Source organism: Oceanobacillus sp. HCA-5259, from assembly GCF_037892815.1.
Classification (GTDB): Bacteria; Bacillota; Bacilli; order Bacillales; family Amphibacillaceae; genus Oceanobacillus; species Oceanobacillus indicireducens.
In genome coordinates this window covers 1-57,671 of record NZ_JBBKBV010000012.1, presented here as the reverse complement: position 1 = coordinate 57,671, position 57,671 = coordinate 1, and the positions used below count along the sequence as shown (strand labels likewise).

Genomic DNA, 57,671 nt, shown 5'->3' with positions numbered 1-57,671 from the left:
AAAGAATGTGGCGGGGAAATCATTACTTTAGGTTCCGACTCCCACGTGCCGGATACGTTGGCTTTTGCATTTCCGGAAGCACTTCTGAATTTGAAAGAGGCCGGATTTGAATATGTTGCAACGTATACGGCTGGCAGGCCTGAATTTCATCGGATTGATCAAATAATTTAATGATTTTTGTGGCAAGATTTATCACAATATCTTACACTATAGAAGCGAGTAAAATTTGATAAAGTGAAACTTCATTCAGTGGAGTATCCTTACCACCCCCGCTGAATGGTAGTTGAACAGAATCAGGTATTTACGGACTGTTAATCCCCCTTTACATTTTGGGTTTCCCTCACGTTTAGATAAGGGGATATTACAGACCGTTAATGCGTGATTAACGTAAAAGGAATTTGTGATAAAAGGATGAGAGGCATTGACGATGAAGGATTCGATTTATGATAAATTAATTCGTATAACAGCAAAAGAAAATGTATTAAAAGATGAGCCATTAAAGGAACATCTGTATACAAAACTTGGTGGGAAAACCGATTATTATGTGACGCCGGAGAACTATGGTGAAGTGCAGGAGATTGTGCGCCTTGCGAATAAAGAAGATGTCGATTTCACCTTACTTGGCAATGGGTCGAACCTGATTGTCCGGGATGGTGGCATCCGTGGGATCGTCATGAACTTGCAGAAACTTTCTTCGATTAAACGAGAAGGTGACGCGGTTATTGCGGAAAGTGGTGCAAGAATTATTGATACTTCTAGGTATGCATTACAAGAAAGGCTGTCTGGACTTGAATTTGCTTGCGGTATCCCTGGTTCTGTCGGTGGTGCGTTGTATATGAACGCAGGTGCTTATGGCGGGGAAGTGAAGGACGTCCTTAGAAGTGCCCTCGTCTGCACGAAAGACGGGGAACTGAAGACATTGCAAGCGGACGAACTGGATCTAAATTATCGTACAAGTAACATTCCGGATAACGGCTATATCGTTCTTGAGGCGACTTTTGATTTAAAGGAAGGCGCTTATGAGGAGATAAAAGCTGTAATGGATGATTTGACGGAGAAGCGGGAATCGAAGCAACCCCTCGAATATCCATCTTGCGGGAGTGTTTTCAAGCGTCCGCCCGGTTATTTCGCTGGAAAGCTTATTCAGGACAGCAATCTCCAAGGCGTCCAGATTGGCGGCGCACAGGTTTCCACAAAGCATGCCGGTTTCATCGTGAATGTCGATGATGCAACAGCAAACGAGTATATTAAGCTGATCGAACATGTGCAAGCGACAGTATATGAGAAATTCGGAGTAGCCCTTGAAAGGGAAGTCCGGATTATAGGAGAAGAAAAACAGTAACATAACGATAAAAAACCACCGGATGCCGTATTATTGCTGGCATCTGGTGGTTTTGTGTTCGCAGTCAAGTTAGCTGCGGAATCTGCTTAAAAAGCTTTGTAATCGTTCATTTTGTGAATGCTCAATTACTTCTTTTGCTGATCCTTGCTCTGCAATGACACCTTCATCAAGGAAGAGTACTTTATCCGCGATATCTAATGCAAAGTCCATCTCATGCGTCACGAGCACCATCGCCATATCCTCATGCTGGGCAAGGTCGCGGATCACTTCCAGCACCTCGCCGACAAGCTCGGGGTCAAGGGCTGAAGTGACCTCGTCAAAGAGCATAATCTTCGGACGCATGACAACAGCCCTTGCCATCGCGACACGCTGCTTTTGACCACCAGAGAGCTGGCTTGGGTAATTATCAATTTTGTCCCCAAGACCTACACGCTCAAGCATTTCAATTGCACGCTTTCGTACTTCTTCTTTGTTTTCTTTCTTTACATGAATCGGAGCCGTCATACAGTTTTCCAGAATTGTCATATGCGGAAATAGATTAAAATGCTGGAAAACCATGCCAATGTCACCACGTACTTTACGTAAATGGTGCTCATTAGCGCGTACCATATCCCCGTTCTTTTCCATTTTCCATAAATTTTCCCCGCTAACGATAATATCTCCTGAGGTTGGTTCTTCGAGTGTCATCAATAAGCGGATGATCGTTGTTTTACCGGAACCACTCGGTCCGATTACTGCAACTTTTTCCGCTGGATTGATATCTAAATTAATACCTTTTAATACTTCAACATCGCCAAATGATTTACAAACATCCCGATATTGTACAATAGGTGCAGTCATTTTCTCATCACTTCTCCTCTATGAACTTTTGGCTAATGCATTTTTATCGAATCTTGTGTTCATCCTATCTTCCAGCTTCCGAATCAGTATGGAGGAAGGATAGCTTAGAAGCAGGAATATAATACCTACAATTGTAAGTGGCTCTAGATAAGCCCAATTCCTCGCTCCGTATGTGTTCGCTAACAATAAGATTTCAGCGACACTAATTGTTGAAACAAGTGGTACCTCTTTAAATAAAATAATAAAGTAGTTTCCAAGCATCGGTACTGTTGGCGGAATCGCCTGTGGTAAAATGACTTTTCTCCATTTATCGAGGGTGCTAAGGTTAAGTGCCTGAGCTGCTTCCCATTGCCCTTTTTCAACACTTTCAATTCCTGAGCGATAGATTTCGGAAATATAGGTGCTGTAGTGAAGTCCTAGACCAAGAATAGCACTTTGCACTGGGCTTAATGTTGTACCGACTACAGGCATGACCGGCCATGCATAATAAATGAAGAATAACTGTACAAGTGGCGGGGTTGTACGGATAAATTCCATGACCCACGATACAATCCAGTTAAATGGTCGATTCGGTATTCTTCTTAAGAATGTCCAAACGAATCCAAAGACGAGCGCAAATATGAAACAGGAAATGGTTAGGAAAATTGTCAAGCCTAAACCATCTAAAATGAAAGGGAGTGCTTCAAAAAATCTATCCCAACTCCAATAGGTTGTGTTCATGAACTAGCTACCCCTTTCTTTGCAATACCTTCTCCTTTCCTTGTCAACCAAATTAATGGTAAAGCAAGGAGGAAGTAGAGCACGAGTACGAATGTATAAACAAGCGGGGTAATCGATGCATTCGTACTTCGGATAATATCTCCATAATAGAGGATATCCCGTAAACCAATCAAGGAAACGAGCGAAGTACTTTTCAACATGAGTATCGTATAATTACCAAACTCAGGGAGCATCATGCGAACTGCTTGCGGAAAAATAATAAGTCGCATACGTTGGAAACTTGTCATGTTAAGGGCAATAGCCGCTTCTGTTTGTCCCTTATCTACTGCAACGATGGACGAGCGAACCACTTCTGAAAGATATGCACCATAGTTCAGTCCGATTGCAATGACCCCGATCCACCAGTTGGTACCGAGTGGTATATTAAATAGCATCGGAATTGCATAGTAAAGCCAAAACAATTGAACAATAAGTGAGGTTCCACGGAAGATTTCCACGTAAAACCCGGTCGCTTTACGAATGAATACGTTATTTGATAGTTTAGAGAGTCCGGCAACAAAGGCCATTATATAGGCTAATAGGGACGCAGCAATTAGAACTGTAATAGTTACACCAAGACCCCGTGCAATTTGAGGAAAAACCTCGATTACTGCATTAATGATAATCACTCCTTATTTATCTTGTAATAGATTGTTGTACGCTTCCATATTCACGCGAAAAAATAAAGGTCCAGCCCTGGATAGGAACCGGACCTTATGAAGTTACTGCATTATTCGTTCTTGAAGTGAACGGATACGTTTACTCTTCACCATTACACACTTGCTCTGTCGTCACTTCTCCATCTGCTACAAAGTTTGTTTCACCATTAAATCCATTCGCTTCAAGTAGCTCTGCAACGGTTCCATCTTCTTTTAATTCTGCTAATACCTCATTGTAAGCATCACGTAATTCTTCATTATCTAGACTGAAGGCAGCAGCGCCGTAACTTGGCACACCTTCAATATCGGGTTGTTCAAATGACTCTACAAACTCAAGATCATCGGAATCAAACGATTCAAGCGCCATTCTTACCGTCATTTCGGTGCCGGTTGTTGCATCCGCTCTACCAGCTTGAACGGCCGAGAAAGTAGATGGGATGTCTGAAGCAGTCGTGATTTGATCTTCACTAACACCTTCATCCAGTAAGAAACCAATCTCTGTTGCGCCTTCCATGACCACGACAGTTAAATCTGGATTATCCGCTATATCTTTGTAACTATGAATATCATTCGGGTTTCCTGCTGGTACAACTAAGCCTTCCCCGTATTGCATTTCCGGTTCGGCGAATAGTGCGTTCTCACAGCGTGCAGGTTGTATTGCCATGCCGGCTGTTACAACATCAAATTGTCCAGCTTGAACACCTGGAATCAATTGACTGAAATCAGCTAACTGTGAATCCATATTTTCAATACCAAGCTCTTCGAATACTGCTTGTGCAATATCTACGGCAGCCCCTTTTAATTCACCATTATCTTCATAAGCATATGGTGCTTCGTTAGCGAAGCCGACTGTTACGGTACCGCTTTCTTTTAATGCCTCTAATTTACCTGCACCGTCACCATTTCCATTATCAGAACCACATGCTGCAAGTAAAACTAATAAGCCCGCTAAAACTAAAACCCCTAATCGTTTCACGTTGCTATTGACCTCCTAAGAATTTTGATACTTCTATTCCCTTTTGTTCATAATAAAAACATCGGGTAAAAAAGCACTCTATATTTTAATGTTGTTACAATGGTACCGATAAACATGTTTTCTCTCAAACATGATAAAATGAGAAAAAAATCGGTTAGCCTTCAAATTTCGGAATAATCCATACCTCATTTGGATATACAAAAACATCCTTCCATATCATCTCATTTACGCAGGTTTCCCCGAGATTTACTTTTAAGAGAATAAAAATAATATGGACAGAGAAGCTAAGAGTCATTAAGATTGAAATAAGAAAAAAGATAAAGTGAAACTTCATTCGGTGGGGGTTTCCTTATCTCCCCCGGCTGAATGTTAGTTGAACAGAATCAGGGATTTACGGACTGTATATCCCCCACCTTCACATCTTGAGCTTAACCCATTTTTAGAGATGGGGATATTACAGACCGTTAGTGCGTGATAAATTGGACTTTCATTTAATGTGCATTTTTTAATCCACTGAAGTTTGTTGAGTTGAACCAATCGGGCTGTTACTAGCCAGTTACACCGTAGTTAATAGATAGAATGGGAGTGTCCTTTCATGGAAATTATCCTTTGGATCGTCATCGTCTTATTATTTATCGGTAGCTTCATCGGGATTGTATTTCCGATTATTCCATCCGTACTACTTATCTGGTTAGGTTTCATAATTTTTCACTTTGGTATTGACAGTGGCGAACTGAATACGTTATTTTGGCTTGCAATGATTGTGATAACGATTCTGCTAATCAGTTCCGATATCATTGCCAACAGTTACTTTGTGAAACGGTTCGGGGGCAGTAAAGCAGGGGAACGCGCGGCTGCCGTTGCTGTTATTATCGGTTCCTTTATTACACCGCCCTTTGGAATTATTTATGTCCCATTTCTTGTTGTGTTCATCGTAGAAATGTTGATGAAGCGCACGGTAAATGAGGCATTCCGGGCTTCGATTGGATCGTTGATCGGATTTTTGGGTGGATCGTTCGCAAAAGTGATTTTACAGTTCGTAATGATTGTCTGGTTTTTTATTCTCATTATTTTTTAGCGTGTGTTAAAATAATTGATAGTTGAAATTAAAGGAGTAATGCTTTATGGAATATCCTGCAAGAGTTATTACGATCGCGGGTTCTGCAGCAGGCGGGAGTGCGGGAATCCAAGCAGATTTGAAAACATTCCAAGAACTTGATGTTTATGGAATGAGTGTTGTTACAGCTATCGTTGGGAAACACCCGGAAACAGGGAAAAACGTCCATCCGCAGACGATAGAAGCAATCGAAGCACAATTTGATACTGCGATGCGCCAGGTTGGGACGGATGCCTTAAAAACGGGGATGTTATTCTCTAAAGAAGTAATTGATGTGGTCGCAGGGTTAATTGAACAATCGGATATTAAATCGGTTGTTATTGATCCAGTTATGGTCGGGAAACTTGATTCGAAGCTTTTGAAAGATGATGCAATTGAGGCGTTGAAAAAGCGGCTTATCCCACTTGCAACCATTATTACACCGAACATTCCAGAAGCGCGATTTCTGCTGGGTGAGCGAGAGATAACAAATGTGGAAGCATTGAAACAAGCAGCGATTGACTTATATGAGCTTGGTTCTAAGTATGTGCTCGTGAAAGGTGGCCGGCTGGATGGGCCTGCTGTCGATGTATTATATGACGGGAAGACACTTACTTTATTTGAAGCGCCGCGTATTGACACAGTTAATACGAGCGGAGCGGGTTGCTCTTACTCTGCGGCAATTACAGCTTACCTTGCGAAGGGCGAAACCGTGGAAGATGCAGTGGAGCATGCGAAGAAATTTGTAACAACAGCAATCAATCATGGGTTCACGTATACCGAAATGGTTGGGCCGACCTATCATGCTGCCCAGCGGAAATACGGCGATGCGTTCGATATTAAAGTAGAGAAGGTTCAGTAGGGGGGATAGCTTGACTTTACCCCCTACTTTCTATATATTAGAAAAGAGAAAATATGTGGAAACGTTGATGCGGAATAGTACAATTTGCTGTCTTTTTCAGAGAGGAAATGGTCGGTGCGAATTTCCGGGAGACAGAAGTTAGAACCTGCCGTCTGAGTTCGCACTTCGTATAGACGAAGAGACAGTCTGTAAGATGTGCGCGGTGTAGAGCCGTTATTCGAAGGAAGTGTGCATGACTTTTCATGCAAATAAGGGTGGTACCACCACACGAAGGTCCCTTTTTATATGATAGGGGTCTTTTTTTATTGGTAAAAGAGGTTGTTCAAAAAGTCCGGTAAAAATGAAACTTCGCGAAAGGGGAGGTTCTACTAAGATCGTCCACGTCCTGTGGACAACGTAGAACTCACCACCTCCTGTGGAAACTCGTTGGCTCGCTTTTCCGCTCCTCATGTACCTACTAACGTACATTCCGGTGCCGGGAGCTTTCGCCGCCTCGAATTTCGACGCACAGGACGTGCTAGTGTCGGCATTGCAACAGGACGTTGCGAACTTAGCCGACCTCGGTCCTTTTTATCCTCCTTTTTGAACACATACTTAAAATAACGTAAAGAGGTGTTTCATTTGTCTAAAAAGAATAAAGACTTTGTGGAAAAGATTACCGCGATGGAAGATGACTTTGCACAGTGGTATACCGATGTTGTGAAACAGGCCGAGTTAGTCGATTACGGTTTAGTTAAAGGGACGATGATTATCCGCCCATACGGGTATGCGATTTGGGAAAATATTAAAGATGAATTGGATCGCATGATTAAAGAATCGGGCCATACGAATGTGCAGTTCCCATTGTTTATTCCGGAGAGCTGGCTGCAGAAAGAAGCGGATCACGTGGAAGGATTCGCGCCGGAAGTAGCTTGGGTGACTCATGGCGGAGATGAAGAACTGCAAGAAAGAATCGCTGTCCGCCCAACGTCTGAAGTGTTGTTCTGTGAATATTATTCAAGGCATATTCATTCGTACCGCGATCTTCCGAAGCTCTATAACCAGTGGGCGAACGTCGTGCGTTGGGAGAAGACAACTCGCCCATTCCTGCGTTCTTCCGAATTCCACTGGCAGGAAGGGCACACGGCACATGCAACTGACAAAGATGCGGAAATTGAAACAGCGAGAATGCTTGATACTTATGCAGACTTAGTTGAGAACTATATGGCGATCCCGGTATATAAGGGAAAGAAGACAGATAGTGAAAAATTTGCTGGAGCAAAATATACGTTAACGATTGAAGCGTTAATGCATGACGGGAAAGCATTGCAGTCTGGAACGAGCCATCATTTCGGTTCTGGCTTTGCGGAAGCTTTTGATATTACGTACTTGGATGAGAACGGGGATAGTCAATTCGTTCACCAGACATCTTGGGGGCTATCCACAAGAATTATGGGAGCATTGATTATGGTTCACGGGGACAACCGCGGCTTAGTTGTACCTCCGAAGATTGCTCCGACACAGGCGATGATTATTCCGGTTGCACAACATAAGGAAGGCGTACTAGATAAAGCGTATGACTTGCGTGATCAGCTCAAAGGTCTTGTTCGTGTCGATATTGACGCAAGCGACAAGATGCCAGGCTGGAAATTTAATGAATATGAAATGAAGGGAATCCCAGTTCGTATTGAACTAGGACCGAAAGATATTGAGAAGGAGCAAGTTGTCCTTGTACGCCGTGATACCGGTGAGAAGGAATTTGTCGCACTTGCTGATCTGGAAAAGCGTCTACCGGAATTGCTTGATGAAGTCCAGCAAAACCTTTACGACAAGGCACTCGCACATCGTAACGAGAAGACAACTTCTGTTACAACGATGGAAGAATTTAGAGAAATGCTTGAGGAAAAAGGCGGTTTCCTAAAAGCAATGTGGTGTGGAGACGAAGCGTGTGAAGAGAAGATCCAAGAAGAAACAACCGCAACCTCCCGCTGTATTCCTTTTGAACAAGAGAAGTTAGCGGAAACTTGTGTGTGCTGTGGTAAACCAGCGAAAGAGATGGTTATTTGGGCGAAGGCTTATTAAATCAAAGGTGACATCGAACGTTTAGGAACGGCCGAATTGGACTTCGACGCAATGAGATAAAGGAAACATGCCCCTTTAGGGGGAGACGTGAGTTGGGCCTTGGCCCGTTCTTAGTCGGCCTTCTTTTTCTCCTTGAGCCGATGTTGACTTTCACCACAAGGGTATAAGGGCGACTAAGCCTCATACAGATCATTCGGCAAGTCTTCTTTATCGAATGTAGGTGCAGGAAGTTCGGACAGTTCCTGGTCGATGGAGCTGAATGTAAATCAAAAGTGACATCGACTGTTTAAAGGTGAGTCAATCAGGTTTTGACCTGGTCGGCTTACCTTTTTTGTTTACAATGATAATCTCTAACCGCTATGATAATTATACGAGCTCTCACCGCTCTGTCATTGTTGGTGGAGAGGATAACTTTTAATATTTTCAAGCAGTAAAGTAGAAAACGGAAACGAAGGATGTGATTCTCTAATGAAAAAACTTTTGGGAATTCTGATGTTTATTTTGTTAGTAGGAACATTGAGTGCTTGTGATGACAACGCTTCTAATATTATTGCAGCAGTTGATGTAAGTGATAGGGAGGAAACTATACTCTCTACGCTAACAAACCAATCGTTCCTGTTTGACTTCAATAACGAGGACTATGAGGAAGTATCCATGTGGGTAGAAAAATATGAGCAAGGGGAATTAGTCGATGATCAGCTAGGTTATCTAACGTCACCGGTAGACGAAACGGGTTTGATTATTTTCGCAACCAAAATAGATGGAGTTGACGAGCAGCAAACATTCCATATTGGGGTAGGTGATGAAGATGGTGTCTCTTCTCTCACAACCCGAGATACTCCTTTAACTCCTCCATATTCGCTTCGGGGTCTTCATAAAACGAGTTTGAAATAGAAGATATTCCAAATTCATCATCAGAGTATGCAATATCCGCCAACACAAGCTCGCCTTCATGCAGTGTTTTGATGTCGTTTATTTATTCAAAGCTGAGTTTGCGAAATAAAACTTCCATTTAAAATACTTGACAAATCTTAAAAAAAAAAATTGTATTTTTTGCACTTCTGAGTTATAATTTAGATGTAATGTTATTACAGTAAGTACTGTAAAGCTTTTTTTGCGGTTTAAACTTTGCCATTTTCGAGAAGAATGGGAGGAGAAGAAATGGCGGTGAGTGAAGTGGAGAGGAAAATTACTAAAATTGGTAATAGCGTTGGGGTAACGATTCCACAGGAAGTATTGAATCACTTAAAAGTAAAGCAAGGTGATGATGTTAAATTTATATTGGAGAATGACGGCAGTGTGTCTATAAAAAGACCTGTAAATATGGATTTTTTAGACCAGGAGTTTTTAGAAGGGTTAGAAGACCTTTTTGAAAACTATGATGATACACTGAGAAACCTTTCAGACAGATAAATAATGGTCCGATATCTAACTGACAGGGAAGTTATTTTTATAAATGCTGCCGTGATAAAACGTTATACCCCAGAAGAACAAATAGGCGTAAAAGATACAAATATGCTGTTTAGTGCAATAGAAAGACCAAAACAAACAGTGTTTGGTAAAGATGCATACCCTACAATATGGTTAAAGGCTGCGGCTTTGTATGCTAGTATTTCGCAAAACCATGCTTTCCATAATGGTAATAAAAGAACGAGTTTCGCATGCATGAAACAGTTTTTATGGGTAAATGGATACCAATTTAAAGCTAGTCAAAAAGAAGCTGAAGATTATACTGTTTATTTAGTGGTTAAAAAGCCGGAAATTGAGGATACTGCGGATTGGATAGAAAAGCACATTGAACCAAGGTAATTAAGAATATAGATGGTAATTAACCGTCTAGTCCGAATGATTAAATACTGTATTAGATATTAATATGGAGTTAACCACACTAATTGATACTAGGTGGTTATTTTTTTATCACGCATTAACGGTCTGTAATATTCCCACCTCTAAACATGAGGGAAGCCTATCATGTGAAGGTGGGGGTATACAAGTCCGTAAATGCGTGATTCTGTTCAACTAACATTCAGTGGGGAGGAAAAGATTCCCCACTGAATGAAGTTTCACTTTATTCCCCTTTGTCACTTAGGTCACCTAATGATAAAATATAAAAGTATAATTGTGTTAAAAGATGCATGCACGTATAGCTGGGCTATAGAATAAATATAGCTAATGAAATCATTTTGGAGGATTAGAGCATGAAAAAAAGAGTTGGCTTGATTTTTGGCGGGAAATCAGCGGAACATGAAGTTTCGTTGCAATCGGCAAAAAATGTATTAGAAGCAATGGATAAAGATAAATATGATGTTACATTAATCGGAATCGATAAAGAGGGAAGATGGCATTTGCATGATTCGTCACAGTTTCTGTTAAATGCCAACGATCCGAAGTTGATTGCCTTGAATAAATCAAATGAAGGGGTTGCCTTCGTACCGGGTGAAGCGGATAAAAAGTTAATGAAGGCTAATGGCTCGGCAGCCCTTGATCAGCTCGATGTTATTTTTCCAATCCTGCACGGAACGCTCGGGGAAGATGGAAGTATTCAAGGAATGCTGCGTGTTGCAAATATTCCCTTTGTCGGTTCGAACGTATTAGGCTCAGCAATCAGTATGGATAAGGATGTTGCAAAACGCCTTCTAAAGGATGCAGGTCTCAAAGTTGCTGGGTCTTACACGTTCACCCGTGCAACGAAAGGAAATATCTCTTTTGCAGAAATAGAAAAAAATCTTGGCCTGCCATTATTTATTAAACCAGCAAACCAGGGCTCTTCGGTAGGTGTTAGTAAAGTCGAGTCGGCGGAAGAGTTTGAAGAGGCTGTAGCTGAGGCTTTTAAATATGATCACAAGATTTTAATTGAGGAGGCAATCCAAGGCAGAGAAATCGAATGCTCTATCTTGGGAAATGAGTATCCAGAAGCTTCCATTCCAGGCGAAATTGTTGCGACCAATGACTTCTATTCCTATGAAGCGAAGTATATCGATGAAAGTGGAGCAACATTGGAAATCCCGGCAAAATTAGATGACAACCAAGTGAAAGGAATCCAGGATGTATCAGTTAAGGCTTTCCAAGCATTGGATTGTGAAGGAATGGCGCGGGTTGACGTATTTTTAACGGAAGCAAATGAAATTATTATTAATGAAATCAACACGATTCCAGGGTTTACTAAAATCAGTATGTATCCTAAATTATGGGAGCTCTCCGGCATTCCGTACAGCGAGCTTATCGACCGGTTGATTGAGTTGGCAATTCAACGTCATGAACGGGATGCGGGACTTGAAAGTTCGTTTGAAACGGAATAGTAATTTAAATTAATTAAAGCGAAGAACACATCTTAGATAGAAATAGGGTGTGTTTTTTGTTGGAGTTATTGGATTTTGAAACTTAAGTGGTAAGGCTAACGTATAAGTGGATAGGGAGGGTGAATTTAATATGAACAAGGATAAAGAAACCCCTGAAATGAGAAGAGAAAAGCTGAGACAAGAGGAATTAAAAAAATCATCCAGCAGTATACAGGGGGGGCAATCTTGCTGATTTTGTCGGTGGTTTAGGCTGGAAGGGTACTGGAATTCTTATCCTCATCCTCATTCTTGTTGGTGCATATTTTCTATTGAGATGAATGTTCATATAAAATACAGTCCCTTCAGAGATACAAAAGTGCTCAGAATGTAATCGGAGCACTTTTGTAAAACAGGCTATTTACACGATGCAAAAATTAAGCATCAATTAATTCCTCGATTTCCTTTTTCAATTTTGCCGGTTCTTTCTGAGGGGCGAAACGATCTACTACTTCACCATTCTTATTAACGAGGAATTTTGTGAAGTTCCATTTTATATCTTCTGTTAAGATTCCCTTTTGCTCACTTGTTAAATGCTTGAATAATGGATGAGCGTTTTCACCTTTTACATCAATCTTACTGAACATGGGGAAAGAAACACCATAATTAGCGGAGCAGAATTCAGCAATCTCGTCGTCTGATCCAGGGTCCTGACCACCGAATTGGTTGCAAGGGAAACCTAAGATTTCAAAATTATCATTGCCAATCTCATCATACAGCCTCTGTAAACCTTGAAGTTGTGGCGTGAATCCACACTCACTTGCTGTATTTACAATAAGTAGCACTTTTCCTTCATAGTCTCTGAGGGACTTATCCTCGCCGCGAATTGTTTTTGCATGGTATTCATAGACACTCATGAACATCAGCCTCCTTACAAGAAGGATAGCAAGTACCATAACAACTGTCAAAAACAGCTTAAGATATTTTAAAGAACATTTCCAACTTGACAAATTGTAATGAATACTTAGAATAAGGTCTGTAAGCGCATTCATTTAGGTTGTATTAAAAAAGGGGGAAATGAAAAACATGATGGATACACAATTAACTTTACCAGCAATGCTTCAGCACACTGAAAAATATTTTCCGAAGAAGGAAATCATCTCTCGAACCCAGAAAGAGATATGGACATTCACATATGGAGAATTTGTCTCTCGCACACGGTCACTAGCCAGTATATTAGACAGATTAGGTGTTGCGAGAGGGGACAAGGTGGGTACGATTGCATGGAATCATCACCGTCATTTGGAGGCATATTTTGCGATTCCGAGTATTGGTGCTGTTTTGCATACCATCAATTTGCGTCTATCGAAAGAACATTTAATCCACATTATTAATCATGCCGAAGATAAAGTATTGCTGATTGATGTTGATCTCCTTCCATTAATAGAGCAAATTAAAGATGACATTCATACAGTAGAAGCATTTATCGTCATGACCGATGACGATACACTCCCAGAATCTGCTTTAGACCCAATTTATTCCTATGAGGAATTGCTTGCGGGTGGTGATGAGACATTCCCGTTCCGCGATGATATTTTAGAAAATGATCCGGCCGGATTATGTTATACGTCCGCTACAATCGGCAAACCGAAAGGGGTCATCTATTCGCACCGGGGACTTTACCTTCATAGCATGGCTCTGTCCCTGGCAGATACGGCTGGACTGTCCGAGCAGGATATTGCGATGCCAGTTGTTCCGATGTTTCACGTCAATGCTTGGGGAATCCCCTTTGCAGCGACTTGGCTCGGGGCATCACAAGTTCTCCCTGGCCCAATGCCGACGCCCCAAATACTAGCTGAATTGATTGAAGATAACAAGGTAACGATTACAGCAGGAGTGCCGACGATTTGGTTAGGACTTTTAAAAGAATTGGAACAAGGAAATTATAATTTAAACAGTTTACGTGCCGTGTTATGTGGTGGTTCCGCTGCACCGGAAGGAATGATTCGAGCATTTGAAGAAACACACGGTATTCCTTTTATTCATGCGTATGGTATGACAGAAACGACCCCGGTTGTCACGGTTGCTAAATTAAAGAGCTACCAGGCAAATCTTTCTTATGAAGAAAAATTAAAATTGCGGGCGACTCAAGGAAGGGTTGTTCCAGGTGTTGAAGTAAAAATTGTTAATGATAATGGCGAGGTGAAGGCGGATGGGCAGGATATGGGCGAGCTACTCATTCGTGGGCCGTGGATTGCTGACTCTTACTATAAGGATGACAGAAGTGAAAGTTCTTTTGTTGATGGTTGGCTCCACACTGGAGACGTCGTAACAATTGATGAAGAAGGCTACGTGAAGATTGTTGACCGAACGAAGGACTTGATTAAAAGTGGTGGCGAATGGATTTCATCGGTTGATTTGGAAAATGCGCTTATGGCACATCCCGATGTATTCGAAGCAGCAGTTGTTGCCATCCCTGATCCAAAATGGCAGGAGCGCCCTGTCGCGTGTGTTGTATTAAACGATGGTGTACAGCTTTCGAAAGAGGAGATGCTCGAATATTTAGAGCCACAATTTGCCAAGTGGTGGTTACCGGATGAAGTATTGTTTATGGATGAAATACCAAAGACTTCAGTTGGAAAATTTTTAAAGCGGGCATTACGAGAACAAGTTGAAGAGCAGCTTGCGTTATAAGATGGTGGGTTGGCACGAAATAGCAGTGCTAACCCACTTTTTATTTTTCCTTATTTTTGTTATACTAGTTCTTATGCAAGATGATAAATAACACAAACACCAAACATTTGTATCTTGCAAATATAAATGATAGGTGGTAACACACAATGGAGAAATCAAAATATCAGGTCTTGCTGTACTACAAATATGTATACATTGAAGACCCCGAAACCTTCGCAGCAGAACATTTGAAGTTCTGTAAAGAAGTAGGATTGAAAGGCCGGATTTTAGTTGCCGAAGAAGGAATCAACGGTACAGTATCCGGAACAGTTGAACAAACTCAAAAATATATGGATATGATGCATGCAGATGAACGTTTTCAAGACATGATGTTCAAAATTGATGAGCATGAAGGTCACGCGTTTAAGAAAATGCATGTCCGCCCACGTAAAGAACTGGTGACATTGCGTCTTGAGGATGATATTGATCCGCATGAGCTTACTGGCGAATATTTGGAGCCGAAAGAGTTCCGTGCGGCTATGGAACGTGATGACGTGGTCATTCTTGACGCTCGTAACGATTATGAATATGATCTCGGTCATTTCCGCGGCGCTATTCGTCCGGATATCGAAACTTTCCGCGAACTGCCTGAGTGGGTCCGTGAGAACCGCGACATGTTCGAAGGGAAGAAAATATTGACGTATTGTACTGGTGGAATCCGTTGTGAGAAATTCTCAGGTTGGCTCGTTCGTGAGGGCTTTGAGGATGTTGCTCAGCTTCATGGCGGAATCGCTGTATATGGGAAGGACCCGGAAGTGCAGGGTGACCTTTGGGACGGAAGAATGTATGTATTTGATGAACGAATTTCTGTTCCAGTCAACCAAAAAGAACATGTCATTGTCGGAAAAGACTTCTTTGATGGGCAGCCGTGCGAACGCTATGTCAATTGTGCTAACCCGGAATGTAATAGACAAATGCTCTGCTCTGAAGAGAATGAGCACAAGTATCTGCGCGGCTGCTCCCATGAGTGCCGTGTCACTCCGCGCAACCTTTACGTGAAAGAGCATAACCTGTCTGAAGAAGAAGTCGCAGAACGCCTGCGTGCACTTGAAGAAGAAAAACAGCATGCTTAATAAAAAATAAGAACTTCCTGATATAAGGGAGTTCTTATTTTTATCACGTATTAATTCCTTTGCAATAAGTACACTATGGTTAACGCTATTTAATTAAACGGTTTTCCAAAAAAATGGTAATAAATCTGGCGTAATAAATGCAAAAAATCTGAAATGTTAACGGATTCTTAAGGGAGAGTAATAAAAAATACTTGCTTTTTTCCGAGCGACCATGTAAAGTAGAAGGTGCAAATGGGAATTGGAATAAAAATACTTTACGATCTCTTTTTCAAGTGGTGTAAAAGTATTACAGATTCAATTACTTTGCACGAAATTGAAAAGGAGGTCATTTAAATGACTGGTAAAGTAAAATGGTTTAATGCAGAAAAAGGTTTCGGTTTCATCGAGCGTGAAGATGGCGATGACGTATTCGTACACTTCTCAGCTATCCAAGCTGAAGGCTTCAAGACTTTAGAAGAAGGTCAAGAAGTTGAGTTCGAAATCGTTGAAGGCGACCGTGGTCCACAAGCGGCTAACGTAGTTCGTTTATAATTCAAATACAAAAGCTTACTTCCAGTGGAGGTAAGCTTTTTTTAATATAAGAAACTATAAAGTGAAACTTCATTCAGTGGGGGTATTACAGGCCGTTAATGCATGATAAAATAAAAATACCGTGAGAACTTAGGTATCAAGGGTTAGCCACGTCCGGCTTTAGCGCCTTTGTTAATATTGATAAGCAGGTGAATGAATATTATGGATGCGAAAGACATGAATGCAAAAGAAATGGAAAAACGTGTCATTGAAAATTATCAGAACGACGAACGGATGATGATTCTTATTTTCGCGCAGTGGTGTGTGAATAATAATCTGGATGCCCAGGAATTATATAATAAGGCCTATCCAAATCAGCTGAATAACGCAATCTTGGATGAAGTGGTAGAGGAAACCGTCCCCAAAAATGAAGCAGATGAGATTCCAACTGTAACGGTTCTCCAAGTCCTTCAGCTGTTCGGCAATGATGATTTAGCATTCGTTGTTCAAGAGGAGAGCGAAAAACTGGATAATTGAAAGACATGCAAAGGAGCGGGTGAAACAGCAACTGGCTAATCCACCCGCTCGTGATTGTTATTCAAATAGCTTTATCAATGCTTGTGTGCCGCTGTCTTCTTCCCCTTTTTCCGCTAGTTCTTTGTACAGTTCGAGGGAGAGTTTAAGTCCTGGTGTAGACAATCCCATTTCTTCAGCAGCCTCAAGTGCAATCGTCATATCCTTAATGAAGTGCTTTACGTAAAAACCTGGTGCGAAATCGCCTTTTAACATACGCGGACCAAGTTGTGATAGGGAGAAGCTTGCTGCCGCTCCGGTACTGATGCTGTCCAGAACTCGCTCTGGATTGAGACCGGCTTTTTTCGAATAAACAAGTGCTTCAGCTACACCGATCATATTCGTTGCAATTGTAATTTGATTGGCAAGTTTCGTGTGCTGCCCTGCTCCAGCTTCCCCTTGGTGGATAATATTTTCACCCATCATCTGAAAAATCGGCAGCATGTTGTTAAATGCAGCTTGGTCTCCTCCGACCATAATCGCTAACTTCGCGTTTCTCGCCCCAATGTCACCACCGGAAACAGGTGCATCAAGCGCATGGATGTTCCGCTTCTTTGCTTCTTCATAAATTTTTACTGCTAGAGATGGCTTTGATGTTGTCATATCAACGACGTATGTATGTTCACGCGCATTTTGTAAAATACCTTCCTCTCCAAAATAAATCTCCTCGACGTCACTTGGGTAACCAACCATCGTGATAACTAGATCAACAGTTGCTGCTAGTTCTTTCACGGTATCCACCCAAGTCGCTCCCTCAGCAAGCAGTTCTTCAGCCTTATGCTTGGTCCGTGTGTAGACGGTTACATTGTAGCCAGCTTTTAAGACATGAGAAGCCATACTTTTTCCCATAACTCCTGTTCCGATAAAACCAATATTTTTGAGTGTATTTTGTGTCATTCGTTCTTCCCCTTTCCATCATTTGGGCAGTAGTTAACCCGAATCATTCTGTTCATTTTACATATAGTATATGTAGCTCATTATAGCAAAAAAAGCATCAATTTTTATGAAATTTACTAAAAGGATAGGAATTTTCCGTAAAAAATGAGAAAGATGGGAGCTATGCATATGCTAACCGACAAACAACTTTCACAAATGTTTGACATCTTACATGAGCGAGAACATGAATTAATCGATCAATTGAAAGACCAGCTTGGTTTGAAATATGAATTTTCCCAGGAGATAAGCGGGGAACTGTCTAATTATGATAATCATCCAGGCGATCAGGGAACGGAATTATTTGAGCGCAGTAAAGACCTTGCCTTGAATGAACATGCGGAAAAAGAACTGGAAGATATAAATAAAGCGTTTCATGAGATGGAAGAGGGTACATACGGAATTTGCGCCGTTTGTGGCCAAGATATTCCGTATGAGCGGTTGGAGGCTGTTCCGACTGCGGACAAGTGCATGGAGCATGCGAGTGAACAGACTTTCTCACGGGAGCGGCCGGTTGAGGAAGAAGTGATGTCGAGTAACATCCGTTCCGAGGAAGCAAGGGATGTGGATAATACTGCTTATGATAGAGAGGATGCTTGGCAGGAGGTAAGCAGGTACGGTTCCTCAGACGGGCCTTCTGATTTATATGACGATCAGGATAGTTATAACGAAATGTATCCGAATAGTGATGAAAACAATGCGGGACCTGAGGGTATAGAAGGTTATATATCAGCAGGTGAGGACGGTAAGTATGATGAGCAAGCGTTAGATCATTTCAGGAATCAGAAGTCGGAGTGAGATACTGAAATGTTACGAGGACTGTTTAAGTTCACAGTTTTCGCTATCAACACGTCCCCAACATCGTAACACAAACATCACAAAAAGAGACCGCACTCGAAACCGAGGCGGTCTTATGTCTTAATTAATTATGCAGCATTTTCATCGAGCTCTTGTAGCACAAGCTCTGTCGTCTCTACTTTGCCATCGCGGATAAATTCGATTTTTATCTCTTCACCTACTGCTGTATCAGAGTATAAATACTTCCGCAGTTCAAGAATTGAAGTTACTGGTTCGTCGTTGATCTTCGTAATTACATCGAACTGCTGTAAACCGGCTTTATCAGCTGGGGAACGGGGTTCGACACTAGCAATCACCATGCCACCTTCTACATCATCGGGAAGATCAATGTTCCCGCGATATTCCGGTGGTACTTGGTATAAAGCAGCTGTACTGATCCCGATCAGTGGTCTTGTGACTGTTCCTTCCGTTTCCAGTTGTTCCATAATCGGTAAAGCAGTATCAGCTGGTATGGCAAAACCAATTCCCTCAACGGCACTTTGAGCAATTTTCATCGAATTGATCCCAACCACTTCACCGTTTGTATTAACTAGAGCCCCACCACTATTACCTGGGTTGATGGCAGCATCTGTCTGTAACACTTCTGTTACCCAGTCCGGTTGTCCGTCACCATTCGTATCAACTGGAACCGAACGATTTAGACCGCTAATAATTCCTTTCGTTACCGTATTGGCAAAATCTAATCCGAGCGGGTTGCCGATTGCAAGCACGGTTTCACCAACGGCAAGGTTTTCCGACGTACCGAATGTCGCAACAGTATCGATTAATTCGCCGTCGACCTCAAGTACAGCAAGATCCATCAATGCATCCTCGCCAAGCACAGTCGCTGGAATCCGTTCCTCATCACCAAGTACAATTTCCACATTTTCTGCACCGTCAACAACATGTTGGTTCGTTACGATATATGCTTTTCCATCTTCTTTTTTATAAATAATTCCAGATCCGGTTCCAGCTTCTTCATCGCCATCCCAAATGCTTCGTTGTTGCAAATTAACGACTCCAACTACTGCATCGGATACTTCCTGGATGTTTGTTGAGCTATCCGCGTCTTCAGAGGAAAAAGTATCGATGATTGCTGCCGCTTCACTGCTTTGATTTTCCGTCACCGGGCTCGTTTGTGTGTTACCGTCCAGTGGGATAATATTGTTTACAAACAACATTGCGACAATCACTGCTGCAACTGCCCCACCGATTAGTCCGCCGGCAAGTGCGCTCCAGCCGCTCCATTTTTTATTCTTTTTCCCGTTCTTCCCATCTAATGGAGCTTGCGCCGGGGTAGAAGTTTGCTCATTGTCACTTACATCTTCATATTCTTGCTCTTCTAGAACATTTTCTGTGTCCGGAGATTCGTTTGAAGGCTGCTTATATTCGCCGCTCTCCTGTGAATGATTTGGTCTTTTGTCTTCAAAATTCATCAAAATCACCCTTTCTATTAAGTATTCTATCAATTATTATGAATATAAGTAAAAGAAAAGAGAGAGCTGCTGAAAAGAAATCTTGACCTCAGCAACTCTACATAGGAAGACCGCAATAGGGATGTGATTGCGGCTTCCAAATATATCAAATAAAAGGGGAAGTTCTAAGGAGTAGATGGTGTCAACCACTTCCTTACATTTCTTATTATACCCATTAGAAAAGGGAAAGCTTAGGCGTAATTGTGGAAAAAATGTGGAAGATGATTTTTGACAGCTTTTTAGTATAATTTTAATACATTCTATGTGAAAATGAAGATAAGTAAAACAATGAAAAGGTGACAAGAAATGAGTTACACAATTGGTGTAGTAGAAGATGATAAAAATATCCAAAGTATTGTGCGTGCCTACCTCAAGAAAGAAGGCTATGATGTCATCATCATGTCAACTGGGGAAGAGGGCTGGGAAGTGTGGCAAACGAATCCGCCTGATATGTGGATTCTTGATATTATGCTTCCAGGGATGGATGGCTATGAATTCTGTAAGCGAATCCGCATGGAAAGTGAAGTACCAATCATCATCATCTCTGCAAAAGATGATGAAATCGATAAGATTCTTGGTCTTGAGCTTGGTGGGGATGATTATCTTACAAAGCCTTTTAGTCCTAGGGAGCTTGTTGCCCGTGTAAAGCGGCTATTTAAACGAACGAGCCTCGGCAGGCAAATGGAGCAACAGCCTCTTGAGCGGATGAAGGTAGGGGAGTTACTGATTTACCTTGATGAACGGAGGATATTCTGGGCTGGTGACGAATTTGAGGTAACGACAAAAGAGTACGATATGCTGCTCTTATTCGCGCAAAATCCGAACCGGGCTTTTTCAAGGGAAGAATTACTCCTAAACATTTGGGGCAATGATTATTTCGGAAGTGACCGGGCGGTGGATGATCTTGTGAAACGGATCCGTAAAAAAATACCGGATATCCCACTTGAAACCGTATGGGGCTATGGATATCGATTGCGAAAAGATGAGGAATAAGCGATGAAACTACGCTCACAATTAACCCTAGCATTTACTGGGCTGCTTATCGTCGTCTTAACGGTGACCGGCTATCTCATTTACTCTTTAATATTAGATATTCTTGTGCAGGATGAGCAGAGACAGCTGGAGGAAACCGGTGAACTGCTTGCAAATTTTTTAACCGAGCAGTACGGAACGACAAAGGATATCCATGAATTTAATCAATTTTTAAATGACCAGGAGCTTCAATTGTTCCTTTATGACCGGAATATGGATACCGTATTGTTCTCCACGATGCCCAATTCGGTCGTTGCTGGATTTTTCCAGGAAAATAACTTTGCCAACACGAAAGAGACGATGTGGCAACTTGGCAATGACCGTTTTGTCACATCCCGCATCCTTTTTAACCCGGACGCTCTCGGCCTCGAATTAATTTTATTGACACCGATGACTGACCTACATGAGATTCAGCGAAACTTCATCAAGAGGTTATTTCTCATCTTTCTTATTGGTGCTTTGCTCGCAATTTGGCTAAGTTATTATTTAACAAATACACTTGTAACACCACTAACACTTCTCCAGCGGCAATTGAAGAAGATTGAGAAGCGTCAGTTCGATGATGTCGAGCGGATTAAGGCAACAGGGGAAATTAAAGAAGTGGAACAAAGTGTGTTTGAAATGGCGAATGAACTACAACGTTATATGAGTTCCCAGCAAGTATTTTTCCAGAATGCGAGTCATGAATTGAAAACACCGCTCATGACAATTCAAGGCTATGCGGAAGGGATTAAAGACGGTGTGTTTGAAGGAGAAGAAAAAGATAAGGGACTAGAGCTGATGGTTGAGGAAGTGAAGCGGCTGAAAGTCATTATTAATGAAATGATTCTGCTCGCCAAGCTTGATACAGAGAAAACGTACGAGCCCATCATGCTGTCTGGGGATGTTTTAATTGATGCAGTCATTGATCGGCTCTTCCCAATGTTAACGGAAAATAATATCAGAGTGGACAAACAAGTTAAAGAGGATATTCAGATTTATGCAGATGAGGAGAAAATGCTGCGCGCCCTTTCCAATATTGTCGTCAATGCAATCCGCCATGCGAAGAGCCGGATACGTATCCATGCATATACCGAGCATAAGCAACTCATGATTACAGTAGAAGATGACGGAGACGGTGTTGCAGAAGACTTAATTCCACATATTTTTCACCGTTTCATTAAAGGGAAAAGTGGCGAAAGCGGACTTGGCCTTGCTATTGCCCGGGCAATTATTGAACAATCGGACGGCAAGATCAGTGTCGACCGCTCGCCGGATTTAGAAGGAGCGAGATTTATCATTACGTTGCCAGTAGTGAGTAATAAAAGAGAGAAACAGGGCTAAGAAAAATGCAAAACTTCGGGGATATCCTCGGGGTTTTTTGACCAATATTGTATTATTTTGTTATAAAAGGGTAGAGATAAGGGAGAACAGTTCCTTACGAAGCCTTTTTCTGTTGCCGAAAGATATAGATCGAGCTTATCAGTTTCCTGGCAAGACGACTCCTAGAGATTTAGAGGGACAGACTCGAATCCCTTTCCAGGAGTTGTTTTTACTTTTTAGGTCACTAACCCTTTGCAAAAAGCGTTATAATTCCGATAAATATACTCGAACTCGATAATATGTTATAATAAGGGCTTGATTCATCCCTTAAAAAAGAGGAGCGGACGTTATGCAAAGAAAAGATATACGTAATATTGCAATTATTGCCCACGTTGATCACGGGAAGACAACGCTTGTCGATCAACTGTTAAAATACTCTGGAACATTCCGGGAAAATGAGCAGGTCGATGATCGTGCAATGGACTCAGGTGATATTGAACGTGAACGTGGAATTACAATATTAGCGAAGAATACTGCTGTTAAATATGAGGATACAACGATAAATATTCTCGATACACCAGGTCACGCGGACTTCGGTGGAGAAGTCGAGCGGATTATGAAAATGGTGGACGGGGTAGCACTTGTCGTTGATGCTTACGAGGGAACGATGCCTCAGACCCGTTTCGTGCTCAAAAAAGCACTCGAACAAAAACTGCGGCCAATGGTCGTCGTGAACAAAGTCGACAGACCTAACGCACGACCGGAAGAAGTAATCGATGAAGTGCTTGACTTGTTTATTGAGCTAGGAGCGGATGATGAGCAATTGGAATTCCCTGTCGTCTATGCATCAGCTTTAAATGGTACGTCAGGTCTTGAACCGGATCAACAAGAGGAAACGATGGATCCAATTTTCGAGACGATTATGAAACATATCCCTGCCCCTATTGATAACTCCGATGAGCCATTACAATTCCAAGTGACATTGCTTGATTACAATGATTATGTCGGAAGAATTGGTGTCGGTCGGGTTGCTAGAGGGAAAATCCATGTCGGTCAGCAAGTCGTTCTAATGAAACAGGACGGAACGAACAAGTCATATCGGATTTCCAAGCTGTTCGGTTTTCTCGGTTTAAAACGGATTGAAATTGAAGAAGCAAGTGCCGGTGAGATTGTAGCTGTTTCTGGATTAGAAGATATTAATATCGGGGAAACGGTCTGCCCGAAAGATCATCCGGAGGCCCTGCCATGGTTACGAATCGATGAACCGACACTGCAAATGACGTTTCTTGTGAATAATAGCCCGTTTGCCGGTAAAGAAGGAAAATATATTACCGCTAGAAAAATTGAAGAACGGCTCATGAAGGAACTTGAAACAGATGTAAGTCTGCGTGTTGATCCGACTGATACGCCGGACGCTTGGATAGTTTCTGGACGCGGTGAACTGCACTTGTCGATCCTGATTGAGAACATGCGAAGAGAAGGCTTTGAACTCCAGCTTTCGAAACCAGAAGTAATTATTAAAGAAATAGATGGTGTAGATTGCGAGCCGGTGGAACGTGTGCAAATTGATGTTCCAGAAGCATATACAGGAACGGTGATGGAGTCCCTAGGAGAGCGTAAAGGGGAAATGCTCGATATGGTGAACTATGGAGATGGCCAAGTTCGTATTGAATTTAAAGTGCCATCAAGGGGTCTGCTTGGGTATACGACTGAATTCATGTCCCAGACGAGTGGTTATGGAATTTTGAATCATACATTCGAAGCCTTTGAACCAGTTATTAAAGGTAATGTTGGTGGAAGACGCGAAGGTGTACTAGTTGCACTGGAAAATGGTAAAGTTTCCACTTATAGTATTTTACATTTGGAAGACCGTGGTACTATTTTCGCTGAACCAGGACAGGAAGTATATGCTGGTATGATTATCGGCGAGCATAACCGGGATAATGATTTGACCGTAAATATTACAAAAGAAAAGCATTTGACGAATATGCGCGCATCAACAAAAGATCAAACAGCAAATATCCGAAAAACGAGAAAGATGTCATTGGAGGAAGCATTGCAATACTTGAATGATGACGAATATTGCGAAGTTACCCCAGAATCCATCCGCCTCCGGAAAAAAATCTTAAATAAATCCGAAAGAGAAAAAGCAGCGAAAAAATAAATAAAACTCCCGACACAACCCGAACATATTAATTCATGGGCAGTTAGATTCAAGAGACAGGATGAAGAAATACCTCACCCTGTCTCTTTTTGAACAGGGACATTGGGGTCAGAGCAACTGTCCCAGTTTAAGAGCAGGGACATTGGGGTCAGAGTAACTGTCCCAGTTTAAGAGTGGGGACACTGGGGTCAGAGCAACTGTCCCAGTTTAAGAGCAGGGACACTGGGGTCAGAGCAACTGTCCCAGTTTAAGAGCAGGGACACTGGGGTCAGAGCAACTGTCCCAGTTTAAGAGCAGGGACACTGGGGTCAGAGCAACTGTCCCAGTTTAAGAGCAGGAACATTGGGGTCAGAGTAACTGTCCCAGTTTAAGAGCAGGGACACTGGGGTTAGAGCAAGTAATCCAGTATATTGTGAAATTCTGGAATTTCCTCGTGAACTTCAGAGATTTATTTGGAACTTCGATTCTTTTGTTAGCTTCAGAATTTACTGGAGTTTTAGAGACTGCATACCCAATTGTGAATTAGAGCATTTTCATTATTAACATGAACTATTCTCCCGTGAACTCAGAGTTTTTTATCTATGAACCTGAGCAGATCCTCTGTGAACTCGGGGCTCCTCTAACTCCCTACTCCAACTCCACCGTTTTCTATCTTCCGGGCATAAAAAAACCACCCTATTTTCAAGGATGAATTTTTAACAGGATTAAAACTACTTCATCCAGCATCCCTTCACTGCTCTTTCGGCTTTTTCTTTTTATCATTCGGGATGTGTTTTGTAAAATAGGCGGCGAAAATAAGTAAGATGATGGCAACTCCCCATGCTGCAATGCCACTCCAGTATCGGTCCAACATATTGCCAATAATAATGATGAGAACACTTGCTACAATTAAAATTCCAGATAAATATCGTTTCACCACGATTCCCCCATTAGATAATCCCTTTGTTAATAATCCGCACATCATAAACCGAAATGTCTCCTCTTATTATACTATATCCAATTCCATCCAGTTTATCATTATGAAGCTAAAATTTATTGATATTTTATTTTCCTCCCTTCTATTGAGCAAATAGCCTATAAGCAGTAAAATAATAGTTGTTCAGTCATATGCTTAATAAAGTGAAACTTCATTCAGTAGGGGTATCCTTACCTTCCTCACTGAATGTTAGTTGAACCGAATCAGGGATTTACGGACTGTATATCCCCACCTTCACATGTGGGGCTTCCCTCTTGTTCTTTAGAGGTGGGGTATTACAGACCGTTAATGCGTGATAAAAAATGAATGGAGAAAAGAAGTTTGAGAATAAAAGATTGTATGATCGTTGGACTCATTCTATGTCTGGTTAGTTTGCTTAGCGCATGTAATATGACGATAAAAGTTACAGGTACGGGGAAAACGGTAACCGGAATGGAAAGCGAGTTGATATTCAAAGAGCCAATCCCAGGTGTGATTGTGGAAGAGATTACGATTTCTTCTATTGGAGATGTATTATTACATGAACCAGTCTATGTCGATGCTTGGACAGGGAGCACATTTAATTTTTCCCCGATGCTTGAAAAGGTGGAAGCTTATTTAAGTGAGGCGACGATTACGACGGCAAACCAAGAGTCGATGATCGGCGGGGTAGAACTTGGGTTATCCACCTATCCGGCATTTAATAGCCCGAAAGAGATTGGTAATGCGTTGAAGGACGCCGGGGTCGATGTCGTCATGCTGGCAAATAATCATACACTAGACCGCGGGGAAAAAGCGATTCAGCAAGCAATTAACCATTGGGAAAATCTTGATATGATGTATGTTGGTGCCTATAAGGATGAAGCGGATCGAAAAAAGGTGCGTGTAATCGAAACGGATGAGGGGATCTCTGTTGCATTCCTCAATTATACGTACGGGACAAATGGAATTCCAGTACCAGAGGATAAGCCTTATCTGGTCAATCTCATCGATCAAGAGCAGATGGCAGAAGATATCGCCGAGGCGGAAGCTGAAGCAGATATTATCGTTTTAAACCTGCATTTTGGAAATGAATATGAGCGGATGCCAAATGAAGAACAGAAGGAGCTCGTTCAATTTGCAGCTGACCATGGTGTCCATGCAGTCATCGGCCATCATCCACATGTTTTACAGCCGGCTGCATGGGTAGAAGGAAAAGATGGAAACGAAACGCTCGTTATTTATAGTCTAGGTAATTTCCTTTCGAATCAACAGGGGTTATATAAGCGGATTGGCGGGATGTTTACCTTTACCGTGACGAAGACAACTTATAAGGAAAAGGAGAGTATTGAAATTCATTCACCCACTCTCTTGCCGACGTATGTCACATTCCATGAGGACTTGGAAGACTATGAGGTTGTACCGATGTATTCCTTAACAAATAAGGAATTGAAAGAAGCAGATCGGCATTATGAAGAAATAAAAATGCATATGTCTCAGTGGATGCCAGAGCTTAGATTCATAGAAGAAAAGTAAGGGAAGTGTGGCCTGTTCCAAGAAAGGTCACACTTAAGATAGGCATGCCAAGTCTTTTTTTGGTATGATGTAAAATGTATTTAAATTTACATACGTTAAGGAGATTCATCGCATGGAATGGAAAAATATATATCGAGGGATATTGATGGGTGCTACAGAGGTCGTCCCGGGAATCAGTAGCGGTACCATTGCACTTTTACTTGGAATTTATGAGCGGTTGATTGAAGCAATTAACGGCTTTTTTAGTAAGGACTGGAAGAAGCATTTAGGATTTCTCATTCCGCTTGGGATTGGCATGGTAGCAGCGTTGTTCGTGTTTGCGAAAGTGATCGAATGGTTGTTTATCCACCATCCGATGCCGACATTATTTTTCTTCCTCGGACTGATCCTTGGCGTCCTGCCTTATTTATTTTATAAAGCTGATGCGAAGAATTCATTTCGTCTGCAGCATATCGGTGTGATGCTGGTCGGTGTTATCATTATTGCTACAATAGGGCTTATGAATGTTGGAGAAGGGGAAATTATTACGAATATTACCCTGAAAACATATGCATATCTATTTGTTTCAGGTATAATCGGCAGCGCGGCAATGATTCTTCCAGGGATAAGTGGCTCATTCTTGCTTCTTGTTCTTGGTGTATATCCGACAGTCATTGCTGCCGTCAGTAATTTAAAATTTGATATCATCATTGTGACTGGACTTGGGATTGCGATCGGTTTTGTCATCATGAGCAGAATTGTCGGCTATTTTTTACGAAACTATTTCACTATTACATTCGCAGCCGCAATAGGACTTGTTGCAGGTTCAGTTTTCGTCGTTTTCCCGGGAATACCCCAAACGGTTGGTATGTTCTTTGTTAGTGTTCTTACATTTTTCACAGGGCTTTTAACAGCGTATATCCTTGGACGAATAGAGTATAAATAGTTACAATATAAGAAAATAATTTAAAGAGGGTATAAAAGGAGAATTCAGATGGAACTAATCACAACGCAAGCTAGATTTGATGAAGTTATACAAAGTGCAGATCCGGTCATTATTAAGTTCTTCGCTAACTGGTGCCCAGACTGCAGACGCTTTGATATGTTCTCGGGCCAGGTAATGGATGAGTTCAACAATTATAACTGGTACGAAGTGAATATTGATGAGATAGAAGGAATTGCTGAAAAGTATGAAGTAATGGGAATTCCGAGCGTACTAATTTTCCAAAATGGGGAAAAACTAGCGCATCAGCACAGTGCTTATACGAAGACTCCAGAAGAAGTAACGGAATTTTTACAACAACAATTAGGGTAATATTAAACAAAGGCGGAAGCGCCCGTTAAGCAACGTACAAACTGGAGCACTCCGGAATGAGATAAAGGAAACACAACGAACGGCAGTGAGTTGATGTTGACTTATCGATTGGAGGAGTGTGAAGTTTGCTAGTTGCTGGGCGCTGGAGCCGGACGTGGCTAGCCCCGGATACCTAAGTTATTAAGCATTTTTATTTTATACTTTCTTATCATTTATAAAGAAGCTTGCGATTAACAATTGAGTTGATTGCAAGCTTCTTTATTACGATTCCTTATCTTTCTCCTTATTCACTTAAATTAAAATTAAACTGCTCGTCGTTTGTAAATAGAAGTCTTCCATTCTCCAATTGGATTGTATCGTCACGCACTTTCAGCTGAAAGACATCCTCGTACTTGAATGGATCAGTTGGGATTGTAATCTCATTCAAATTACGCGGATTAATTTTCGCAGTGTTGTCTGGCTTGTTCTCTGTTGCGCCCCATTCAATTAGAAATGGCAAATTCTCCGCGTCTTCGGGAAAAAGCATTTTCCAAGATAGAGTTGAACCGTCAATCTTCTTCCGCATTCCTGGATACGGACCACTATACGGGATCTGATTTTCTTTAAAATAGGTCAGCTGGGCATCTAGATTACTCGTCCGTAAAGCAAAGGTAAGGAGTCCGGTCCTTCCTTGATCGAGGGAATCAACTGCATTTCTCACTAATGGGAGATTGCTTTTCCTAGCAAGTTCCTCATCGAAAATTCCGAGCCATTCGATATAACTGTCATTTTGGAAGTGAGCAAGGAAGTTGTACGTTCCCCATTTCTCATGTTTTCCACCTTCAATAGCGATTGCATGATGCTGTTCAACAAACTGCTGGGCATCCTTTTCGGGATTCTTTGAAACGATTACAAGATGATCAATTGCTAGCATGCTAATCCTCCTTTGTAAAATGAAAACTTCTGCTTATCGTCATGATAAGCATTTATGCGTATAATAGAAAGTAATTAATCTTAAAATTGGCAGGTGTGAATATGGCAAAACCTAAAATCCTGATTATTGAAGATGAACAAAAATTAAGCCGAGTGCTGCAACTCGAACTCGAATATGAAAATTATGAAACAGGTGTCGCAGATAATGGGAAAGATGCGTTGCGACTTATAGAAGAAGAGAACTGGGATCTTGTCTTGTTAGATATTATGATTCCTGGATTAAGCGGTCTTGAAGTGTTGCGGAGAGTCCGTCGTTTCGATGAGGAAACACCAATCGTTCTACTTACAGCAAGGGATGAAATTCATGATAAGGTAAGTGGGCTCGACCTTGGGGCGGATGATTATATTACGAAGCCTTTCCAGATTGAGGAATTATTAGCGCGGATCCGCGTTCTTTTACGCCGGCCGAAAGCGAAGAAGGAGAATAACGAGTACCTTACTGTTGCTGATTTGAGAGTGAATCCGAGCGCCCGAGAAGTTTCAAGAGGCGAAGTGCAAATCGATCTTACACCAAGGGAATTCGATCTGCTCGTCTGTTTATTGCAAAATAAAAACATTGTCCTGACAAGGGAGCAGCTGATTGAACAAGTTTGGGGGTTCGATTATTACGGTGACACAAATGTTGTCGACGTCTATATCCGCTACTTGCGGCAAAAAGTGGATAAAGGTTTTGAGACCGCGGTTATTCAAACAGTGCGCGGGGTAGGCTATACGATAAAGGACCTTGAACAATGAAATTAAGGACGAAAATCCGCTTGTTTTCCAGTGTTCTCATTCTAAGTATGCTCATCCTTGTCAATACATTCATCTATTTTCTCTTTTATAAGAATGCAACGGATGGCCAATTAACGGAACTATCCTTGCAGACTGATGTTCTGATCGAGCATCTCTCACAGACGACGAGCGGGGAAGAGGCGAGTGAAGTAATCAATGCTTTTCTACCGGCAAATGGGATGGTGAAGGTGTTCTCGAGTGACCAGCGGGCAATAGAATTTAAACGTAAAGGAGAGGCTTATCGGACATTGGAAGGTGCGTTCCAGACTGCGGAGACTCATGAAATTGAACGGCCAGAGCGCGGTGTCCATGTCGCTGTTGTAACTAAGCCGATCATTTGGCATGATGGGAGTGTTGTCACGCTGCAGATGTCTGATAATTTAGTGGCTCTTACGAATACGATGCGAATTTTATTTTACGTACTTATCATCGTATCACTCGTTATCCTCATCCCGACGGTTATCGGTAGTAATATCCTGAGTCGTTTCCTTCTCAATCCTATTGAAGAACTGACACGGACGATGAAAACGAACATTAAGGAGCGGAAATGGGAGAAGATCGATCACAGAGACCGTTCCAAGGATGAGCTCTATGAAATGGAAGTTACCTTCAATGAAATGATTGATCAGCTAAAGGATAACTACGAAAGACAGGAAGACTTTGTATCCAACGCTTCCCATGAATTGAAAACTCCGATACAGATTGTGAAGAGTTACGCTCAGCTGCTTGCAAGAAGAGGGAAGGACAACCCTGAACTACTGGACGAATCAATTGAAGTAATTGATTCGGAAGCCGACCGGATGAAACGGCTAGTGGAGCAACTTTTATCTTTGGCGAAAAATAAAGAAAATGTTGTCCACGAACGTGTCGAACTTGTTCAACTAATCGAGCATTCGATTACAACATTCAAGCAGGCTTATAATAGGGAAATCGAATTTCATAAAAATACCGAAACGATACATGTTTTAGGGAATGTTGGGCAGCTCGAACAAATTATTTATATTTTAATTGAAAATGCCTTGAAATACAGTGAAGATAAAATTACAGTAAGTCTGTTTACTTATAATGGTGACGTGATTTATTCTGTGAAAGATTATGGAAGTGGAATAGCTCCAGAAGATCAGGAACGGATATTCGAGCGGTTTTACCGGGTCGATAAAGCAAGAAGCAGAGGGACCGGTGGCAGTGGGCTCGGCCTGTCTATCGCTAGGGAAATTGCCGAAGACCATCAAGGAAAGCTAACTGTGGACAGTACCCTAGGGGAGGGCTCGACTTTTACAATGGTTTTACCGGTTATGAAAGAAGGGCCCGATGAAAAATAACGTTTACTCTCCGTAAAGATTCGTTTCTCAGCATTTTCTAATCTTCCTCACATCCTCCTATTATCTGCCCGAGCTATGATAAAAGCAGAGATCAAAGGAGGAAATAAAATGAATAAAAAGTTAGGATATGGAATTGGGACATTGACGATAGCATTGGTCATTGGTTTTACTGCTTATCAGTCGAACGCTGCACCGACAGAGCCGATTGTTGCAGCGAGTGAAACGGAAGAAGTACAAGAAACGAAGGAAAAAACAGGGGAAAACCAGGATCCATTTGCAGGTGTGCTATCGATTGAAGAAGTAAAGCAAATTGCTTTAACCGAATTCGAAGGTAAAGTGACGGAAATTGAACTCGACAAGGATGACGGCAGATTGATTTATGAGGTTGAATTAAGAGATGGTACGCATGAAGCAGAAATCGAACTTGATGCAATGACAGGTGAGATTATCGAGGTAGAAATCGAACAAGATGATGACAGCTGGGATGATTAATTAGCTAAGCTAGGAGGGGGTCATAATGAATAAAAAATTGCTAATGGCAATTGGGGCTATGGCGATTGCCACTGTATTAGGGCTTATTTTCAGTCAAAATTTATCGGTTTCAGCCGGACCTGACCTAACCGAGAAAGAAGTTACGGAAAAAGTGGAGGCCCAATATCCCGGGGAAATCACTGCACTTAAGTTAGATGAACAAGAGACAAATCCTATCTATGAAGTGGAAATTGTCATCGACGGGCAAGGATATGAATTAGTAATTGACGGGAACTCGGGTGAGGTATTAAAGCTGGAAGAAAAATGGCTAGCTAAAGCAGATGAAAAGAAAGATATGACTACGGATAAGCAGAAGGAAAATGGAGATAAGAGAGAAGCATCAGCTACAAATAAAAAAGAAACAGACTTGGAAATGAAAGAAAAAGCAACTGGAGATACAAAAGAGACCGAGCGTAAAACGGTAACTGCACCAAAACAAGAGGATGCAGAAGAAGCGAAAAAAGAAGATAACGAAGCAAAAAAAGGTCCCAATGATGATTCCAAGAAGCAATCCGATGAGCGGAAATCAACAATCAGTCAAGAAAAAGCAATTGAAATTGCATTAAAACAGTTCTCCGGTGTGGTGGATGATATAGATTTGGATAGAGAAGATGGTCGCTTAATATATGAAATCGAAATTGAGAGCCCCGAAGGAGAGGCAGAAATCGAAATCGATGCCTACACGGGAGAAGTGCTCGTTGTTGATATAGATTTAGATGATTAATTGCAAAAAAGAAGAAAAGCACGGTGCAGCAACTTAGTACCGTGTTTTTTGTTACCCTTTTATGCAACGTATAGGCGTTGACTATTGTTTATTTGATGAGTTTTAAGCGAAATATTTTCTGTTCAACTAACATTCAGTGTGGGAGATAAGAAACCCCACTGAATGAAGTTTCATTTTATATTTAATCGGGTATTAAAAAGGTATAAAAAAAGAAAGAAATAAGGGAAGTTTTTGGAGGAATTTTAGATGGACAACTATGATGTAATCATTTATGTGAGTGACAATAATCAGTATTGCACAAAAGTAGTAAATCTCGTCAAAAAGTACGACGTTACTTACAAAATAAAAAATGTAACCCAGAATAGGGATTATATGACAGAAATGCAGAAGAAAGGGGTTTACGGTACACCAGCAATGTTTGTAAAAGGGGAGAAACATTCGATATTAGGTTTTCAAAAAGAACGGATACACCACACGCTTAGGAAAGTCGAAAACTAAACGAATAACAAAAGCTCCCCTAGCTGCATAATTTATAGTATGAATCAATGTTTGGATAAAGAGGTGTTCCAAATGGACGATAGAATGAGGCGGCATCCGTATCTGTACGCTAATCGAAACACACCACCATTTGCTCGCCAGCAACCACCCAATATACCAAACTCTCCCTATACACCTATATCACATATAACACCTTATGAACGCTATGCAAAACCGCCACAACCACTTAATTTGATGAGTCAAAGTCAAAGCCAAAGTCAGGAAGCGTATGGCAATCCGTCGTCGGAACAGACGCAAGCCGGCCTTCTTCGTGCTTTTACCGATGCAAATGGACAAGTGGACTTTAGTAAAACGATGACAACCATTAATCAGTTAGCGAGCACATATCATCAAGTTTCTCCGATTGTGAGACAGTTAAGCTCCTTGATCAGGACATTCAGATAAGTTAGGTCGGATAAATAGGGGTCGATGAGCAGATAATAAAAGAAAGGAATGGTTAGAACGAGGGGATGCGGATGATAGGATGTTTATTGATTCACGGATTTACAGGTGGTCCTTATGAGCTTGGCCCGTTAGCGAAATATTTGCGTGAACATACGGATTGGCATGTTGAACTGCCGACATTGCCAGGACATGGGATTGAACTACACTTAGAGGACATCACTTACAAGGATTGGATTTCTGCGGCAGAGGAAGCTTTGCAGCAGCTATCGGAGAAATATGATGAAATTTATTTAATCGGCTTTTCGATGGGTGGGATGATTGCTGCTTATCTAGCGGCGAAGTATAAGGTAAAAAAATTAGTATTACTGGCAACCGCGGGGAAGTATTTGGATTTCAAACAGATTGGGACGGATGTTCAAGAAGTAATCCGTGATGGGTTGAAGGGCGGATTAGAAAACAATCAAATGTACAATCATTATAAGCGGAAATTTGGTCAAGTGCCGATAAAAGCGAATATCGAATTTGTAAAGCTTATTAATTTCACGAGACGATTTTTGAAAGAAGTCGAGACCCCTGTATTGATTGCGCACGGCCAACTTGATGGGATGGTACCTTATAAGACAGCTTACTATTTGGATAAGGAGATTGATTCGGAGCACAAGGAGATTGTACTCTTGGATCAATCGAGACATCTGCTTTGTTTAGGTGAGGATAAGGATACGATCAATCTGATGGTCCATGATTTTCTTGAAAAGAAAAAATAAACCGGATGGACACAACATTACGTCCATCCGGTTTATTTTAGAGTAAGAAAGTATAAAATAAAAATGCTGTGATAACTCAGTTTCTAGGACTAGCCACGTCCGCTCTGAGCCCAGGGTGCTTGCGCTGTTGTTATTTTTTTCTGTCTTTAAAGAAAGCTATTACGATAGCACCATCTCCGCCGTGAGTTGCGATGATGGGACCGGTGTCTGTTAGGAACGTTTCTTTAAAGGAATATTTTTCTTTTATTTCGTTCAATAGTTTTGTTGCCCGGGATTCACTGTTGCAGTGGGTCATGAATAAGCTCTTATTTTCCGCATTTTTCGTATACTCTCCGATTTGTTGGATAAATCGGTTCACTGCACGTTTTTCTCCACGTATGCGTTCTGTTACTTCTATTTCTCCTTGTTCACTACCACGCATAAGCAATTTAATGCTGAGCGTCTTTGCAATCTTACCGGTTACCTTTGAAATCCGGCCACCGCGGACAAGGTTATCTAACGTCTGGAGGACAAATAAAGTAATCGTATCTCCAACTCGTTCTTCCGTATGCTGTACAACTTGTTCAAATGTATAGCCTGCTTGAATTTTATTGTATAAATCATGAAGCAAAAGGGCAATTCCGCCTGAAGCTGTTTTCGTATTGATGACAGCGATTTTACGCGCTGGTTCTTCTTTTTCAAGCATGTTTTTAGCGGTGACCGCATTTTGATACGTACTACTTAATTCCTTGGAAAGGCTCAGCATAATAATCGGCTTATCTTGCGGCACCTTTTTATAAGCTTCGTAAAAGTCGTTCGGGCTTGGTGCAGCGGAAAGTGGAACTTCATTAAGCTTCTTTACCTTCTGATGGAAATTCGCAAGCTTCAATGAATGACCAGTTTTATATTCGCCATCGCTGAAATTTAAATAAAGAGGGACAATTTCTAATTGCATTTGTTCGATTAACTGTTGTGGAATGTCTGCTCCACCGTCTGTCATTAGTTGAATTCTCATCCTGATTACCGCCTAACTGATTATTTTTTCCTTTGAGAAATGGTGACGTTCGTTTTTTTCGATGTGCTGATGATGAATAAATACAAGCCGAAGATAACGATCGTTCCACCTAAAAATTGAGACCAAGTAATAGCTTCATTTAAGAAAATATATGCTAAAAGGGCAGCTCCAACGGGCTCCAATAATCCGGCCATGGACACTGTTGTTGTACTTAACCAGCGTAAGCACCAGTTGAAAATTGAATGGCCGAAGAATGTTGGAATGATGGCAAGTGCAAGGAATGCATACCAGTTCGTTGCACTATAACCGGTGAATGAGTGCTGTAAGCCAAGGTTGTATATAAATAAAGTGACGGAAGCAACCCCATATACGATGAATGTATACGTCATTAGAGACAAGCTCTTCCTTGCAGATTGTCCAATCAGAAAATATCCTGTGATACCTATTGCTCCTAAAATGGCGAGCACATCACCGAGTAGTTCGTTTCCTCCGAGTTGGAAATCCCCCCAACCGATAATCAGACTTCCAAACAATGTAATGATCATACTGATGATGGCACCATAGGAAAAGCGTTCCTGAAACAATAAATAAGTCCCGAGGAAGGCAAAGACCGGTTGGATGGAAACAAACACAACGGAACTTGCAACGGATGTATGACTTAATGATTCAAACCAAAAAATAAAATGCGCGGCGAGAAATATGCCTGCGAGTATAGAAAGTATCCAGTTTCTTTTAGAGATTTGTTTGAATTCATGTCGGTAGTTAATTAATATAAATGGCGCCATCATGATAACGGCGAAGAATAAACGATAGAAAGCAGTCATAGCTGCAGGTGCATCTTCAGCAAGTCGAACGAGTATAGCAGAAGTGGATACAGCAGTTACTCCAATAAAGAGAGCTGCTTTCGGATTAAATGCAGGAAGACGCATAGAAAAACTCCTTTAATTGACACCTTTTCCAGAGGGGATGGCTAGGTCCATAACGCCCCTCTACTTTCAATATATTATCATCTTATATTACCATGATTCATGGAAAAATTCATTTATTTCACGCCGTTTGAAAGATAATCTGTAATCCATAATATTGTTTTCATTCAGCGTAAGTGCAAAGTTTAATTTAGATCACTATATATTAAATAAGTATTTATGACGGAGCATTGTGGAAAATGGTGACAAAGATGTGGTATCATAAGACAAACAGTAATTTGAGGCCCCGAAGATGGAAGGGAAGCCTAATTGTTCTTTTAGAGAAACAATAATTGGTACGTGATAAATCTTTTCCCGGTTGAATGATAAACCCTTGTACGTTTTAACCGTGCATATCTGATAATGGCAATGGGTATATGTATAGATAGGATTTATAAATCTGAAGTAAAGGACTAGTGGCCTCTTATAACTAAATTTTTTTTACAGAAGGAGTAGACATTAAGTGGCAAAATTTAATGAATTAAATATCGCGGCCCCGATTATGAAGGCTTTGGAAAGAATGGGCTTTGAAGAAGCAACGCCAATCCAAACGGAGACCATTCCTCTTGCGAAAGCGGGCAATGACGTAATCGGTCAAGCTCAGACAGGTACAGGGAAAACCGCTGCGTTCGGTATTCCGATGATTGAAAGAATCGACACTAAACTTCGCAAGGTACAGGGGTTAGTTGTGGCTCCGACGCGGGAATTGGCTATCCAGGTCGCAGAGGAAATCAATCGCATTGCAAGATTTGTCGGCATTCGTGCATTGGCAATATATGGTGGTCAACATATGGACAGGCAAATTCGTGCACTGAAAGATGGCCCGCAAATCGTCGTGGCAACACCAGGAAGATTGCTTGACCATATGCGGAGAAGAACTATTCGGACGGATCAAGTACGAGTTGCAGTTCTGGATGAAGCGGACGAAATGCTGAACATGGGGTTCATCGATGATATTCGTGATATCTTAAAAGGCATTCCAGAAGAACGTCAAACGTTGCTATTCTCCGCTACGATGCCAAAGGAAATTCGCGATATCGCAACAACATTGATGAAGCAACCGAAAGAAGTAAAAATTAAAGCGAAAGAAATGACGGTTGAAAATATTGATCAGTACTTCATTGAAATACCGGAGAAATTCAAGTTCGATACGTTGAACAATCATGTCGATATTCATTCTCCAGAGCTTGCAATTGTGTTTGCAAGAACGAAGAAGCGGGTCGATGAAATTACGGAAGGTTTACAGGCTAGAGGCTATCGTGCTGAAGGGATTCATGGCGACTTGACTCAAGGAAAGCGGATGTCTGTATTGAACAAGTTTAAAAACGGTCGTGTCGACGTGCTAGTTGCAACAGACGTAGCTGCACGTGGATTAGATATTTCCGGCGTGACTCACGTTTATAACTTTGATATCCCGCAAGATCCGGAGAGTTATGTACACCGTATCGGGCGTACAGGGCGCGCGGGTAAAACAGGTGAAGCGATTTCCTTTGTAACGCCAAGAGAAATGGCACATTTACATTTGATTGAAAAGACGACGAAGAGTAAGATGAAGCGTCTCGCACCACCGACGATTCAAGATGCTAGACGTGGACAACAGCAACTTACAATCGAAAGAATCCAGAAAACAATTGATAAGCGTGATTTAACGACATATCAAGAAGCTGCGAAGGACCTGTTGGAAGATCACGATTCGGTAACCGTTATTGCAGCGGCAATTAGCCTGTTGACGAAAGAAAGAAGAGACACACCAGTCCGGATTTCTTCGGTTGCACCAGTGAGTGTGAAAAAAGCACTCCATTCAAAAGGCAAAGGCGGACATCGCTCGAAAAACAAACGCTTCTACGGTGGACGTAACCGTAAAGGTAATTTCCAAAAACGTCGTAAAAGAGACTAACTAAGAATAAAAACGGTTTGGAGCAATATAGCTCCAAACCGTTTTTTTAGATACTAGCGTTTATTCCAATTTATTTCGATAAGCAATTCTGTCCCCCAGTTGGTTAACTTTTTCTTCTTCTAAATTTTTCACGTGATAGTGTTTGCCCCCGGTGTTGCTCAGAATAGATATTTTCATGGAGGCGAGGCTCCATTTTCTTTCGAGTGCATGATTCTTTTTCTCGAAGGCTTGTATTCGTTTTTGCTGAATGAGTACGGTAGTGCGCTTCACGTGTCGGTATCGGAGTAACAACCTGTTCCCTTTAAGGTAAAAGCCCGCATCCTTATAAGAGAGCCAGCCCAAGCCTAGGGAGAGCGCGAACAAAGCAATCGGAATCCAAGCAAACGACCGGAAAAAGATAAAGACGGCGATACTGGCCAGTAAGAATAATACACTTGAACGGACATAGTAATACGGTAATGCAGCGGGTGGTGGCTTCGTCCATTCGACTTCTTCTTCCTGCCAGCTGAAGTCTGGAGCAAATTCATCAAGAAAGGCGGCGATTTCTCGTTTATGCAGCAATGGGAATAGGATCGTTGAATCCGCTAATTTCCCATCTGTATTTCCGCCGGCAATTTCTGCAAAAATAAATGCGTAACCAAATGGCTGACGTAAGATGTTTTCTTCAATACCAATCGCCTGAATCCGGTGCAAGGGAATTGTCAATTGCTTTCTTTCAAGCAATCCCCGCGTAATGAATAATTCATCCTCCGTTCTCCTGATAGTGAATTTCCCGTAGCGAAGGAGTGTCCAGAGAATACTTAATAGCCAAATGGTGGCAAGAACACCAAGAATAATAAGAACAATGAATATAATACTTGCAGTTACCAACCACTCATAGGTGTAGTTATACACCATTTCAGGTATGAGTTCGTCAAATTCCGAGAGCCCAACGACGATGAAACCGATAATAATGCCAAGACCACCGGAAGTGATTCCGGCTAGGAGCAAGCGGGAAAAGGAAATTTCTTTCTGTGCAAGATACATTTCTTCAGGAACTAAGGTACCTGCTTTTCCGCTATTTTTTAACACTTCCCGGAGTTCTTTCGCATCTTTAAGCGAAACAGCTGAAAGGGCAGCTTCTGCCTTCTCTCCGCCACTTGCTGTTTCAATTTGGACCCGGGTCAGTTTGAATATACGATGGATCACACTTTCGGTTAAATCAATCGATTGGATCCGGTTTTTCGCAATAGACCGTTTCGTTCGTTTAAATATACCGTACTCAATCCATAGCTCATCATCGGTAACATAATAAGAAAAACGGTACCACGAGAGAATGCCATAAACCGAAGCGAGTATACTAAATGCCCCAAGTGCAATAGAAAATATGAGAAAGTTTCCAGCGACTAAAACGATTAGCAGCGAGAAAAATAATTCTTTAATTACTTTTAATATGTTAAAAATAATGGCTGCAGGGTGCAGGCGTCTTTCCTCAAACATCATCTTCGTCCACCCTTGCAAGTTGTGAAATCCGGTCCCGCAAATCAGAAGCATTTTCTTCTGACAAAGCAGGGATGATGTGCGTTGTCGCTGCGGTGGAAATCGACACACTCGCAACATGAAATTTCTTCATAATCGGGCCTTGTTCTGTATCGACGTGTTGTACCCGTATCATCGGGATTAATGTTCGCGTACGGATGAAAATTCCGTGCTGGATATAAATTTCCTGTTCAAAGATCTCATAGCGCCAGCGCCGATACCTAAGTTTAGGAAATAAGAAAATGAAAAGGTAACTTAATAAAACAGTTATAATTATTGCTCCAGTTATATAAACGAACGACCAATCCCAGAGAATCGCAAAGACTACCGACGTAAGAAGAATCAGCCAAAGTATGCCAAGGTAAATGGCGGCGCTGATTTTCCAAACGTCGACTGCCCGCGGGTCGATTGCATGCTTCGGTGGTTGTCTCATTGTGCAACATCCTTCCATTACGATGGTTACTAGTAATACGATTAGGTGCTAATTAAGTTTCAAAAGAAGAAGGAAGTTAAGTTAAATTCAGTTGGAAAATCTGCTGAAAAATCCAATGACTGCAAGAATACCGATGATAATCCAGAGCCAGTTTTTACGGATGCTTTCAGGTATTATTCTTTTTTTATTCCAGCGATTCGGATTAAATTGTATCTCCCGGTCATCATCTGGATAGCTGCGCTGATAAGCATGCCACGGCGAGAAAGGGCGGATGTTTTTCAAAAAGAGTGGTGCAATCGCGAATCCTCCAGCAAAGCCTGCTAAGTGGGCAACGATATTAATCCGCGTTCCGACGAAAGACATAAGTACTCCAATGATGAAAATAGTTTTGATCATTTGCGAACTACCTTGGTCAATGAGATGCTTGCGGAAAGCAACCATGAATATATAGATACCAAATAATCCGTAGATCGCTCCGGAAGCTCCTAAATGTGTGTATTGTAAAGGTTCAATTAAAAACGTCGCAATATTTGCGATAACCCCAGCAGCTAAATAAGCAAGGATGAATTTGAATTTTCCAAGCATCAACTCAAGCGCCGGCCCAAAGATGACGAGGGCAAAGGAATTGAATAACACATGTGTCAATTCCCGGTGGAGGAAGATTGGGGTAACCAAGCGCCAATATTCGCCCATTGCAACGGATAAATTATGGCCAACTCCAAATGCATAAACAATCCAACCGATCCCAGACTGAAAAAATTCCATCACCAACCAAAGGACGATGTGAATGATAACAAGTGTCGAGACGACGGGGTAAAGATTTATAAATTCTTTTAAACTTCTTTCGTTCCGGATAAACAATAGAAGAAGCCTCCTAAATAAGTTTAGTTTCCTATAATGTTCAGGTACTATTATAATAATTAATAATACGAGTTATGACCAACATTAGCTATTATCATTCAAGGAGAGAAGGCAAAAGCCAATGATTAAAGGAATTGGAATAGATATTATTGAACTATGCCGAATAGAGTCAAGTCTTAACAAGGGAGACCGACTTGCGGCTCGGGTGTTGACTGATTCGGAGTTGACAAGATATGAACAATTTACCAACCGGAGGCGCCAGATCGAATATTTAGCAGGGAGATTTGCGGCAAAAGAGGCATGTGCAAAAGCGCTCGGGACTGGAATCGGGAAATTAAGCTTCCGGCACATGGAAATAATCCATGATGAGAGCGGGGCGCCACAACTTACAGTGCAGGGCTATGAAGGGTATGTTTTTTTATTATCAATCAGCCATAGTAAGGAATATGCCGTAGCGCAAGTCGTTGTTCAAGTATAAGAAACTATAAAATATAAATGCTGTGATAACTTGGGTATCCCGGGCTAGCCACGTCCGGCTCCAGCGCCCAGCAACTATCAAACTTCACACTCCTCCAATCGATAAGTCAACATCGGCTCTCTACGTTCGCCGTGTTTCCTTTATCTCATTCCGGAGTGCTCCAGTTTGTACGTTGCTAAACGGGCGCTTGCGCCTTTGTTCAAAAGAATGCGTAAAGAGAATCTGCATAAACGGAGTGGTTGTCTCATAGTATTTTAATGCGGGCAGGAGGGGACTTCATGTTTATAGTCACCGCGAAGGAAATGTACGATATCGACAGGCATACGATGAAGGAAATCGGTTTGCCGGGGCACGTGCTTATGGAAAATGCCGGAAGGGAGATATTTCGTAACATCATCTCTCTTTTTGAGCGAACAGAGCGGATAACAGTATTCGTCGGAGCAGGAAATAATGGTGGAGACGGTTTTGTCATTGCGAGGTATTTGACGGAACATGATTATAATGTACGGGTTTTCCAAGTGGTTCCTGATGAGTTGATTCAGGGAGATGCCTTGCTGCATAAGAAAATTTATTTGAACAGCAATGGGGAAATATTTTCTCTCATAGACCACGATGTAGAAGAAATCATTAAAAACTCAGACGTTATTATTGACTCTTTACTTGGAATCGGGAAGAAGGGTGCGCTGCGTGAGCCGTATCAAGACGTGATCAAGCGGATAAACGAATCCGATGCCCGGGTCGTTTCCGTTGATATTCCGTCCGGGTTACCGGCTGATGAAGGAGTGCCATTTACTGTGGCTGTACAAGCGGATTACACGTTTATTGTCGGAGCTTTGAAAATGACTGCGGTTTTACCGGACACGGCCAGCTATTACGGGGAATGGAAAGTCGTTGAGATTGGCTTCTCCAAGCGGACGATGGAGAAATATACGACCCGCCGCCTATACGATAGCGATCAGTTCCAAGCAACCCTTCCAAGGAGACAGGCGTACGCACATAAAGGAGACCATGGTAAGGGTTTTATCATTGGTGGCAGTGCAAGGATGCCAGGAGCGATTACTATGGCTACAGAGGCAGCGCTTGTCGCAGGGGCAGGCTTAGTGACTGCAGGAACGTTGGAGGAAATTATCCCAATTATCGCTTCCCGGATACCAGAAGCGATGTTTAAGATATTGAAGGATGAAAACGGGCTGTTAGTCTGGGATAATCACTTGGATGTATCAGCGTATGACGCAATCGCTGCCGGTGTCGGAATGGGCCGTAGTAAGCAGGGGGAGGAGCTAATAAAGCAGGTGCTAAAGCAAGCGACTTGTCCCGTTCTAGTTGATGCCGATGGATTATATCATCTAAGCAACTTACTCCCCATACTTGAGTCGAGAGATGCTGTGACAATTGTAACGCCTCACGCTGGAGAAATGGCCAGGCTTCTTGATTTGCGGGTAGAAGAAACGTTAACATCTCCTTTCCAGCATGCGAAAGAGTTCGCAGAGGATTACGGAGTCTATGTCGTGTTAAAAGGGAAGTACACCATTATTACGAGCCCGGACGGTAAGCAGGTGGTTGATGCAACCGGAAATCCCGGTCTTGCAAAAGGCGGTAGCGGTGACGTACTCACAGGGATAATGCTCGCCATGATTTTACAAAAACAAACCATTTTTTCCGCCATCTGCAATGCTTGTCACCTTCATGGTACGAGTGCTGATTTAGCAGTACAGCATAAGCATAGTGTCTATGATCTAACGGCAACAGATATCATCGCCTGGATTCGTGAAGTATATCGTATGATTTCCTGATAAACGTGATTTGTTCCCTTTGTTAATTGAGACAAGGGAGATATGTGTATGAAGAAGCGCTATCTTGGAATATTCCTCATCGTCATCAGTATTGTCATCCTTTCAGCTTGTGGAGAGAAATCGGAGGAAGATGTTGTCGAAAAACTGTCCGAAACGTTGGAGGAAATGGATGGTTATAAAGCAGAAGCAGAAATGACGATGAAGACAGGACAGGAAGAACAGCGGTTTACGATTGATATTTGGCATCAGAAAGAGGATTATTATCGCGTGAAGCTCGGTTCTCAGGAAGATGACAAGGGTAGTCAAATCATCTTGAAAAATGAAGACGGAGTGTTTGTGTTAACTCCAGCCCTTGAAAGAAGTTTCAAATTCCAATCGGAATGGCCAGAAAACAGCAGCCAGCCTTACCTTTACCACTCGCTCGTCAAAGACATATTAGATGACGAGGAAGCAAGCTTTGAAGCAACGGAAACCCATTATGCGTTTAAGACAAAAACGAATTACCAAAACAATACGAACTTGCCGTACCAGCAGATTCTTTTTGACAAGAAAACTTTCTATCCAACTGCAGTGCAAGTATTGGATGTCGATGATAAAGCAGTCGTAGAAGTCCAGTTTCATGCATTTGATACAGCAGTAAGCTTTGAGTCGGATGATTTTGCCATGGAGAAAAATATGGAAACAAACAGTGACGCTCCGACATTCAGCAGTAATGAAGAGGAAGTCTTTACCGTACTTCATCCGCTTTATACAGCCGGTGCAGAAGCAGTTGACCGGAAAGAAATGGAGCTTGATAACGGAAAACGAGTCATTTTGACGTATGGCGGTGAGAAGGATTTCACCCTCGTTCAGGAGATGCGTACCGACGTTCCAACATTAACGACACCTGAAGCAGTTAATGGGGAAATTGTGAATCTCGGTTTTACAATCGGGGCATTGACGGACGAAACCCTCCATTGGAATCATGAAGGAATTGATTACACATTGGCAAGTGACAGTCTAACGAAAGAAGAATTAATTGAAGTTGCCCAGTCCGTCCAAGGCCAAGAAATAAAATGAATCCCAAATGCACTTGAATAATCCCCTTAAGATTGATACAGTAAGACAAACTGTTACTCATCTTAAGGGAATATTTTTGCAAAATACACCGCTTCCATGCCAAACACTTTCATTCAGCGTAAGTATTTTGTGCATTCATTTTATTGGCGTTCTAATTACCATTCAGTTGCCCGGCGGACGGATGCGCATCCTAAGGGACAGCCGAAGCCTCGACGCACAGGACGTTAATGTCAGACGTTGCCACATACGGGCACGGCCTCAGCCTCCTCGGAAGAAAACCGCTTCCTGCTCAGGTCTGGACTCGTGCTATTCCTGTAGGAGTCACCGTCCGCCGGGCAACTGAACTGGTCTAAAGGATTATTTTAAAAAGAAATTATTCCGTTATGATAAGGATTGTACTTCTGTAATATTAAACAGTAATCCAAATCACGCTTTTCCTCGGAGCAGTCCAGACACCTCGAGACTCCTGCAGGAGGCCGGCTAAGAACGGTCACGTCCTGTGACCAACGCCGGCATTAGAACTTCCTGTTCGTCGAAAGGCATAGGTGAGACCCCGCAGTACGCAAAGCGTACGAGGAGGCTCACCAGCCGCCTGCGGAAAGCGAGAGGTGTCTGGACTGCGGACTTCCAGATGAAAGTTGCACTTACGCTGTATGAAAGCAATATTAGAGCCTTTTTAAATATTATTCGTCTAAATGTTTAAGGTTTGAGGTTGGGAGAAATAATTGTATTTACATCTGCCAATATGAACATATACCCTAATTTGCAAGGGAAAAAACGAAGAAAATTTGTTTTTTTGTAAGAAAACTATCGGAATCCCTTTGCATTCAAGCGTATTCAATGATACTATTAAGTAGAAATTATATTATATGTTCATCAGTTGGCGGAGGTGCATCATTTTGTCAGAGGGTTTACAGGAAGTGATGGTTAAATTACCTAAAAATCTTCTTAACGAGGTGGATGGTTTGGTGAAAAATGATAATGGTGATTTAAGTGAGTTCATTTATCAGGCAACGAAGAACTATTTAGAGCAGAAGAAACAGGCGCATTTCCAGCAATTTATGGAAACGATGCGACGCGGTTATGAAGAAATGGGCCACATTAATCTTAACATAGCTTCAGAGGCTTTCCAGGCTGAAGAGGAGGCTGATGACACCCTAGAGCGCACTGTGATCGGGGTGTAGCATTTGAACGTGCAAAGAGGCGAGGTATACTTCGCTGACTTATCTCCTGTGGTTGGATCCGAACAGGGAGGAGTGCGTCCGGTATTGATTATCCAGAATGATATCGGAAATCGTTTTAGTCCAACGGTAATTGTAGCAGCTATCACAGCACAAATCCAAAAGGCTAAGTTGCCTACCCATGTTGAAATCGATGCCAAAAAATATGGTTTTGACCGAAATTCTGTTATTCTCTTGGAACAGATTCGAACGTTGGATAAGCAGCGATTAACAGATCGAATAACAAGACTAGATAAAGAAATGATGGAGAAAATTAACCGGGCGATTGAAATAAGCCTAGGGCTGAAGGATATATATGATCATTGATGAAACCTTTCAACTATAATAATTGGAAGGTTTTTTTGTGCTTTCCTTACTCTTGAAATAGTCCTTCTTTCTCTTTTTGGCGGGGAGTTGGTATGGTACGATTTTTAAAGAATGGTTTTTTTAGGCATTTTCGTACAAAATACGATGCATTCCTAATTAGACGCGAATTATTGGATAAAATGGTTTCGAAATAGTCTAACGATGAAAAAGCATGTTATTATAGGGAATAAGCATGAATATAGAAGACGGGGGTATTAAGAGTGGAGACAAAGTTTAAACGAATTGTTCTTGAAAACAGTGATGCTATTGTTCAGATGTGGATGGATAATGTTCGCAATCTGAAAGATGAAAATTACACAACAAATATCGGGGACGAGCTTTACGAAAGCACGAACCGCGAATTTATGAATGTGATTTTTACAAGTATTCAAAGTCAAGGATCGATGGAAGAAGTTGAACAATTCTCCGAGAAAATTATTAATCTTGGCTGGCCACTAAGCTATATTACGGATGGCTTACAAGTATTTAGACGGGTGACCGTTGATTATATCTTGTCTAATCTGGACGATATGGACGATACGGAACAGATTAAAAGTGTATTTCAAAGTGTGGATGACTGGGTGGAACCGATTATTCGCAAGTTGGTAAATGAATACACAGGCAACTGGGAACAGATCGTTTCCTTGCAGCGTGTTGCACTTCAGGAATTGTCAGCCCCCCTTATCCCAGTAATGGACAGGATTACAATCATGCCGCTTATCGGGACGATTGATACCGAACGGGCAAAGTTAATTATGGAAAATTTGCTGCAAGGTACGATCAACCATAACTCGGAAGTTGTCCTTATTGATATTACAGGCGTACCAGTTGTTGATACGATGGTTGCGCATCATATTATTCAAGCAGCGGAAGCCGTCCATTTAATCGGGGCGAAATGTATTCTAGTTGGTATCCGTCCGGAAATTGCCCAAACAATCGTGAATTTAGGCATTGATTTAAGCGATTTTTCGACAAAGAGCTCCTTGAAAAAAGGATTCATGTCTGCACTGGAAATAACAAACAGGAAAATCGTTCCGCTAGAAGGGAAAAACAGGGAAGAACAGATAAAGAATATTATTGATTCGATATAAAGGAGAGTGAGATCTTTGCGTATACCAATTCTTAAGCTGAATAATTATCTGTTGATATCGATTCAAACAGAAATAGATGATCAGACAGCAATACAGTTTCAAGAAGATTTATTGGATGAAATATATAAAACAGAATCTTCTGGAGTAGTGATTGATTTAACATCGGTCGATATCATCGATTCATTCATTGCGAAAGTTCTTGGAGATGTGGTTACAATGTCAGATTTAATGGGGGCGAAGGTAGTATTAACGGGAATTCAACCCGCTGTTGCCATGACATTGATTGATTTAGGAATAAATATGAAAAATGTACCAACCGCATTGGATCTTGAGCAAGGGCTTCTCAAACTCCATAAGGAATTGGGGGTATAATAGATGAATCCTCAGTCCTGTGTGAACATTCATAAAGAGTGGGATATTGTAGGGGCGCGTCAGCTTGGTAGGGAAATGGCGAAAGAAATCGGCTTCAGTACCGTTGATCAAGCTCGAATTGCGACCGCAATATCGGAACTCGCTCGCAATATATATTTATATGCTGATCAAGGGAAGATATCCTATGAAATAATCTATAATAATAGTAGGGCAGGGCTGTGTTTAATTGCTGAAGACGAGGGCCCAGGGATTTCTGATATAAGTCAAGTAATGGAAGATGGCTTTACGACATCTGGAGGACTAGGCGCTGGATTGCCTGGAGTAAAACGCTTGATGGATGAATTCGAAGTTTATTCCGAGATAGGGAAAGGTACAACAATTAAAACGGTTAAGTGGCTGCGCTAAGCACGATGTTACTAGATAATCTTGAAGAGTTATGGAGTGTTTGCTATCAGCTTGCACTCCATCCTTATTATATAAGGTAAGGGAGATGGAGATTGAGATAGGGGGAATACAATGGAGAATTTTTTCGAGGAAAAAGCAGCTGAATATAAAAAACTGCTGGCGGAATATATTGAGTTTCAAGATGAAAAAGCACTCTACGGTGTTGAACTGGTCAGCAAGGCTTTTATCAAGCATAATATCTTACCGGAGGAAATTGTCAATATACATATTAAAGCGCTGAAAGAGTTATATCCGGACTTATTCGCTTCCTTTGAACATTCACTTGATTTCCTTTTGGAAGCGATGATATCGTATGGACTTGCCCATCAAGAAATTCAAATTCTCCGAGAACAGCAAATTGCTTTAAAATCGGAAATATCGGTTGCTGCACAGATGCAGAAGACATTATTAAAAACGAAGAAGCCGGATATAGCCGGGCTCGATATCGGTGTTATCAGTGTTCCGGCTAACCAGATGAACGGTGATTACTATAGCTTTTTGCAAAACTTGGATGGTACAATCGGGATTGCAATGGCAGATGTGATTGGAAAAGGTGTACCGGCTGCACTGTGCATGTCGATGATTAAGTATTCGTTGGATAGTCTGCCGAAAGAATCTACACCACCACCGGTCATTTTGAGGAATTTGAACCGAGTCGTGGAAAGGAACACCGAGTCCAATATGTTCATTACCATGATGTATGGCGAATATAACCCGGAAACGGGCAAACTTGCTTATTCCTTTGCCGGACACGAACCGGGCTACTATTATTGTGCTGATGAGGACCGTTTTACAGAGTTTTCAACAGCGGGTCTTGTTCTCGGTGTTTCCGAAGATGTAGAATATGAACAAGCGGAAATTGAAATCGCAAAAAACGACATGATCGTCTTAATGACAGATGGTGTCACGGAATGCCGGGATGGTGACCGGTTCATCGAAATTGATGAGGTGTTTGATGTGATTCGACAATACTTGCATCTGTCCGCTCAAGATATGGTACAAGAAGTTTATCGTTATTTTGAGAGGTTGCAAGATTTCCAGCTTCAAGATGATTTTAGTTTATTAATTTTACGCAAGACGGTTTAAGATTTATTGCAACCGGGTAATGAAGGTATGTGTCTAGAAATAGTAAATCCATACATTTAGAATATATTATGAGATGGGGGGATTACCTTGAATCTTGAAATTACGCTTACCGAAGAAGGAAACCAATCAATCATAACACTTGCTGGGGAGATAGATGCATATACCGCTCCTGACCTGAAGGAAACATTTGGAATCGTAACGAAAAAAGTCGGCCAGGAAGTCATTGTTGATTTGGAACATGTTACATACATGGATAGTACAGGCCTTGGACTGTTCATTGGTGCGTTGAAGTCCGCTAAAGAGAATGATAGTGAGTTAAAGTTGGTGAACATCCAAGACCGCGTTTACCGTCTATTCCAGATTACCGGGCTGGACGAAATTATGGATATCAAGGCAGCGATTAGAGGTGGAAATGAATAATGGAGAAGTTTGAATTTGTTGAAATGACAATCCCGGCTAAAGCAGAATATATTGGTGTCATTCGATTGAGTCTCTCTGGTATTGCAAACCGAATGGGCTTTTCCTATGAGAGTATAGAGGACTTAAAAATTGCCATTTCAGAAGCGATAACAAACGCAGTCACCCATGCCTATGAAAAGGGTGAAAAAGGTGAGATCCAAATTGGCTTCGGTATCTATGAAGATCGTCTTGAAGTGATGGTTGCAGACCGAGGAGTTAGCTTTGATGTAGAAGAAGTCCGTAAGCAGGCAGGTCCATACAAGAAATCAAAACCAGTGGAAGATTTACAGGAAGGTGGGTTTGGTCTTTTCCTAATCGATGCACTAATGGATAAAGTAGAAATACATGATCATAGTGGAATTATTATCATTATGACTAAATATATAAATGAAGCAGAGGTGGGTCTAGATGGCGACCGAATCTCAACCACATCATAAAGGAAGAGATGAGGTATACCAATGGATAAGACATTTACAAGAAAACCCCACTGATGAAGCAGTTCAGGAAAAGATTGTATTACACTATAAAGACCTGGTGGGATCCATTGCAAGAAAATATTCAAGAAACAGCATTATTTATGAGGATCTCACGCAAGTTGGGATGATTGGTCTTTTAGCCGCTGTGAAGCGATATGATGAAACGTTCGGGAAATCGTTTGAATCCTTTGCGATTCCAACGATCATTGGTGAAATTAAACGCTACTTGCGTGATAAAACATGGAGTGTCCATGTCCCAAGACGGATTAAAGAACTTGGGCCGAAAATTAAAAAGGCAGTTGATGAGCTGACGAGGGCGAATCAGAAATCTCCTACAGTGGAAGAAATTGCTGATTACCTGGAAGTTTCTGAAGAAGAAGTGCTGGAAACGATGGAAATGGGTAAAAGTTATAAAGCACTTTCCGTTGACAGAAAAGTAGAAGCGGATTCGGAAGGGAGTACAGTTGCAATACTAGATCTCGTTGGAGATGAAGATACGAGTTATGATACAATCGATCAGCGAATGATCCTCGAGAAAGTAATGCCGATTTTATCCAAGCGGGAGCAGCTTATTTTACAATACACGTATTTTGAGAATAAGAGTCAGAAGGAAACGGGTGAGATATTAGGTATTTCGCAGATGCACGTCTCCAGATTACTTCGGAAAGCATTATTAAAATTAAGGGAAGCAATCCAAACAGATCAATCCGAGGTGTTGGATTAATATGGGACAATCAAATGTATTTGTCTCCGTGTACCAACAGCCAAAGCAAGGGAATACTTTTTGTGGAGACAGTTATTTCTACAATGAAACAGAGGACCATTTTATTTGTGCGATCGCTGATGGGCTCGGAAGTGGGGAGTATGCTATGGAATCTTCCCAGGCGGTCATTGACATTATTAAAGAGAACAATCATGTTAGTGTGGAAGAACTCGTTAGAAAAAGCAATGAAATTTTATATGGGAAGCGTGGGGTAGTCCTCGGTATCTTAAAGATGGATTTCCAGTCCGAGGTCTATTCTTTCTCTTCAATTGGAAATATTGGGATCATGACAGTGACCGATGATCGAGTGAAAAAGCGTAATATCCCGAACACTGGCTATCTGGCGGGGTATAAGCGCTCCATTAAAGTGGAAAACTATAAGTTGAACAAAGGCACTAATTTTATTATGTTTTCAGATGGTGTGAAGGATAAAGAGTTATCCCACTGTTATTTCACCGATAAAGATGTAAATAGAATTACAAAAGCCTATGAATTAACTTCTGAACCAAATCGCAGTGATGATACGACGCTAATTGCGATAAGGTATGATTGAGAAGGGATATGGAGAAACCGGTGCTTGGCGCCGGTTTTTTCACGTGAAGCTGACTCTATATCCTGAATTCTGGTAAAATAGAGGAATAAGGAGGAAGATATGCCGATGAGTTATGATAATGAGTTATTTCAATTGGTCGCTAGAGAAACAAATATAAAAACGCCTGTAATTGAAAAAGTTATTGCTCTATTTGATGAGGGAAACACTGTACCGTTTATTGCGCGCTACCGAAAGGAAATTACAGGTGGACTTGATGAAGTAGAAATTAAATTGATTCAAGATAAATGGACGTACGCACTTCAGTTATCCCAGCGTAAAGAAGAAGTGTTGCGCATTATTGAGGAGCAGGGCAAGTTAACGGAAGAACTGGCATTGGAGATTAATTCCGCAACCCAGTTACAGCGAGTGGAAGATTTATATCGGCCATATAAACAGAAGCGGAGAACCCGGGCAACGAAGGCGAAGGAGAAAGGTCTTGAACCGCTTGCAACTCTAATTTGGGAACAAAACGATATTGATTTACATAAAGAAGCGGAAAATTATTTGTCTGAGGAGTATGAATTAACTACAGTGGCAGAAGTGCTAGAAGGTGCGAATGATATAATCGCTGAATGGATTTCTGATATTCCAGAGTACCGGGAATATATTCGAGATGAGACATGGAAGCGTGGTAAGGTCGTTTCCGGAGTGAAGAACGAGGAACTCGATGAAAAGAAAGTATATGAAATGTATTACGAATACGAAGAAAATATCCGTTCGCTCGTATCGCACCGTATCCTCGCGCTTAATCGCGGAGAAAAGGAAGATGTTTTAAAAGTATCCATTAAGCCGCCAATCGAGAAGGTTGTCGACTATTTGAACCGGAAAACGGTGAAGCGTTCTACTACTGGTGCGGTTGCTGAGTTTTTAAAGCTTGCGGTAGAGGAAAGTTATAAACGATTGATCCAACCCTCAATTGAAAGAGAAATCCGGAATGCACTGACTGAAAAAGCGGAGGAACAAGCGATTGACGTCTTTAGCGTGAATTTGAAAAACCTACTCCTTCAGCCACCATTAAAAGGAAGAACAATCCTTGGTGTCGACCCTGCATTTCGGACAGGCTGCAAGTTAGCTTTAGTTGATGAAACGGGGAGAGTCCATGACGTCTCTGTGATCTACCCTACAGCTCCGAGACTCGACGTGAAAGGTGCAGAGAAAACAGTCCTTCATTTTATTGAGAAATATAAGGTGGAACTAATTGCGATTGGGAATGGCACGGCATCCCGGGAGACCGAGCAATTTATCTCTGATTGTATTCAAAATAATAAGCTCGATATTCCGTATATTATTGTGAATGAAGCAGGGGCGAGTGTGTACTCTGCATCAGAACTTGCACGGGAAGAGTTTCCCGATTTACAAGTAGAGGAGCGGAGTGCTGCTTCAATTGCCCGCCGTGTGCAGGACCCACTTGCAGAACTTGTGAAAATCGATCCCAAGTCGATTGGTGTTGGTCAATATCAGCATGATGTCAGTCAGAAGGCGTTGAATGACTCTTTAACATTTGTCGTAGAAACAGCTGTTAACCAAGTCGGTGTCAATGTGAATACCGCCTCTACTTCTTTATTACAATATGTATCTGGTCTAAGTAAGAGCGTAGCCAATAATATCGTGACAAGACGAAATGAGGAAGGGAAGTTCACGAATAGGAAACAATTGAAGAAGATTCCACGGCTCGGGGCTAAAACTTATGAACAAGCGATTGGTTTCTTGCGGGTTATTGATGGAGAAAACCCGCTTGACCGGACACCGATTCACCCGGAGAGCTATAAACCGACAGAAGAACTTCTGAAATTATTAGGCTATACAATAGAAGATATCGGAACAGATGAATTGCGTGAAAAGTTTAAGGTAATCAATCGTAAAGAGATTGCTGCAGAACTAGCTATCGGTGAACCGACATTAAAGGATATTATCGATGCATTAAGTCGTCCGGAAAGAGATCCGCGCGATGATTTCCCGCAACCTTTGTTGAAGCGGAATGTTTTATCCCTCGAAGATTTAAAACCGGGAATGGAGATGCAGGGTACCGTACGTAATGTTGTTGATTTTGGTGTCTTTGTCGATATTGGAGTTAAGCAAGACGGACTCGTGCATATATCTAAAATGTCCACTAAATTTGTGAAGCATCCGATGGACATTGCTTCTGTTGGGGATGTTGTAACGGTTTGGGTGGAAAATGTAGATGAAGAAAAAGGGCGTATAGCCCTTTCCATGGTGAAAAACTAAAAAATCTGCTGGAGAGCAATTCATGCTCCCAGCAGATTTTTTTCATTCTTTACGCGCCCAGCGACTAGCAAGACTTCCTTCACCTTCGTACCATCCTAGGAGGCACATTCCATATACTGGATGTGCTCGTGCAAATGCTCCTCGGTGGAACAAGTAATCGCAGTCCCAGGTGTTGCGAAACGAATCGCGTTTTAACCCTACATGGGCGCTTTCGCTTTAGAATTTATTCTTTATCAACAGCTGCTTCAACTTCGCTTAGAGAGATACCGAGTGCTTTTGCTACTCCTTCTCCGTAAGCTGGATCAGCTTTGTAGCAGTTGACGATATGTCTTAACTGTACGTCTTTAGATACACCGTCCATGTTTCTTGCAGTGTTTTCGAATAGACGTTGTTGTGCTTCAGGAGACTGAAGACGGAATAACTTACCAGGCTGCTCGTAGAAGTTCTCATCTTGTTCATCGAAGTCCCAGTAGTTTGCATCTCCGCCAAGCTCTAACGGTGGCTCCTGATGCTCTGGGCTGTCTTCCCACTCACCATAGCTGTTCGGGTTGTACGATACGTGTCCTCCTTGGTAAGGAACGATACGCATTGCGCCGTCACGGTGGTATGGGTGGAAGTTCTCAGCGTTTTTCGGATAGTTTACTGGAATTTGCCAGTGGTTAACACCTAAGCGGTAACGTTGTGTATCACCGTAAGAGAATAGTCTTCCTTGCAGCATTCTATCTGGCGAGAATCCAATACCAGGTACAATGTTAGTTGGAGCAAATGCCGCTTGCTCTACTTCTTCAAAATAGTTTTGTGGGTTACGGTTTAGCTCTAATTCACCAACTTCGATTAGTGGATAGTCGCCTTTATACCATACCTTAGTTAAGTCAAACGGGTTGTCTGAATGATTTTTTGCTTGCTCATCTGTCATGACTTGGATGTACATTTTCCACTTCGGATTTTCACCACGATCGATTGCTTCGCGTAAATCACGGATACTGCTATCACGGTCTTTTGCAATTACTTCTTCCGCTTCTTCATCCGTAAGGTTTTCGATACCTTGTTGAGAATAGAAATGGAATTTAACCCAATGACGCTCATTATCAGCGTTGAACATACTATACGTATGGCTTCCAAACAAATGCATATGTCTGAAGTCTTTCGGAATACCACGGTCAGACATGATAATTGTTACTTGGTGTAATGCTTCTGGAAGGCTACTCCAGAAATCCCAGTTTGCTTGTGCGTTATGCAAGTTTGTTACTGGGTCTTTCTTCACGACGTGGTTTAAATCAGGGAAACGCTTAGGATCTCTAAAGAAGAATACAGGAGTGTTGTTACCAACTAAATCCCAGTTACCTTCTTCTGTATAGAATTTCAAAGCTGCTCCGCGGATATCACGTTCTGCATCAGCAGCACCACGTTCACCAGCTACAGTAGAGAAACGTGCAAACATTTCTGTCTTCTTACCAACTTCAGAGAAAATTTTAGCTTTGGTATACTTTGTGATGTCGTTTGTTACAGTTAATGTACCATAAGCACCGCCACCTTTAGCATGCATACGACGCTCTGGGATTACTTCTCTATCAAAATGTGCTAGTTTCTCTAAGAACCAAAAGTCTTCCATTAATAAAGGACCACGAGGACCAGCTGTTTTGGAATCATAATCGTTAGGAACTGGTGTACCAAAAGCTGTGGTCATTTTCATATTCTTTTTGTTGTTTTCCATACTTTTAATTCCTCCCTAATCTTTTAACTACAATTATTATAATAACACAATTATTAGCAGATTACTATTAATATAGCCTAATATTTACTGCTTGGAAATACTAAATGCGTCAATTAAAGCTAAGCCTCGCTTTAGAATTGAAATGACAGATTATTCCCTTAAGAAGAAGGCTAGAAGTAGATTATTTGATTATTCATCTTCTTTTTCTCAATTAATAATATTAAATGAGAAAAAGAGGGGTGTAACCAAGTGTTTGGGTCTATTGATAGTCATTCATCTGTATATCTTATACTAGAATTAATTAGAATAACAATAAACTTGCTTATCGAAAAGCAGGACATAAAGATGCGAGCGCTTATTATGATATAATGGGAGGAAACTAGGATAGTAAGGAAGTTATTTATGATGATGAATGAGCAGGAATTAAAGGAGTTGGTTCACCATCTTTCGGTTACTTTTTTCCATAAACCGTTTAAGGACCAGGTGCGCTTCAATCATAGACTCCGGACAACCGGAGGAAGATATATACCAGCGAAACGATTAATAGAACTAAATCCGAAGTACGCGCTTGAAACGGATGAAACTGAATTTCATGGTATTATCAAACATGAATTATGCCATTATCATTTACATATTGAGGGAAAGGGGTATAAGCATGGTGATCGGGATTTTAAAGAGTTATTAAAGAAGACAGGATCTCCTCGGCACTGCAAGCCACTTCCATCTGAAATTAATTCTTTTAATTATAAATATGAATGTTCCCGTTGCGGAAGGTTATATAAAAGGAAACGCAAAGTCGATACTAAGAAATATGTCTGCGGAAAATGTAAAGGGAAATTGGTTGCTATACAATAGGAAGAAACTGAAAAAATGGCCGAGCTGAATCAGTGTCTCTTCAGCAATAAAACATGAAACTTGTAAAAATGCGTTGACGAAATGTAAAAACCATGTTAAATTATATAAGCTAACGTTTTTGGTTGTCCCAAATTGTTAGTTTGAAACATTAAAAAAAGTAGTTGACAAGTGTTCAGAAATAAGGTATTATATTTCTCGTTGACATTATTTAACAGTTCAAACATTCCACAGTAGCTCAGTGGTAGAGCAATCGGCTGTTAACCGATCGGTCGTAGGTTCGAATCCTACCTGTGGAGCCATTTGGAGAAGTACTCAAGAGGCTGAAGAGGCGCCCCTGCTAAGGGTGTAGGTCGGTTTTACCGGCGCGAGGGTTCAAATCCCTCCTTCTCCGCCATTTAAATTTATGGCCCGTTGGTCAAGTGGTTAAGACACCGCCCTTTCACGGCGGTAACACGGGTTCGAATCCCGTACGGGTCATCTTTTATAAAAAGATTGAAACGGTCGATTAGAAACGAATCCACAAACAAGTTCCCGAAAACGCATCAGTGTTTGAGAAGCAATTGTTTACGGAGGGAGTTTCTGGGAACCGGGGTTAGATTCTAAATTTCTAACTCTATAATATAAGATGAAATGGGTCCGGTAGTTCAGTTGGTTAGAATGCCTGCCTGTCACGCAGGAGGTCGCGGGTTCGAGTCCCGTCCGGACCGCCATTCGACGTTGGGCTATAGCCAAGCGGTAAGGCAACGGGTTTTGGTCCCGTCATTCCTAGGTTCGAATCCTAGTAGCCCAGCCATTTATTTCCCCAAACTACACTGTAACGATTCGTGATCAATCGGGAACAAATGATAGGCAGACTATTAATTAGAAGCAATATTTTTATCCTTTTGTTAAAAAACATTTTTTATTATGCGGTCGTGGCGGAATGGCAGACGCGCTAGGTTGAGGGCCTAGTGGGAGTTAAATCCCGTGGAGGTTCAAGTCCTCTCGACCGCACTTTTTTTATTTTTACTATATATAACATAAAAGAAATTCTGCGCCCGTAGCTCAATTGGATAGAGCGTTTGACTACGGATCAAAAGGTTAGGGGTTCGACTCCTCTCGGGCGCGTTGGTCGGCGGGAAGTAGCTCAGCTTGGTAGAGCACTTGGTTTGGGACCAAGGGGCCGCAGGTTCAAATCCTGTCTTCCCGACCATTTCGATTATGCGGGTGTAGTTTAGTGGTAAAACCTCAGCCTTCCAAGCTGATGATGAGGGTTCGATTCCCTTCACCCGCTCCATTAAGAGGGGCCTGTAGCTCAGCTGGTTAGAGCGCACGCCTGATAAGCGTGAGGTCGGTGGTTCGAGTCCACTCAGGCCCATCCATCCCTTTCTAAAGATTAAAAACTTTTTCCGAGAAAAAGGTTGACTCAAAATGAAATGGATGATATTATATAAAAGTTGCCTCGGGAAAATGAGGTGGCCAGAAATTTGCTCTTTGAAAACTGAACAAAACAACCAGTATGAAAAAGAGGTAAGAAGTTAAACGTTGGATTTATCTAACGAGTGCTTTTTATCCCTTGAATCAATTTTTGAAGCTAAGAGTAGATGACGGTGTCATCTATTACAAACACTTTTATGGAGAGTTTGATCTTGGCTCAGGACGAACGCTGGCGGCGTGCCTAATACATGCAAGTCGAGCGCGGGAAGCGGACTGATCTCCTTCGGGAGTGACGTCC

58 protein-coding genes, 10 tRNA genes, 1 rRNA gene, 1 pseudogene and 1 other annotated feature (1 of these 71 running past the window's edge) are annotated in these 57,671 nt (G+C 41.7%); of the genes and pseudogenes, 55 read left to right on the top strand and 15 right to left on the bottom strand.

Annotated elements, in window-relative coordinates:
- A protein-coding gene (locus WKU33_RS09085) for a histidinol-phosphatase HisJ family protein (protein WP_336252373.1) crosses the window boundary here: on the top strand, positions 1-171 show its 3' end. It extends 627 nt beyond the left edge of the window; only the last 171 of its 798 coding nucleotides appear in the window; its start codon lies off the left edge, out of view; the stop codon is at positions 169-171.
- A 256-nt stretch (positions 172-427) separates the two neighbouring features.
- Positions 428-1,342: a UDP-N-acetylmuramate dehydrogenase gene (gene murB, locus WKU33_RS09080; protein ID WP_340454198.1), complete on the top strand. Its 915-nt coding sequence runs from the start codon at positions 428-430 to the stop codon at positions 1,340-1,342.
- A gap of 69 nt (positions 1,343-1,411) precedes the next feature.
- Here the strand turns inward: murB and ehuA are convergent, their stop codons facing one another.
- The 4 genes from ehuA to ehuB form a co-directional block, all read right to left on the bottom strand.
- Positions 1,412-2,182, bottom strand: coding sequence for an ectoine/hydroxyectoine ABC transporter ATP-binding protein EhuA (gene ehuA / locus WKU33_RS09075; RefSeq protein WP_156856033.1), 771 nt, complete (start codon positions 2,180-2,182; stop codon positions 1,412-1,414).
- A gap of 18 nt (positions 2,183-2,200) precedes the next feature.
- On the bottom strand, positions 2,201-2,902 hold the full coding sequence (ehuD, locus tag WKU33_RS09070) for an ectoine/hydroxyectoine ABC transporter permease subunit EhuD (protein WP_156856032.1): 702 nt from the start codon (positions 2,900-2,902) through the stop codon (positions 2,201-2,203).
- Positions 2,899-3,561, bottom strand: a complete 663-nt coding sequence (locus WKU33_RS09065) for an amino acid ABC transporter permease (protein ID WP_340454231.1) — start codon at positions 3,559-3,561, stop codon at positions 2,899-2,901. The genes ehuD and WKU33_RS09065 overlap by 4 nt, the downstream gene beginning before the upstream one ends.
- 139 nt (positions 3,562-3,700) lie before the next feature.
- On the bottom strand, positions 3,701-4,576 hold the full coding sequence (gene ehuB / locus WKU33_RS09060) for an ectoine/hydroxyectoine ABC transporter substrate-binding protein EhuB (RefSeq protein WP_340454197.1): 876 nt from the start codon (positions 4,574-4,576) through the stop codon (positions 3,701-3,703).
- 595 nt (positions 4,577-5,171) lie between these two features.
- Here ehuB and WKU33_RS09055 point away from each other — a divergent pair.
- From WKU33_RS09055 to WKU33_RS09020, 8 genes and pseudogenes are all read left to right on the top strand, one after another.
- Positions 5,172-5,654 (top strand): DUF456 domain-containing protein, encoded by a 483-nt coding sequence (locus tag WKU33_RS09055; RefSeq protein ID WP_156856030.1) that lies wholly within the window; start codon positions 5,172-5,174, stop codon positions 5,652-5,654.
- 46 nt (positions 5,655-5,700) lie between these two features.
- On the top strand, positions 5,701-6,534 hold the full coding sequence (thiD, locus tag WKU33_RS09050) for a bifunctional hydroxymethylpyrimidine kinase/phosphomethylpyrimidine kinase (RefSeq protein WP_188857143.1): 834 nt from the start codon (positions 5,701-5,703) through the stop codon (positions 6,532-6,534).
- A 55-nt stretch (positions 6,535-6,589) separates the two neighbouring features.
- Positions 6,590-6,816 (top strand) — a binding site (T-box leader).
- A gap of 339 nt (positions 6,817-7,155) precedes the next feature.
- Positions 7,156-8,595 (top strand): proline--tRNA ligase, encoded by a 1,440-nt coding sequence (gene proS / locus WKU33_RS09045; RefSeq protein WP_336252379.1) that lies wholly within the window; start codon positions 7,156-7,158, stop codon positions 8,593-8,595.
- Positions 8,596-9,087: 492 nt separating this feature from the next.
- Entirely contained in the window at positions 9,088-9,489 is a 402-nt protein-coding gene (locus WKU33_RS09040) for a hypothetical protein (protein WP_340454194.1), read from the top strand.
- Between the two features lie 267 nt (positions 9,490-9,756).
- Positions 9,757-10,008 carry an AbrB/MazE/SpoVT family DNA-binding domain-containing protein gene (locus WKU33_RS09035; protein WP_229782670.1) on the top strand — a complete coding sequence of 84 codons (252 nt, stop codon included), beginning with the start codon at positions 9,757-9,759 and terminating at the stop codon, positions 10,006-10,008.
- Between the two features lie 3 nt (positions 10,009-10,011).
- The gene (locus tag WKU33_RS09030) at positions 10,012-10,404 is read left to right on the top strand and encodes a type II toxin-antitoxin system death-on-curing family toxin (protein WP_340454190.1); all 393 of its coding nucleotides are present in this window, start codon (positions 10,012-10,014) and stop codon (positions 10,402-10,404) included.
- Positions 10,405-10,793: 389 nt separating this feature from the next.
- Positions 10,794-11,894 carry a D-alanine--D-alanine ligase gene (gene ddlA / locus WKU33_RS09025; protein WP_188857140.1) on the top strand — a complete coding sequence of 367 codons (1,101 nt, stop codon included), beginning with the start codon at positions 10,794-10,796 and terminating at the stop codon, positions 11,892-11,894.
- Positions 11,895-12,024: 130 nt separating this feature from the next.
- Positions 12,025-12,211, top strand: a pseudogene (locus WKU33_RS09020) (DUF6366 family protein).
- Between the two features lie 96 nt (positions 12,212-12,307).
- Here the strand turns inward: WKU33_RS09020 and WKU33_RS09015 are convergent.
- Positions 12,308-12,787 carry a glutathione peroxidase gene (locus WKU33_RS09015; RefSeq protein WP_340454188.1) on the bottom strand — a complete coding sequence of 160 codons (480 nt, stop codon included), beginning with the start codon at positions 12,785-12,787 and terminating at the stop codon, positions 12,308-12,310.
- A 169-nt stretch (positions 12,788-12,956) separates the two neighbouring features.
- On the opposite strand from WKU33_RS09015, the gene WKU33_RS09010 reads away from it, so the two are divergent.
- The 4 genes from WKU33_RS09010 to WKU33_RS08995 all read left to right on the top strand — a co-directional run bounded on the left by WKU33_RS09010 (position 12,957) and on the right by WKU33_RS08995 (position 16,723).
- The gene (locus WKU33_RS09010) at positions 12,957-14,564 is read left to right on the top strand and encodes a long-chain fatty acid--CoA ligase (protein ID WP_340454187.1); all 1,608 of its coding nucleotides are present in this window, start codon (positions 12,957-12,959) and stop codon (positions 14,562-14,564) included.
- A 146-nt stretch (positions 14,565-14,710) separates the two neighbouring features.
- Entirely contained in the window at positions 14,711-15,676 is a 966-nt protein-coding gene (gene trhO, locus WKU33_RS09005; protein WP_188857137.1) for an oxygen-dependent tRNA uridine(34) hydroxylase TrhO, read from the top strand.
- Between the two features lie 333 nt (positions 15,677-16,009).
- Positions 16,010-16,207 (top strand): cold shock domain-containing protein, encoded by a 198-nt coding sequence (locus tag WKU33_RS09000; protein ID WP_156856019.1) that lies wholly within the window; start codon positions 16,010-16,012, stop codon positions 16,205-16,207.
- Positions 16,208-16,423: 216 nt separating this feature from the next.
- The gene (locus tag WKU33_RS08995; protein ID WP_156856118.1) at positions 16,424-16,723 is read left to right on the top strand and encodes a hypothetical protein; all 300 of its coding nucleotides are present in this window, start codon (positions 16,424-16,426) and stop codon (positions 16,721-16,723) included.
- Between the two features lie 57 nt (positions 16,724-16,780).
- Here WKU33_RS08995 and WKU33_RS08990 read toward each other — a convergent pair whose 3' ends face one another.
- Complete coding sequence (locus WKU33_RS08990; RefSeq protein WP_336252381.1) at positions 16,781-17,656, bottom strand: NAD(P)-dependent oxidoreductase; 876 nt, start codon at positions 17,654-17,656, stop codon at positions 16,781-16,783.
- A 168-nt stretch (positions 17,657-17,824) separates the two neighbouring features.
- On the opposite strand from WKU33_RS08990, the gene WKU33_RS08985 reads away from it, so the two are divergent.
- Positions 17,825-18,490 carry a TraR/DksA C4-type zinc finger protein gene (locus WKU33_RS08985; protein WP_340454185.1) on the top strand — a complete coding sequence of 222 codons (666 nt, stop codon included), beginning with the start codon at positions 17,825-17,827 and terminating at the stop codon, positions 18,488-18,490.
- Positions 18,491-18,618: 128 nt separating this feature from the next.
- Here the strand turns inward: WKU33_RS08985 and WKU33_RS08980 are convergent, their stop codons facing one another.
- The gene (locus WKU33_RS08980; protein ID WP_188857135.1) at positions 18,619-19,965 is read right to left on the bottom strand and encodes a S1C family serine protease; all 1,347 of its coding nucleotides are present in this window, start codon (positions 19,963-19,965) and stop codon (positions 18,619-18,621) included.
- Between the two features lie 345 nt (positions 19,966-20,310).
- Here WKU33_RS08980 and WKU33_RS08975 point away from each other — a divergent pair, with 345 nt between their 5' ends.
- From WKU33_RS08975 to typA, 3 genes are all read left to right on the top strand, one after another.
- Positions 20,311-20,997, top strand: a complete 687-nt coding sequence (locus WKU33_RS08975) for a response regulator transcription factor (protein ID WP_336252382.1) — start codon at positions 20,311-20,313, stop codon at positions 20,995-20,997.
- 3 nt (positions 20,998-21,000) lie between these two features.
- Positions 21,001-22,359, top strand: a complete 1,359-nt coding sequence (locus tag WKU33_RS08970) for a sensor histidine kinase (RefSeq protein WP_340454184.1) — start codon at positions 21,001-21,003, stop codon at positions 22,357-22,359.
- 328 nt (positions 22,360-22,687) lie between these two features.
- Complete coding sequence (gene typA / locus WKU33_RS08965) at positions 22,688-24,502, top strand: translational GTPase TypA (protein ID WP_156856014.1); 1,815 nt, start codon at positions 22,688-22,690, stop codon at positions 24,500-24,502.
- Positions 24,503-25,232: 730 nt separating this feature from the next.
- On the opposite strand, the gene WKU33_RS08960 is transcribed toward typA, so the two are convergent.
- A complete protein-coding gene (locus WKU33_RS08960) occupies positions 25,233-25,418 on the bottom strand; it encodes a hypothetical protein (protein WP_188857222.1) in 186 nt (61 codons plus the stop codon).
- Between the two features lie 381 nt (positions 25,419-25,799).
- Between WKU33_RS08960 and WKU33_RS08955 the strand changes: the two genes are divergently transcribed.
- The 3 genes from WKU33_RS08955 to WKU33_RS08945 all read left to right on the top strand — a co-directional run bounded on the left by WKU33_RS08955 (position 25,800) and on the right by WKU33_RS08945 (position 28,266).
- The gene (locus WKU33_RS08955; protein ID WP_340454182.1) at positions 25,800-26,972 is read left to right on the top strand and encodes a CapA family protein; all 1,173 of its coding nucleotides are present in this window, start codon (positions 25,800-25,802) and stop codon (positions 26,970-26,972) included.
- A 112-nt stretch (positions 26,973-27,084) separates the two neighbouring features.
- Entirely contained in the window at positions 27,085-27,897 is an 813-nt protein-coding gene (locus WKU33_RS08950) for a DUF368 domain-containing protein (protein WP_336252384.1), read from the top strand.
- 48 nt (positions 27,898-27,945) lie between these two features.
- Complete coding sequence (locus WKU33_RS08945; RefSeq protein WP_336252385.1) at positions 27,946-28,266, top strand: thioredoxin family protein; 321 nt, start codon at positions 27,946-27,948, stop codon at positions 28,264-28,266.
- A 283-nt stretch (positions 28,267-28,549) separates the two neighbouring features.
- Here the strand turns inward: WKU33_RS08945 and WKU33_RS08940 are convergent, their stop codons facing one another.
- Positions 28,550-29,179: a VOC family protein gene (locus WKU33_RS08940; RefSeq protein ID WP_340454180.1), complete on the bottom strand. Its 630-nt coding sequence runs from the start codon at positions 29,177-29,179 to the stop codon at positions 28,550-28,552.
- A 101-nt stretch (positions 29,180-29,280) separates the two neighbouring features.
- Between WKU33_RS08940 and WKU33_RS08935 the strand changes: the two genes are divergently transcribed.
- The 7 genes from WKU33_RS08935 to WKU33_RS08905 all read left to right on the top strand — a co-directional run bounded on the left by WKU33_RS08935 (position 29,281) and on the right by WKU33_RS08905 (position 34,295).
- A complete protein-coding gene (locus WKU33_RS08935) occupies positions 29,281-29,973 on the top strand; it encodes a response regulator transcription factor (protein WP_340454179.1) in 693 nt (230 codons plus the stop codon).
- Positions 29,970-31,334, top strand: coding sequence for a sensor histidine kinase (locus WKU33_RS08930; protein ID WP_340454178.1), 1,365 nt, complete (start codon positions 29,970-29,972; stop codon positions 31,332-31,334). The genes WKU33_RS08935 and WKU33_RS08930 overlap by 4 nt, the downstream gene beginning before the upstream one ends.
- 108 nt (positions 31,335-31,442) lie before the next feature.
- Positions 31,443-31,826 carry a PepSY domain-containing protein gene (locus WKU33_RS08925; protein WP_336253210.1) on the top strand — a complete coding sequence of 128 codons (384 nt, stop codon included), beginning with the start codon at positions 31,443-31,445 and terminating at the stop codon, positions 31,824-31,826.
- Between the two features lie 25 nt (positions 31,827-31,851).
- A complete protein-coding gene (locus tag WKU33_RS08920; RefSeq protein ID WP_340454177.1) occupies positions 31,852-32,589 on the top strand; it encodes a PepSY domain-containing protein in 738 nt (245 codons plus the stop codon).
- 246 nt (positions 32,590-32,835) lie between these two features.
- A complete protein-coding gene (locus tag WKU33_RS08915) occupies positions 32,836-33,087 on the top strand; it encodes a glutaredoxin family protein (RefSeq protein WP_156856005.1) in 252 nt (83 codons plus the stop codon).
- A gap of 84 nt (positions 33,088-33,171) precedes the next feature.
- Entirely contained in the window at positions 33,172-33,531 is a 360-nt protein-coding gene (locus WKU33_RS08910) for a YppG family protein (RefSeq protein WP_188857124.1), read from the top strand.
- A gap of 71 nt (positions 33,532-33,602) precedes the next feature.
- The gene (locus tag WKU33_RS08905; protein ID WP_156856115.1) at positions 33,603-34,295 is read left to right on the top strand and encodes an alpha/beta hydrolase; all 693 of its coding nucleotides are present in this window, start codon (positions 33,603-33,605) and stop codon (positions 34,293-34,295) included.
- Between the two features lie 130 nt (positions 34,296-34,425).
- Here WKU33_RS08905 and WKU33_RS08900 read toward each other — a convergent pair whose 3' ends face one another.
- Complete coding sequence (locus tag WKU33_RS08900) at positions 34,426-35,289, bottom strand: DegV family protein (protein ID WP_340454176.1); 864 nt, start codon at positions 35,287-35,289, stop codon at positions 34,426-34,428.
- A gap of 20 nt (positions 35,290-35,309) precedes the next feature.
- Positions 35,310-36,218 carry a DMT family transporter gene (locus tag WKU33_RS08895; RefSeq protein WP_188857122.1) on the bottom strand — a complete coding sequence of 303 codons (909 nt, stop codon included), beginning with the start codon at positions 36,216-36,218 and terminating at the stop codon, positions 35,310-35,312.
- A 499-nt stretch (positions 36,219-36,717) separates the two neighbouring features.
- Between WKU33_RS08895 and WKU33_RS08890 the strand changes: the two genes are divergently transcribed.
- Positions 36,718-38,151 (top strand): DEAD/DEAH box helicase, encoded by a 1,434-nt coding sequence (locus tag WKU33_RS08890; RefSeq protein ID WP_229782667.1) that lies wholly within the window; start codon positions 36,718-36,720, stop codon positions 38,149-38,151.
- 60 nt (positions 38,152-38,211) lie between these two features.
- Here the strand turns inward: WKU33_RS08890 and WKU33_RS08885 are convergent, their stop codons facing one another.
- The 3 genes from WKU33_RS08885 to WKU33_RS08875 form a co-directional block, all read right to left on the bottom strand.
- The gene (locus tag WKU33_RS08885; RefSeq protein ID WP_188857121.1) at positions 38,212-39,630 is read right to left on the bottom strand and encodes a PH domain-containing protein; all 1,419 of its coding nucleotides are present in this window, start codon (positions 39,628-39,630) and stop codon (positions 38,212-38,214) included.
- Positions 39,623-40,102 (bottom strand): PH domain-containing protein, encoded by a 480-nt coding sequence (locus tag WKU33_RS08880; protein WP_340454175.1) that lies wholly within the window; start codon positions 40,100-40,102, stop codon positions 39,623-39,625. Before WKU33_RS08880 ends, WKU33_RS08885 begins: the two co-directional genes overlap by 8 nt.
- 87 nt (positions 40,103-40,189) lie before the next feature.
- Positions 40,190-40,963 carry a rhomboid family intramembrane serine protease gene (locus WKU33_RS08875; RefSeq protein WP_340454174.1) on the bottom strand — a complete coding sequence of 258 codons (774 nt, stop codon included), beginning with the start codon at positions 40,961-40,963 and terminating at the stop codon, positions 40,190-40,192.
- Positions 40,964-41,084: 121 nt separating this feature from the next.
- Here WKU33_RS08875 and acpS point away from each other — a divergent pair, with 121 nt between their 5' ends.
- The 14 genes from acpS to WKU33_RS08805 all read left to right on the top strand — a co-directional run bounded on the left by acpS (position 41,085) and on the right by WKU33_RS08805 (position 53,388).
- Positions 41,085-41,441 carry a holo-ACP synthase gene (gene acpS, locus WKU33_RS08870; protein WP_340454173.1) on the top strand — a complete coding sequence of 119 codons (357 nt, stop codon included), beginning with the start codon at positions 41,085-41,087 and terminating at the stop codon, positions 41,439-41,441.
- A 278-nt stretch (positions 41,442-41,719) separates the two neighbouring features.
- Positions 41,720-43,234: an NAD(P)H-hydrate dehydratase gene (locus WKU33_RS08865; protein WP_340454172.1), complete on the top strand. Its 1,515-nt coding sequence runs from the start codon at positions 41,720-41,722 to the stop codon at positions 43,232-43,234.
- Between the two features lie 48 nt (positions 43,235-43,282).
- Positions 43,283-44,293 carry a LolA family protein gene (locus WKU33_RS08860; RefSeq protein WP_340454171.1) on the top strand — a complete coding sequence of 337 codons (1,011 nt, stop codon included), beginning with the start codon at positions 43,283-43,285 and terminating at the stop codon, positions 44,291-44,293.
- An 899-nt stretch (positions 44,294-45,192) separates the two neighbouring features.
- Complete coding sequence (locus WKU33_RS08855; protein ID WP_156855994.1) at positions 45,193-45,477, top strand: CopG family ribbon-helix-helix protein; 285 nt, start codon at positions 45,193-45,195, stop codon at positions 45,475-45,477.
- Positions 45,478-45,480: 3 nt separating this feature from the next.
- Positions 45,481-45,840 carry a type II toxin-antitoxin system PemK/MazF family toxin gene (locus WKU33_RS08850; protein ID WP_156855993.1) on the top strand — a complete coding sequence of 120 codons (360 nt, stop codon included), beginning with the start codon at positions 45,481-45,483 and terminating at the stop codon, positions 45,838-45,840.
- 260 nt (positions 45,841-46,100) lie between these two features.
- Positions 46,101-46,970, top strand: coding sequence for an RsbT co-antagonist protein RsbRA (locus WKU33_RS08845; RefSeq protein WP_340454169.1), 870 nt, complete (start codon positions 46,101-46,103; stop codon positions 46,968-46,970).
- A gap of 15 nt (positions 46,971-46,985) precedes the next feature.
- On the top strand, positions 46,986-47,342 hold the full coding sequence (locus tag WKU33_RS08840) for an STAS domain-containing protein (protein ID WP_156855991.1): 357 nt from the start codon (positions 46,986-46,988) through the stop codon (positions 47,340-47,342).
- 3 nt (positions 47,343-47,345) lie between these two features.
- The gene (locus WKU33_RS08835) at positions 47,346-47,747 is read left to right on the top strand and encodes an anti-sigma regulatory factor (RefSeq protein ID WP_340454168.1); all 402 of its coding nucleotides are present in this window, start codon (positions 47,346-47,348) and stop codon (positions 47,745-47,747) included.
- Positions 47,748-47,858: 111 nt separating this feature from the next.
- The gene (locus WKU33_RS08830) at positions 47,859-48,872 is read left to right on the top strand and encodes a PP2C family protein-serine/threonine phosphatase (protein ID WP_340454167.1); all 1,014 of its coding nucleotides are present in this window, start codon (positions 47,859-47,861) and stop codon (positions 48,870-48,872) included.
- Between the two features lie 87 nt (positions 48,873-48,959).
- On the top strand, positions 48,960-49,292 hold the full coding sequence (locus WKU33_RS08825; RefSeq protein WP_340454166.1) for an STAS domain-containing protein: 333 nt from the start codon (positions 48,960-48,962) through the stop codon (positions 49,290-49,292).
- On the top strand, positions 49,292-49,768 hold the full coding sequence (gene rsbW, locus WKU33_RS08820) for an anti-sigma B factor RsbW (RefSeq protein ID WP_340454164.1): 477 nt from the start codon (positions 49,292-49,294) through the stop codon (positions 49,766-49,768). The genes WKU33_RS08825 and rsbW overlap by 1 nt, the downstream gene beginning before the upstream one ends.
- Entirely contained in the window at positions 49,740-50,531 is a 792-nt protein-coding gene (gene sigB, locus WKU33_RS08815) for an RNA polymerase sigma factor SigB (RefSeq protein ID WP_156855986.1), read from the top strand. Before rsbW ends, sigB begins: the two co-directional genes overlap by 29 nt.
- A gap of 1 nt (position 50,532) precedes the next feature.
- A complete protein-coding gene (locus tag WKU33_RS08810) occupies positions 50,533-51,123 on the top strand; it encodes a SpoIIE family protein phosphatase (RefSeq protein WP_340454162.1) in 591 nt (196 codons plus the stop codon).
- A gap of 105 nt (positions 51,124-51,228) precedes the next feature.
- Positions 51,229-53,388, top strand: a complete 2,160-nt coding sequence (locus WKU33_RS08805; RefSeq protein WP_340454160.1) for a Tex family protein — start codon at positions 51,229-51,231, stop codon at positions 53,386-53,388.
- Positions 53,389-53,611: 223 nt separating this feature from the next.
- Here WKU33_RS08805 and WKU33_RS08800 read toward each other — a convergent pair whose 3' ends face one another.
- A complete protein-coding gene (locus WKU33_RS08800; RefSeq protein ID WP_340454159.1) occupies positions 53,612-55,102 on the bottom strand; it encodes a catalase in 1,491 nt (496 codons plus the stop codon).
- A 402-nt stretch (positions 55,103-55,504) separates the two neighbouring features.
- On the opposite strand from WKU33_RS08800, the gene WKU33_RS08795 reads away from it, so the two are divergent.
- The 12 genes from WKU33_RS08795 to WKU33_RS08740 all read left to right on the top strand — a co-directional run.
- Positions 55,505-55,957, top strand: a complete 453-nt coding sequence (locus WKU33_RS08795; protein WP_340454157.1) for a SprT family protein — start codon at positions 55,505-55,507, stop codon at positions 55,955-55,957.
- Between the two features lie 224 nt (positions 55,958-56,181).
- Positions 56,182-56,256: transfer RNA gene (locus tag WKU33_RS08790), tRNA-Asn, on the top strand.
- Positions 56,257-56,259: 3 nt separating this feature from the next.
- Positions 56,260-56,351: transfer RNA gene (locus WKU33_RS08785), tRNA-Ser, on the top strand.
- A gap of 11 nt (positions 56,352-56,362) precedes the next feature.
- A tRNA-Glu gene (locus WKU33_RS08780) sits at positions 56,363-56,434 on the top strand.
- Between the two features lie 156 nt (positions 56,435-56,590).
- Positions 56,591-56,667: transfer RNA gene (locus tag WKU33_RS08775), tRNA-Asp, on the top strand.
- A gap of 8 nt (positions 56,668-56,675) precedes the next feature.
- Positions 56,676-56,750 (top strand) — tRNA-Gln (locus WKU33_RS08770).
- Between the two features lie 115 nt (positions 56,751-56,865).
- Positions 56,866-56,950 (top strand) — tRNA-Leu (locus WKU33_RS08765).
- Positions 56,951-56,990: 40 nt separating this feature from the next.
- Positions 56,991-57,064, top strand: a tRNA-Arg gene (locus WKU33_RS08760).
- 8 nt (positions 57,065-57,072) lie between these two features.
- Positions 57,073-57,149, top strand: a tRNA-Pro gene (locus WKU33_RS08755).
- 10 nt (positions 57,150-57,159) lie between these two features.
- A tRNA-Gly gene (locus tag WKU33_RS08750) sits at positions 57,160-57,233 on the top strand.
- A 7-nt stretch (positions 57,234-57,240) separates the two neighbouring features.
- Positions 57,241-57,314: transfer RNA gene (locus tag WKU33_RS08745), tRNA-Ile, on the top strand.
- 253 nt (positions 57,315-57,567) lie between these two features.
- Positions 57,568-57,671: ribosomal RNA gene (locus WKU33_RS08740) — 16S ribosomal RNA — on the top strand; the annotation flags it as partial.

Bases quoted from the DNA above. Each gene is read 5' to 3' on its own strand.
- WKU33_RS09010 (WP_340454187.1), top strand. From the start codon at position 12,957: ATGATGGATACACAATTAACTTTACCAGCAATGCTTCAGCACACTGAA.
- WKU33_RS08970 (WP_340454184.1), top strand. From the start codon at position 21,001: ATGAAACTACGCTCACAATTAACCCTAGCATTTACTGGGCTGCTTATC.
- thiD (WP_188857143.1), top strand. From the start codon at position 5,701: ATGGAATATCCTGCAAGAGTTATTACGATCGCGGGTTCTGCAGCAGGC.
- WKU33_RS09015 (WP_340454188.1), bottom strand. From the start codon at position 12,787: ATGAGTGTCTATGAATACCATGCAAAAACAATTCGCGGCGAGGATAAG.
- ehuD (WP_156856032.1), bottom strand. From the start codon at position 2,902: ATGAACACAACCTATTGGAGTTGGGATAGATTTTTTGAAGCACTCCCT.
- WKU33_RS09000 (WP_156856019.1), top strand. From the start codon at position 16,010: ATGACTGGTAAAGTAAAATGGTTTAATGCAGAAAAAGGTTTCGGTTTC.
- rsbW (WP_340454164.1), top strand. From the start codon at position 49,292: ATGGAGAAGTTTGAATTTGTTGAAATGACAATCCCGGCTAAAGCAGAA.
- WKU33_RS08895 (WP_188857122.1), bottom strand. From the start codon at position 36,218: ATGCGTCTTCCTGCATTTAATCCGAAAGCAGCTCTCTTTATTGGAGTA.
- sigB (WP_156855986.1), top strand. From the start codon at position 49,740: ATGGCGACCGAATCTCAACCACATCATAAAGGAAGAGATGAGGTATAC.
- WKU33_RS08975 (WP_336252382.1), top strand. From the start codon at position 20,311: ATGAGTTACACAATTGGTGTAGTAGAAGATGATAAAAATATCCAAAGT.
- WKU33_RS08860 (WP_340454171.1), top strand. From the start codon at position 43,283: ATGAAGAAGCGCTATCTTGGAATATTCCTCATCGTCATCAGTATTGTC.
- WKU33_RS09030 (WP_340454190.1), top strand. From the start codon at position 10,012: ATGGTCCGATATCTAACTGACAGGGAAGTTATTTTTATAAATGCTGCC.
- murB (WP_340454198.1), top strand. From the start codon at position 428: ATGAAGGATTCGATTTATGATAAATTAATTCGTATAACAGCAAAAGAA.
- WKU33_RS09040 (WP_340454194.1), top strand. From the start codon at position 9,088: ATGTTTATTTTGTTAGTAGGAACATTGAGTGCTTGTGATGACAACGCT.
- WKU33_RS09035 (WP_229782670.1), top strand. From the start codon at position 9,757: ATGGCGGTGAGTGAAGTGGAGAGGAAAATTACTAAAATTGGTAATAGC.
- WKU33_RS08940 (WP_340454180.1), bottom strand. From the start codon at position 29,179: ATGCTAGCAATTGATCATCTTGTAATCGTTTCAAAGAATCCCGAAAAG.
- WKU33_RS08915 (WP_156856005.1), top strand. From the start codon at position 32,836: ATGGACAACTATGATGTAATCATTTATGTGAGTGACAATAATCAGTAT.
- WKU33_RS08930 (WP_340454178.1), top strand. From the start codon at position 29,970: ATGAAATTAAGGACGAAAATCCGCTTGTTTTCCAGTGTTCTCATTCTA.
- WKU33_RS08995 (WP_156856118.1), top strand. From the start codon at position 16,424: ATGAATGCAAAAGAAATGGAAAAACGTGTCATTGAAAATTATCAGAAC.
- WKU33_RS08810 (WP_340454162.1), top strand. From the start codon at position 50,533: ATGGGACAATCAAATGTATTTGTCTCCGTGTACCAACAGCCAAAGCAA.
- WKU33_RS08990 (WP_336252381.1), bottom strand. From the start codon at position 17,656: ATGACACAAAATACACTCAAAAATATTGGTTTTATCGGAACAGGAGTT.
- WKU33_RS08905 (WP_156856115.1), top strand. From the start codon at position 33,603: ATGATAGGATGTTTATTGATTCACGGATTTACAGGTGGTCCTTATGAG.
- WKU33_RS08900 (WP_340454176.1), bottom strand. From the start codon at position 35,289: ATGAGAATTCAACTAATGACAGACGGTGGAGCAGACATTCCACAACAG.
- WKU33_RS08945 (WP_336252385.1), top strand. From the start codon at position 27,946: ATGGAACTAATCACAACGCAAGCTAGATTTGATGAAGTTATACAAAGT.
- WKU33_RS08910 (WP_188857124.1), top strand. From the start codon at position 33,172: ATGAGGCGGCATCCGTATCTGTACGCTAATCGAAACACACCACCATTT.
- WKU33_RS08985 (WP_340454185.1), top strand. From the start codon at position 17,825: ATGCTAACCGACAAACAACTTTCACAAATGTTTGACATCTTACATGAG.
- WKU33_RS08885 (WP_188857121.1), bottom strand. From the start codon at position 39,630: ATGTTTGAGGAAAGACGCCTGCACCCTGCAGCCATTATTTTTAACATA.
- WKU33_RS08950 (WP_336252384.1), top strand. From the start codon at position 27,085: ATGGAATGGAAAAATATATATCGAGGGATATTGATGGGTGCTACAGAG.
- WKU33_RS08805 (WP_340454160.1), top strand. From the start codon at position 51,229: ATGAGTTATGATAATGAGTTATTTCAATTGGTCGCTAGAGAAACAAAT.
- WKU33_RS08865 (WP_340454172.1), top strand. From the start codon at position 41,720: ATGTTTATAGTCACCGCGAAGGAAATGTACGATATCGACAGGCATACG.
- ehuA (WP_156856033.1), bottom strand. From the start codon at position 2,182: ATGACTGCACCTATTGTACAATATCGGGATGTTTGTAAATCATTTGGC.
- WKU33_RS08880 (WP_340454175.1), bottom strand. From the start codon at position 40,102: ATGAGACAACCACCGAAGCATGCAATCGACCCGCGGGCAGTCGACGTT.
- WKU33_RS08830 (WP_340454167.1), top strand. From the start codon at position 47,859: ATGGAGAATTTTTTCGAGGAAAAAGCAGCTGAATATAAAAAACTGCTG.
- trhO (WP_188857137.1), top strand. From the start codon at position 14,711: ATGGAGAAATCAAAATATCAGGTCTTGCTGTACTACAAATATGTATAC.
- WKU33_RS08920 (WP_340454177.1), top strand. From the start codon at position 31,852: ATGAATAAAAAATTGCTAATGGCAATTGGGGCTATGGCGATTGCCACT.
- WKU33_RS08800 (WP_340454159.1), bottom strand. From the start codon at position 55,102: ATGGAAAACAACAAAAAGAATATGAAAATGACCACAGCTTTTGGTACA.
- WKU33_RS08835 (WP_340454168.1), top strand. From the start codon at position 47,346: ATGAATCCTCAGTCCTGTGTGAACATTCATAAAGAGTGGGATATTGTA.
- WKU33_RS08925 (WP_336253210.1), top strand. From the start codon at position 31,443: ATGAATAAAAAGTTAGGATATGGAATTGGGACATTGACGATAGCATTG.
- WKU33_RS08935 (WP_340454179.1), top strand. From the start codon at position 29,281: ATGGCAAAACCTAAAATCCTGATTATTGAAGATGAACAAAAATTAAGC.
- WKU33_RS08980 (WP_188857135.1), bottom strand. From the start codon at position 19,965: ATGAATTTTGAAGACAAAAGACCAAATCATTCACAGGAGAGCGGCGAA.
- WKU33_RS09055 (WP_156856030.1), top strand. From the start codon at position 5,172: ATGGAAATTATCCTTTGGATCGTCATCGTCTTATTATTTATCGGTAGC.
- typA (WP_156856014.1), top strand. From the start codon at position 22,688: ATGCAAAGAAAAGATATACGTAATATTGCAATTATTGCCCACGTTGAT.
- WKU33_RS08795 (WP_340454157.1), top strand. From the start codon at position 55,505: ATGATGATGAATGAGCAGGAATTAAAGGAGTTGGTTCACCATCTTTCG.
- acpS (WP_340454173.1), top strand. From the start codon at position 41,085: ATGATTAAAGGAATTGGAATAGATATTATTGAACTATGCCGAATAGAG.
- ddlA (WP_188857140.1), top strand. From the start codon at position 10,794: ATGAAAAAAAGAGTTGGCTTGATTTTTGGCGGGAAATCAGCGGAACAT.